Source organism: Kitasatospora sp. NPDC101155, from assembly GCF_044768305.1.
Taxonomy (GTDB): domain Bacteria; phylum Actinomycetota; class Actinomycetes; order Streptomycetales; family Streptomycetaceae; genus Kitasatospora.
Genome location: NZ_JBIWPN010000015.1, coordinates 97398 through 151855, shown reverse-complemented (window position 1 = coordinate 151855; position 54458 = coordinate 97398). Strand labels below are relative to the sequence as shown.

56 protein-coding genes and 5 pseudogenes (2 of these 61 cut by a window edge) are annotated in these 54458 nt (G+C 70.5%); 30 read left to right on the top strand and 31 right to left on the bottom strand.

The window, feature by feature from the left end; translation table 11 throughout:
* The 4 genes in view from ACIRYZ_RS23820 to ACIRYZ_RS23805 are tightly spaced (at most 23 nt apart) and all read right to left on the bottom strand, a layout consistent with a single transcriptional unit that may run on beyond the window.
* Positions 1-364, bottom strand: the 5' end (the start) of a protein-coding gene (locus ACIRYZ_RS23820; RefSeq protein ID WP_402947265.1) for a carbamate kinase. It extends 632 nt beyond the left edge of the window; only the first 364 of its 996 coding nucleotides appear in the window; it begins with the start codon at positions 362-364; its stop codon lies beyond the left edge, outside the window.
* A 2-nt stretch (positions 365-366) separates the two neighbouring features.
* The gene (gene argF, locus ACIRYZ_RS23815) at positions 367-1371 is read right to left on the bottom strand and encodes an ornithine carbamoyltransferase (protein WP_402947262.1); all 1005 of its coding nucleotides are present in this window, start codon (positions 1369-1371) and stop codon (positions 367-369) included.
* A 23-nt stretch (positions 1372-1394) separates the two neighbouring features.
* Positions 1395-2618, bottom strand: a complete 1224-nt coding sequence (locus ACIRYZ_RS23810) for an arginine deiminase (protein ID WP_402947259.1) — start codon at positions 2616-2618, stop codon at positions 1395-1397.
* A gap of 22 nt (positions 2619-2640) precedes the next feature.
* Positions 2641-4047, bottom strand: coding sequence for an amino acid permease (locus ACIRYZ_RS23805; RefSeq protein ID WP_402947431.1), 1407 nt, complete (start codon positions 4045-4047; stop codon positions 2641-2643).
* A gap of 423 nt (positions 4048-4470) precedes the next feature.
* Between ACIRYZ_RS23805 and ACIRYZ_RS23800 the strand changes: the two genes are divergently transcribed.
* From ACIRYZ_RS23800 to ACIRYZ_RS23780, 5 genes are all read left to right on the top strand, one after another.
* Entirely contained in the window at positions 4471-5355 is an 885-nt protein-coding gene (locus ACIRYZ_RS23800) for a universal stress protein (RefSeq protein WP_402947257.1), read from the top strand.
* Between the two features lie 47 nt (positions 5356-5402).
* Positions 5403-6053: a hypothetical protein gene (locus tag ACIRYZ_RS23795; protein ID WP_402947254.1), complete on the top strand. Its 651-nt coding sequence runs from the start codon at positions 5403-5405 to the stop codon at positions 6051-6053.
* Between the two features lie 72 nt (positions 6054-6125).
* Positions 6126-7163 carry an Acg family FMN-binding oxidoreductase gene (locus ACIRYZ_RS23790; RefSeq protein ID WP_402947252.1) on the top strand — a complete coding sequence of 346 codons (1038 nt, stop codon included), beginning with the start codon at positions 6126-6128 and terminating at the stop codon, positions 7161-7163.
* 121 nt (positions 7164-7284) lie between these two features.
* Positions 7285-7989: a response regulator gene (locus ACIRYZ_RS23785; RefSeq protein ID WP_402947249.1), complete on the top strand. Its 705-nt coding sequence runs from the start codon at positions 7285-7287 to the stop codon at positions 7987-7989.
* Between the two features lie 91 nt (positions 7990-8080).
* Entirely contained in the window at positions 8081-8479 is a 399-nt protein-coding gene (locus tag ACIRYZ_RS23780; RefSeq protein WP_402947246.1) for a pyridoxamine 5'-phosphate oxidase family protein, read from the top strand.
* A 32-nt stretch (positions 8480-8511) separates the two neighbouring features.
* Here the strand turns inward: ACIRYZ_RS23780 and ACIRYZ_RS23775 are convergent, their stop codons facing one another.
* Positions 8512-10224: a GAF domain-containing protein gene (locus tag ACIRYZ_RS23775; RefSeq protein WP_402947244.1), complete on the bottom strand. Its 1713-nt coding sequence runs from the start codon at positions 10222-10224 to the stop codon at positions 8512-8514.
* 572 nt (positions 10225-10796) lie between these two features.
* On the opposite strand from ACIRYZ_RS23775, the gene ACIRYZ_RS23770 reads away from it, so the two are divergent.
* On the top strand, positions 10797-11231 hold the full coding sequence (locus tag ACIRYZ_RS23770) for a hypothetical protein (RefSeq protein WP_402947242.1): 435 nt from the start codon (positions 10797-10799) through the stop codon (positions 11229-11231).
* 301 nt (positions 11232-11532) lie between these two features.
* On the opposite strand, the gene ACIRYZ_RS23765 is transcribed toward ACIRYZ_RS23770, so the two are convergent.
* Positions 11533-12114 carry a TetR/AcrR family transcriptional regulator gene (locus tag ACIRYZ_RS23765; protein ID WP_402947429.1) on the bottom strand — a complete coding sequence of 194 codons (582 nt, stop codon included), beginning with the start codon at positions 12112-12114 and terminating at the stop codon, positions 11533-11535.
* A 136-nt stretch (positions 12115-12250) separates the two neighbouring features.
* On the opposite strand from ACIRYZ_RS23765, the gene ACIRYZ_RS23760 reads away from it, so the two are divergent.
* Positions 12251-13378, top strand: coding sequence for an FAD-dependent oxidoreductase (locus ACIRYZ_RS23760; protein WP_402947239.1), 1128 nt, complete (start codon positions 12251-12253; stop codon positions 13376-13378).
* 184 nt (positions 13379-13562) lie between these two features.
* Here the strand turns inward: ACIRYZ_RS23760 and ACIRYZ_RS23755 are convergent, their stop codons facing one another.
* Positions 13563-14477 (bottom strand): LysR family transcriptional regulator, encoded by a 915-nt coding sequence (locus tag ACIRYZ_RS23755; protein WP_402947236.1) that lies wholly within the window; start codon positions 14475-14477, stop codon positions 13563-13565.
* 137 nt (positions 14478-14614) lie between these two features.
* On the opposite strand from ACIRYZ_RS23755, the gene ACIRYZ_RS23750 reads away from it, so the two are divergent.
* The 3 genes from ACIRYZ_RS23750 (at position 14615) to ACIRYZ_RS23740 (ending at position 17117) form a co-directional block, all read left to right on the top strand.
* Positions 14615-15433, top strand: coding sequence for a 3'(2'),5'-bisphosphate nucleotidase CysQ (locus ACIRYZ_RS23750; RefSeq protein ID WP_402947234.1), 819 nt, complete (start codon positions 14615-14617; stop codon positions 15431-15433).
* A gap of 42 nt (positions 15434-15475) precedes the next feature.
* Entirely contained in the window at positions 15476-16072 is a 597-nt protein-coding gene (locus ACIRYZ_RS23745; protein ID WP_402947231.1) for an NADPH-dependent F420 reductase, read from the top strand.
* Between the two features lie 97 nt (positions 16073-16169).
* Positions 16170-17117: an alpha/beta hydrolase gene (locus ACIRYZ_RS23740; protein WP_402947228.1), complete on the top strand. Its 948-nt coding sequence runs from the start codon at positions 16170-16172 to the stop codon at positions 17115-17117.
* 88 nt (positions 17118-17205) lie between these two features.
* Here ACIRYZ_RS23740 and ACIRYZ_RS23735 read toward each other — a convergent pair whose 3' ends face one another.
* From ACIRYZ_RS23735 to ACIRYZ_RS23725, 3 genes are all read right to left on the bottom strand, one after another.
* The gene (locus tag ACIRYZ_RS23735; protein WP_402947225.1) at positions 17206-17559 is read right to left on the bottom strand and encodes a hypothetical protein; all 354 of its coding nucleotides are present in this window, start codon (positions 17557-17559) and stop codon (positions 17206-17208) included.
* A 139-nt stretch (positions 17560-17698) separates the two neighbouring features.
* Positions 17699-18817: a fatty acid desaturase family protein gene (locus tag ACIRYZ_RS23730; RefSeq protein WP_402947222.1), complete on the bottom strand. Its 1119-nt coding sequence runs from the start codon at positions 18815-18817 to the stop codon at positions 17699-17701.
* 7 nt (positions 18818-18824) lie between these two features.
* Positions 18825-19883, bottom strand: coding sequence for a ferredoxin reductase (locus tag ACIRYZ_RS23725; protein ID WP_402947219.1), 1059 nt, complete (start codon positions 19881-19883; stop codon positions 18825-18827).
* A gap of 87 nt (positions 19884-19970) precedes the next feature.
* Here ACIRYZ_RS23725 and ACIRYZ_RS23720 point away from each other — a divergent pair, with 87 nt between their 5' ends.
* On the top strand, positions 19971-21137 hold the full coding sequence (locus ACIRYZ_RS23720) for a PucR family transcriptional regulator (protein WP_402947216.1): 1167 nt from the start codon (positions 19971-19973) through the stop codon (positions 21135-21137).
* Between the two features lie 247 nt (positions 21138-21384).
* Positions 21385-21684: pseudogene (locus ACIRYZ_RS23715) on the top strand (PP2C family protein-serine/threonine phosphatase); the annotation flags it as partial.
* A gap of 46 nt (positions 21685-21730) precedes the next feature.
* On the opposite strand, the gene ACIRYZ_RS23710 reads toward ACIRYZ_RS23715, so the two are convergent.
* The gene (locus ACIRYZ_RS23710; protein ID WP_402947213.1) at positions 21731-21955 is read right to left on the bottom strand and encodes a hypothetical protein; all 225 of its coding nucleotides are present in this window, start codon (positions 21953-21955) and stop codon (positions 21731-21733) included.
* A 999-nt stretch (positions 21956-22954) separates the two neighbouring features.
* On the opposite strand from ACIRYZ_RS23710, the gene ACIRYZ_RS23705 reads away from it, so the two are divergent.
* A complete protein-coding gene (locus ACIRYZ_RS23705; protein ID WP_402947426.1) occupies positions 22955-23236 on the top strand; it encodes a MerR family transcriptional regulator in 282 nt (93 codons plus the stop codon).
* A gap of 363 nt (positions 23237-23599) precedes the next feature.
* Here the strand turns inward: ACIRYZ_RS23705 and ACIRYZ_RS23700 are convergent, their stop codons facing one another.
* The 3 genes from ACIRYZ_RS23700 to ACIRYZ_RS23690 all read right to left on the bottom strand — a co-directional run bounded on the left by ACIRYZ_RS23700 (position 23600) and on the right by ACIRYZ_RS23690 (position 26256).
* Entirely contained in the window at positions 23600-23980 is a 381-nt protein-coding gene (locus ACIRYZ_RS23700) for a CBS domain-containing protein (RefSeq protein WP_402947211.1), read from the bottom strand.
* Between the two features lie 157 nt (positions 23981-24137).
* A complete protein-coding gene (locus ACIRYZ_RS23695; RefSeq protein ID WP_402947208.1) occupies positions 24138-25685 on the bottom strand; it encodes a DEAD/DEAH box helicase in 1548 nt (515 codons plus the stop codon).
* A 367-nt stretch (positions 25686-26052) separates the two neighbouring features.
* On the bottom strand, positions 26053-26256 hold the full coding sequence (locus tag ACIRYZ_RS23690; RefSeq protein WP_030918248.1) for a cold-shock protein: 204 nt from the start codon (positions 26254-26256) through the stop codon (positions 26053-26055).
* Positions 26257-26764: 508 nt separating this feature from the next.
* Between ACIRYZ_RS23690 and ACIRYZ_RS23685 the strand changes: the two genes are divergently transcribed.
* The 4 genes and pseudogenes from ACIRYZ_RS23685 (at position 26765) to ACIRYZ_RS23670 (ending at position 28330) form a co-directional block, all read left to right on the top strand.
* On the top strand, positions 26765-26992 hold the full coding sequence (locus ACIRYZ_RS23685) for a hypothetical protein (RefSeq protein ID WP_402947206.1): 228 nt from the start codon (positions 26765-26767) through the stop codon (positions 26990-26992).
* Positions 26993-27218: 226 nt separating this feature from the next.
* Positions 27219-27437 (top strand): hypothetical protein, encoded by a 219-nt coding sequence (locus ACIRYZ_RS23680; protein ID WP_402947203.1) that lies wholly within the window; start codon positions 27219-27221, stop codon positions 27435-27437.
* 42 nt (positions 27438-27479) lie between these two features.
* Positions 27480-27803: pseudogene (locus tag ACIRYZ_RS23675) on the top strand (SDR family NAD(P)-dependent oxidoreductase); the annotation flags it as partial.
* A gap of 98 nt (positions 27804-27901) precedes the next feature.
* Positions 27902-28330, top strand: a complete 429-nt coding sequence (locus tag ACIRYZ_RS23670; protein ID WP_402947200.1) for a hypothetical protein — start codon at positions 27902-27904, stop codon at positions 28328-28330.
* Here the strand turns inward: ACIRYZ_RS23670 and ACIRYZ_RS23665 are convergent.
* From ACIRYZ_RS23665 to ACIRYZ_RS23630, 8 genes are all read right to left on the bottom strand, one after another.
* Entirely contained in the window at positions 28264-28707 is a 444-nt protein-coding gene (locus ACIRYZ_RS23665) for a heme-binding protein (protein ID WP_402947198.1), read from the bottom strand. The two genes, ACIRYZ_RS23670 and ACIRYZ_RS23665, sit on opposite strands and share 67 nt — an antisense overlap.
* A 226-nt stretch (positions 28708-28933) precedes the next feature.
* Positions 28934-29335 (bottom strand): LysR substrate-binding domain-containing protein, encoded by a 402-nt coding sequence (locus tag ACIRYZ_RS23660; protein ID WP_402947195.1) that lies wholly within the window; start codon positions 29333-29335, stop codon positions 28934-28936.
* Positions 29336-29935, bottom strand: coding sequence for a JmjC domain-containing protein (locus tag ACIRYZ_RS23655; RefSeq protein WP_402947193.1), 600 nt, complete (start codon positions 29933-29935; stop codon positions 29336-29338).
* Positions 29936-29990: 55 nt separating this feature from the next.
* On the bottom strand, positions 29991-30473 hold the full coding sequence (locus tag ACIRYZ_RS23650; protein ID WP_402947191.1) for a MarR family winged helix-turn-helix transcriptional regulator: 483 nt from the start codon (positions 30471-30473) through the stop codon (positions 29991-29993).
* Positions 30474-30582: 109 nt separating this feature from the next.
* The gene (locus ACIRYZ_RS23645; protein ID WP_402947189.1) at positions 30583-31668 is read right to left on the bottom strand and encodes an alpha/beta hydrolase; all 1086 of its coding nucleotides are present in this window, start codon (positions 31666-31668) and stop codon (positions 30583-30585) included.
* 50 nt (positions 31669-31718) lie between these two features.
* Positions 31719-32687: an alpha/beta hydrolase gene (locus tag ACIRYZ_RS23640; protein ID WP_402947187.1), complete on the bottom strand. Its 969-nt coding sequence runs from the start codon at positions 32685-32687 to the stop codon at positions 31719-31721.
* A 274-nt stretch (positions 32688-32961) separates the two neighbouring features.
* Positions 32962-33282, bottom strand: coding sequence for an NIPSNAP family protein (locus tag ACIRYZ_RS23635; RefSeq protein ID WP_402947185.1), 321 nt, complete (start codon positions 33280-33282; stop codon positions 32962-32964).
* A 30-nt stretch (positions 33283-33312) separates the two neighbouring features.
* Positions 33313-34281, bottom strand: coding sequence for an NADP-dependent oxidoreductase (locus ACIRYZ_RS23630; protein ID WP_402947184.1), 969 nt, complete (start codon positions 34279-34281; stop codon positions 33313-33315).
* Positions 34282-34422: 141 nt separating this feature from the next.
* Here ACIRYZ_RS23630 and ACIRYZ_RS23625 point away from each other — a divergent pair, with 141 nt between their 5' ends.
* Positions 34423-34800: a winged helix-turn-helix transcriptional regulator gene (locus tag ACIRYZ_RS23625; protein WP_402947182.1), complete on the top strand. Its 378-nt coding sequence runs from the start codon at positions 34423-34425 to the stop codon at positions 34798-34800.
* Here ACIRYZ_RS23625 and ACIRYZ_RS23620 read toward each other — a convergent pair.
* Positions 34773-35252 (bottom strand): hypothetical protein, encoded by a 480-nt coding sequence (locus tag ACIRYZ_RS23620; protein WP_402947180.1) that lies wholly within the window; start codon positions 35250-35252, stop codon positions 34773-34775. The two genes, ACIRYZ_RS23625 and ACIRYZ_RS23620, sit on opposite strands and share 28 nt — an antisense overlap.
* 109 nt (positions 35253-35361) lie before the next feature.
* On the opposite strand from ACIRYZ_RS23620, the gene ACIRYZ_RS23615 reads away from it, so the two are divergent.
* Entirely contained in the window at positions 35362-35610 is a 249-nt protein-coding gene (locus tag ACIRYZ_RS23615; protein WP_402947179.1) for a hypothetical protein, read from the top strand.
* A pseudogene (locus ACIRYZ_RS23610) lies at positions 35562-35702 on the top strand (DUF5131 family protein); the annotation flags it as partial. The gene ACIRYZ_RS23615 and the pseudogene ACIRYZ_RS23610, both read left to right, overlap by 49 nt.
* A 7-nt stretch (positions 35703-35709) precedes the next feature.
* Here the strand turns inward: ACIRYZ_RS23610 and ACIRYZ_RS23605 are convergent.
* Positions 35710-36414: a hypothetical protein gene (locus ACIRYZ_RS23605; protein ID WP_402947178.1), complete on the bottom strand. Its 705-nt coding sequence runs from the start codon at positions 36412-36414 to the stop codon at positions 35710-35712.
* A 217-nt stretch (positions 36415-36631) separates the two neighbouring features.
* A complete protein-coding gene (locus tag ACIRYZ_RS23600; RefSeq protein ID WP_402947176.1) occupies positions 36632-37615 on the bottom strand; it encodes a LysR family transcriptional regulator in 984 nt (327 codons plus the stop codon).
* Positions 37616-37746: 131 nt separating this feature from the next.
* On the opposite strand from ACIRYZ_RS23600, the gene ACIRYZ_RS23595 reads away from it, so the two are divergent.
* The 3 genes from ACIRYZ_RS23595 (at position 37747) to ACIRYZ_RS23585 (ending at position 39715) form a co-directional block, all read left to right on the top strand.
* Positions 37747-38472, top strand: a complete 726-nt coding sequence (locus tag ACIRYZ_RS23595) for an SDR family oxidoreductase (protein ID WP_402947174.1) — start codon at positions 37747-37749, stop codon at positions 38470-38472.
* Positions 38473-38631: 159 nt separating this feature from the next.
* The gene (locus ACIRYZ_RS23590; RefSeq protein WP_402947172.1) at positions 38632-39240 is read left to right on the top strand and encodes an ester cyclase; all 609 of its coding nucleotides are present in this window, start codon (positions 38632-38634) and stop codon (positions 39238-39240) included.
* Positions 39241-39286: 46 nt separating this feature from the next.
* Positions 39287-39715 carry a hypothetical protein gene (locus ACIRYZ_RS23585; RefSeq protein ID WP_402947170.1) on the top strand — a complete coding sequence of 143 codons (429 nt, stop codon included), beginning with the start codon at positions 39287-39289 and terminating at the stop codon, positions 39713-39715.
* A gap of 347 nt (positions 39716-40062) precedes the next feature.
* Here the strand turns inward: ACIRYZ_RS23585 and ACIRYZ_RS23580 are convergent.
* Positions 40063-40447, bottom strand: a pseudogene (locus tag ACIRYZ_RS23580) (nuclear transport factor 2 family protein); the annotation flags it as partial.
* A gap of 97 nt (positions 40448-40544) precedes the next feature.
* Positions 40545-41801, bottom strand: coding sequence for an alpha/beta hydrolase (locus tag ACIRYZ_RS23575; RefSeq protein WP_402947168.1), 1257 nt, complete (start codon positions 41799-41801; stop codon positions 40545-40547).
* Between the two features lie 111 nt (positions 41802-41912).
* Here ACIRYZ_RS23575 and ACIRYZ_RS23570 point away from each other — a divergent pair, with 111 nt between their 5' ends.
* Positions 41913-42371 (top strand): MarR family winged helix-turn-helix transcriptional regulator, encoded by a 459-nt coding sequence (locus ACIRYZ_RS23570; protein WP_402947166.1) that lies wholly within the window; start codon positions 41913-41915, stop codon positions 42369-42371.
* Between the two features lie 519 nt (positions 42372-42890).
* Here the strand turns inward: ACIRYZ_RS23570 and ACIRYZ_RS23565 are convergent.
* The gene (locus ACIRYZ_RS23565; RefSeq protein ID WP_402947163.1) at positions 42891-43736 is read right to left on the bottom strand and encodes a hypothetical protein; all 846 of its coding nucleotides are present in this window, start codon (positions 43734-43736) and stop codon (positions 42891-42893) included.
* Positions 43737-44653: 917 nt separating this feature from the next.
* Between ACIRYZ_RS23565 and ACIRYZ_RS23560 the strand changes: the two genes are divergently transcribed.
* The 3 genes from ACIRYZ_RS23560 to ACIRYZ_RS23550 all read left to right on the top strand — a co-directional run bounded on the left by ACIRYZ_RS23560 (position 44654) and on the right by ACIRYZ_RS23550 (position 51312).
* Positions 44654-46507 carry a hypothetical protein gene (locus tag ACIRYZ_RS23560; RefSeq protein WP_402947161.1) on the top strand — a complete coding sequence of 618 codons (1854 nt, stop codon included), beginning with the start codon at positions 44654-44656 and terminating at the stop codon, positions 46505-46507.
* An 892-nt stretch (positions 46508-47399) separates the two neighbouring features.
* Positions 47400-48698 carry a HEAT repeat domain-containing protein gene (locus ACIRYZ_RS23555; protein ID WP_402947158.1) on the top strand — a complete coding sequence of 433 codons (1299 nt, stop codon included), beginning with the start codon at positions 47400-47402 and terminating at the stop codon, positions 48696-48698.
* Positions 48699-49437: 739 nt separating this feature from the next.
* Positions 49438-51312, top strand: coding sequence for a HEAT repeat domain-containing protein (locus ACIRYZ_RS23550; protein WP_402947156.1), 1875 nt, complete (start codon positions 49438-49440; stop codon positions 51310-51312).
* A 94-nt stretch (positions 51313-51406) separates the two neighbouring features.
* Here the strand turns inward: ACIRYZ_RS23550 and ACIRYZ_RS23545 are convergent, their stop codons facing one another.
* The gene (locus ACIRYZ_RS23545; protein WP_402947154.1) at positions 51407-51823 is read right to left on the bottom strand and encodes a hypothetical protein; all 417 of its coding nucleotides are present in this window, start codon (positions 51821-51823) and stop codon (positions 51407-51409) included.
* 66 nt (positions 51824-51889) lie between these two features.
* On the opposite strand from ACIRYZ_RS23545, the gene ACIRYZ_RS23540 reads away from it, so the two are divergent.
* From ACIRYZ_RS23540 to ACIRYZ_RS23530, 3 genes and pseudogenes are all read left to right on the top strand, one after another.
* A complete protein-coding gene (locus ACIRYZ_RS23540; protein WP_402947151.1) occupies positions 51890-52534 on the top strand; it encodes a S1 RNA-binding domain-containing protein in 645 nt (214 codons plus the stop codon).
* A gap of 201 nt (positions 52535-52735) precedes the next feature.
* Positions 52736-53104: pseudogene (locus ACIRYZ_RS23535) on the top strand (hypothetical protein); the annotation flags it as partial.
* Positions 53105-53597: 493 nt separating this feature from the next.
* The gene (locus tag ACIRYZ_RS23530; protein WP_402947424.1) at positions 53598-53894 is read left to right on the top strand and encodes a hypothetical protein; all 297 of its coding nucleotides are present in this window, start codon (positions 53598-53600) and stop codon (positions 53892-53894) included.
* A gap of 273 nt (positions 53895-54167) precedes the next feature.
* Here ACIRYZ_RS23530 and ACIRYZ_RS23525 read toward each other — a convergent pair whose 3' ends face one another.
* A complete protein-coding gene (locus ACIRYZ_RS23525; protein ID WP_402947148.1) occupies positions 54168-54407 on the bottom strand; it encodes a hypothetical protein in 240 nt (79 codons plus the stop codon).
* On the bottom strand, positions 54380-54458 hold the 3' end of the coding sequence (locus tag ACIRYZ_RS23520) for a hypothetical protein (RefSeq protein ID WP_402947147.1). It continues 398 nt past the right edge of the window; only the last 79 of its 477 coding nucleotides appear in the window; the start codon falls outside the window, past its right edge; the stop codon is at positions 54380-54382. Before ACIRYZ_RS23520 ends, ACIRYZ_RS23525 begins: the two co-directional genes overlap by 28 nt.

Here is a 54458-nt window from a genome sequence, read left to right as displayed (position 1 = left end):
CGGGGTGCTGGAAGGCGGGGTCGTGCCGGTCGACCTCGGTGTGGGTGACCAGGGCGGTGACGGCGCGGCCTGGCAGGCGGCCGGCGAGTTCCCGGGCGAGCAGGGTGCCGATCATGCCCTGGGTCTGCGCGCCGAGTACGTCCAGCGGGTAGGGAACCGTCAGGGCCGGGTCGCTCTCGCTCTCGACGGCGAGCAGGCCGACCTGCGGGCCGTTGCCGTGGGTGATGACCAACTCGTGTCCGGCGAGGACGAGTTCGGCCAGTGATCGGGCGGCGTCGTGGACGTGGTGCTGCTGGACGGCAGCGTCGGGGTGTTCGCCGCGCTGGAGCAGGGCGTTTCCGCCGAGGGCGGCGACGATGCGCATGGTCAGTCCCTCCCGAGGGTGGCGACGAGGATCGCCTTGATGGTGTGCATGCGGTTCTCGGCCTGGGTGAAGACCAGGGAAGCGGACGACTCGAAGACCTCGTCGGTCACCTCCAGGCCGTCCAGCCCGTGTTCGGCGGCCAGTTCGGCACCGAGGTCGGTGCGGCGGTCGTGCAGGGCCGGCAGGCAGTGCAGGAGAGCGGTGTCCGGGTTTCCGGTGGCTGCCATGGTCTCGGCGTTGATCTGGTACGGGAGCAGCAGGTCGATGCGCTCCTTCCACCGGTCGTGGTCCTCGCCCATCGAGACCCAGACGTCGGTGTAGAGGTAGTCCGCGCCGCGCACGGCGTCCTCGACCTGGTCGCTGAGGGTGAAGCGGGCTCCGCTGTCCTGGCCGAGCAGCAGACACTCGGAGACCAGCAGCGGGTCGGGCCACAGCTCGCGGGGCGCGGCGATCCGCACGTCCATGCCGAGCAGACTTCCCATCACCATGAGGGAGTTGGCGGTGTTGTTGCGGGCATCGCCCAGGTAGCAGAAGGAGATCTCCTCCAGCGGCTTGTTGCTGTGCTCGCGCATGGTGAACACGTCGCACAGGCTCTGGGTGGGGTGGCACTGGTCGGTCAGGCCGTTGTAGACCGGCACGCCGGCGTGGGCGGCGAGTTCGGTGACGGTGTCCTGGGCGAAGCCGCGGTACTCGATGCCGTCGTACATCCGCCCCAGCACCCGGGCGGTGTCGGCGACGGACTCCTTGTGGCCGATGTGGGAGCTGTCCGGGCCGAGGTAGGTGGTGGTGGCGCCCTGGTCGGCGGCGGCGACCTCGAAGGCGCAGCGGGTGCGGGTGGAGTTCTTCTCGAAGATCAGGGCCAGGCGGCGGCCGGTCAGGTGCTGCCGTTCGGTTCCGGCGGCGCGGGCGGCCTTCAGGTCGGTGGCGAGGTCGAGCAGGTGGTGGATCTCGTCGGCGGTGAAGTCAAGCTCACGCAGGTAGTGGCGGCCGCGCAGGGGACTGGTCATGGTGGTTCTCCTCTTCCGGGTGGTCAGTTGGCCGGGTCGCGCTGGATGGGGCAGCTCATGCAGCGCGGGCCGCCGCGGCCGCGGCCGAGCTCGGAGCCGGCGATGGTGACGATCTCGATGCCCTGCTTGCGCAGGTAGGTGTTGGTGGTGGTGTTGCGCTCGTAGCCGACGACGACGCCGGGTTCGAGGGCGAGGAAGTTGCTGCCGTCGTCCCACTGCTCGCGTTCGGCGGCGCGGGCGTCCTGTTCGGCGGAGAGGAAGCGGACCTTGTCGAGGTCGAGGGCCTCGGCGAGGGAGGCGGCGAGGTCGGTGTCCGGGGTGACGTCGAATCCGGCGGGCCGTTCGGGGGCGGGGGTGAGGGTCCAGGAGCGCAGCCGGTCGGCCAGGCCGGGGTAGAGCGCGAAGGTGTCGCGGTCGATCATCGTCATAACGGTGTCCAGGTGCATGAACGCCCGGCTCTCCGGGAGGCGCACCGCGATCACTCGGTGTGCGATGCCGGTCAGGAACAGTTGCTGGGCGAGGGCTTCGACGGCCTGGGCGGTGGTGCGCTCGCCCATGCCGACCATGACCACTCCGGGAGCGAGGACGTGGACGTCGCCGCCTTCCAGGCTCAGCCCGGGTGCCGTGGTGGTGCCGTCCAGCAGCGGGGGAGCGGTTTCGGCGAACAGCGGGTGGAAGCGGTAGATCGCGGCCGTGTGCAGGGTCTCCCGGCGGCGCGCGGCCTTCGCCATCGGGTTGAGGCTGTAACGGGCGCCGATCCAGCAGGAGTTGTCGCGCGGGAAGAGGTGGTTGGGCAGCGGCGGCAGGGCGAAGTCCTGGTCTCCGAGTGTGTGCCAGGCCAGGCTGTGCGGGTTGTGCAGCGGCAGGTCGGTCTTGAGGACGCCGCCGATCAGGTATTCGGCCAGGGTCTTGCCGTCGAGCTGCGCGCACAGTTCTTGGACGGGATCGACCAGGGCCGGGCCGACGGTGGCCGGGGTGACGACCTGGTCGAGCAGCCAGGCCCGGGCCGGCGCCAGGTCGAGCGTCTCGGCGAGCAGGTCGGCGTAGTGGTGGACGCGCACGCGGTGGTCGCGCAGCACCTGGGCGAAGGCGTCGTGCTCCTCGCGGGCGCGCTTGGCCCACAGGATGTCGTCGAAGAGCAGCTCGTCGACGTTGCGCGGGGTCAGCCGGGACAGTTCCAGTCCCGGTCGGTGCAGGATCACCTGGCGCAGGCGGCCCGCCTCGGAATCGACACGCAGGGTGGACATGGGTGGGTGCTCCTCGGCGGGTTCAGTGCTGGTGACGCGTGGTCAGTGCGCGGCGCAGGATGGTCGGCAGGCCCACCGGGCGGGCGGTGCGGGCCGCCTTCGGCAGGGGCACGGCGGTGGGGGCCGCCGGCTCGGCCTCGGTGGGTCCCGTCGCGGCGGTGGCCCGGGTCGCAGCGTTCGGGCGCTTGAGCCAGATGTAGACGGGGATGCCGAGCAGGATGGTGAACAGGCCGTAATAGACGGTCTGGTAGCCGCTGCCCTGGATCGACCAGTACGAGAAAGCGAGGGCGAGCAGCGCGACGGTGACGTCGCGGGCGAAGCGCCGCCCCTCCAGCTCCTGGCGGCCGCGCACCACCAGCCAGTACAGCTGTGCTGCCGCCGAGACCAGGTAGGGGATCACCGCGGTGAGCACGCTCAGCAGCACAATCTCGGTGAACACCTTGGTGAAGCGGGTGTAGCTGACGACGGTCAGCACCGAGGCGAGGACGGTGGCCGAAACGATGCCGAAGGCCGGCACCTCGCCCCGGCCGCGGGTGCCGGTGAAGGCGGCCGGGAAGAGCCCGTCGCGGGCCGCGGCCATCGGCATCTCGGCGCAGATCAGGGTCCAGCCGTTGAGTGCGCCGAGACCGGAGATGATCGCCGCGGCGGCGACCAGGTTGCCGGCCCAGTGGCCGCCCGCGATGTTGTTCATGGCGTCGGTGAACGGCGCGGTGGAGGCGCCCAGTTGGGCGTGCGGGACGGTGCCGAAGACCGCCAGGGTGCCGAGCAGGTAGATCGCGGCGCAGGCCAGCGTCCCGTACACGGTCGCCCGCGGCACGTTCCGCTTGGGCTCGCGGACCCGTCCGGCGGCCACCGAGGCGGTCTCCAGGCCGATGTAGCTGAACAGCGCGATCGCACCTGCCGCCGACACCGCGCCCAGTGCCGAGGTTCCGCTCGCGTTGAACGCGCCGAAGTTCCCGGACTTCACGAACAGCAGACCGGCCGTGGCCATGAACGCCAGCGGCAGGAACTTCAGTACGGTGGTGACGACTTGGAACGCGCCGATGTTCCGCATCCCGGTCAGGTTGACGATCGCCGGCAGCCACAGACCGGCCAGCGCGATCGCGATCGAGCCCCCGGTGTGGTGCCCCTTGTCGACGAACACCTCGACGTAGCCGACCCAGGCGACCGCGATGGCCGCGTTCCCGGCCCAGGCGGTGATCCAGTAGGACCAGGCGGTCAGGAACCCGGCGAACTCACCGAACGCCTCACGGGCGTAGACGTACGGTCCGCCGCTCCCAGGTACACGCTCCGACAGCCGCCCGAAGACCATCGCCAGCGCCAGCGCGCCGATCGTCACCAGCACGAACGCCACCAGCGCGATCGGCCCGTACGGCGCGAGCGCGGAGGGCAGCGCGAACACCCCGGTGCCGATGACGCTGCCGACCACCAGCGCGGTCGCGGCCGGTAGCCCGAAGCCGCCTGCGGCTCCTCGCGGTCCGTCAACTGCCTTTCTCTGCTGTGGTCTTCCGCGATCGTGTGCGGACATCGACTGCTCCTCTGCGGTGCGCTCGGGGAGACGGACACCGGTGCGTCCGTCGCTCACGGTGACGATCCTGGCGTCGCGACCAGGGGTCGTCCCAGGGACCATCGGGCCCTGTTGCCGCCGCCACCGGTCCCCTCCCGCACGTCCCACTGGTCCCGCGGCCCCCCACATGCCCGGGATCCGGCCCTGCCAGGGACCACTGGCCCACTCCTCGGCCCGGTAGGTCCCTGGGCCCGGTCGGATCACCACCGGCAGAGTTCTCTCGGCACGGGAGCCGAGCAGGCGGCCTGACCGCAGGCCGGCCGGCGACCCTGGAGGAGAGCACTGATGACGCGCCACGTCGTGACCGGAGTCGACGGATCCCCGAGCAGCGAGGCTGCGGCCCACTGGGCCGCCGGGGAAGCCCAACGCCGTGGCGCTCCGCTTCGGCTGCTGCACGCCTGGCCCTGGCTCAGCCCCGTGGACGCCGAGGCCCCCGGCGATTTCCGGCCCGGCGACCTGCGCCAGGCCGCCCTGCGGATGCTGTCCGGCATCGCCGGAAGCATCCGCCGCAACCACCCCGGGCTCGTGGTCGAGACCATGGTGGTCGGAGACGACCCCGTCGACGCGTTGGTCAAGGCAGCTGAAGGTCAGGAACTCCTCGTGCTCGGCTCACGTGGCCTCGGCGGCTTCGCCGGCCTGCTGACCGGCTCGGTCACACTGGCGGTGGCAGCTCGCGTCACTACCCCGGTGGTCCTGGTCCGGGCCAATCGGCCCGCCTCGCCCCAGAACGGCACGACATCGCGGGGCGAGATCGTCGTCGGGGTAGACCCCCGGCAGCCCGCCGACGCGGTCATCGACTTCGCGTTCGCCGAGGCCACCCGGCGCGGCGCATGCCTGCGGGCCGTCCACGGCTGGGATCCGGTGCCGCTGTGGGCCGCCACCAGCTGGGTGCCGCCACGCTCGGAGATCGCCGCGCGGGAGGCCGCCGTGAAACGCCTGCTCACCGAATCGCTCGCCACGGCACGAGCCGCTCACCCGGACGTCCCGGCGCTCCTTGAAGTCCGGCACGGCAGCGCGGCCCACGCCGTCGTCACCGCCGGCGAAGGCGCCGACCTGGTCATCGTCGGCCGCCGCGACCGCCACCACCCCCTAGGGATACGGCTCGGTCCCGTCACCCACACCGTGCTCCACCACGCCGCGGCCCCGGTCGCGGTGGTCCCGCACAGCTGAGCCCGCCCCCGTCCGTTCCCAGCCGCTCACCGAAGGGCAGTCCGACCATGACCAGCGTTCCCCACAGCCGTCCCATCCGCCCGTGGCGCCGCGGCCTGAGGCGGGCACTCGGTACCGAGCGCAACGAGCTGGCCCGGCCCGAGGACCGGGCCCGCAGCCGAGCCGGGCTCCTCGCCGCCGTCGCCACCGGCCTGGCCCTCGTGCTCGGCGCCACCGTCGCCTGGAGCGATTTCGACTCCGCCGAGCACCGCGTGGCCGCCGCCTCGTCCCGCCTGCACCACCTGGACGCGCTCCTGCTCACCGCCACCAGCACGACTGCCGACCGGACCACCGCCATGACCGCCCAGTACCGGGCCGCGGCCACCTGGACCTACCCCGCCGGACAACAGCGAACGGGCACGGTCGACCTCAGCCACCGAGCCCGGGCCGGCGCCACGGTCGAGGTGTGGGCCGACGACACCGGCCGCCCGACCGCCGCCCCACCCAGCACCGCCGACCTCGTCTTCAACGCCGTCATCGTCGGCGTTCTCGCCGTCGGGCTCCTCTTCGTCCTCATCGCCAGTGGCCTGGGCCTGCGGCTGCGATCGCTGGACCACCGAGCCGACATTGCCTGGCAGCGCGCCTGGGCCGAGCTGGAACCCGTGTGGACCGGACGCGCCGCCCGACACCCCGGCACCGACGGCCCTTCCAGCAGCTGAAAGCGGCGCACCTCCGCCCCTCGCCCCCCGCTCCACCCCTGCCCCAGACCCCGGAGGAAGGACCGCTCCACCATGACACCCCAAACCCTCGACGACGAACTCGGTCAGGCACTCATCACCGCGGCGAGCGCCGCTCCCTCCCTCCACAACTGCCAGCCGTGGCAATTCCACTTCGACCGCGCCACCCGCACCATCAACGTCCACGCCCTACCGCAACGCGCCCCATTACTCACCGACCCGGACACCCGAGCCCTGCACATCTCGGCCGGCGCCGCCCTCGCCAACCTCCAGGCCACCGCCGTCCACCTGGGCCGGGAACCCGTCGTCCGCCTCCTGCCCCGGCCCGAGAAGCCCGACCTGCTCGCCACGGTACGTCTGGCCGGGCCACCCCGTGCGGCCCTGCTGCGCCGCCCCGACCTCTACCAGGCCATCTGGCACCGACGCAGCAGCCGCCTGCCGTTCTCCGCCGAGCCGGTACCCGCCGCCGTCCTCGCCGAGCTCGCCGAAGCCGCCCGGCTCGACGGCGCCGACCTGCACCGGCCGGGCCCCTCCGAGCGCCGGACCCTGCTCGACCTCACCGCACGAGCCGAGCACCGCAACCTGCGCCATCCCGGCCGACACGCAGAGAACCTGGCCGCCCTCGCCACCCCCGGCTCCCGCGCCGGAATCCCCGCCTACGCGCTCGGCCCCCAGGACTCCACCGGCAGGGTGCCGTTGCGTACCTTCGCAGGCCCCGCCGACGGCCTTTCCCGCGAACGCGCCCCGTTCGAGGCCGACCCCCAGCTGCTCCTCCTCACCACCCGGCACGACCACCGCGCGGACTGGCTGCGCGCCGGCCAGGCACTCCAGCACGTCCTCCTCGTGCTCACCCTGCACGGGCTGCGCGCCTCGATCCTGTACCAGGCCTTGGAATGGCCCGACCTGCGAGCACAGTTGGCCGACCCGGAACATGGCCGCTGCGCCCCGCAGATGCTCCTGCGCATCGGCTACGGACCGGCTGGCTGCCCCACCCCACGGCTCCGCGCCGAGCCGCCTCAGTCGCAGTCGCAGTCGCAGTCGCACGACGCGACCCTCGCTGCGGCTCCCCTGGCCGGTTCCGTCCGTCCATGAGCTGGAGAATGGAGAATGGGGCCGTCCGGCCCTATCGCATGAGCCGGATCGGGCGTCACACTGCCCAACGGTCCCACTCGCCCCGCTCCCGTGGCGGGTCCAGGCAGGTACGGAGAAGTTGATGGCGGACAGCACGGCGGACCGGGCAAGCGGCTCCGACGCGGTGAAGGTGTTCCTGCTCGACGACCACGAGGTGGTCCGTCGAGGCGTGCACGACCTGCTGGACGCCGAACCCGACCTGACCGTCATCGGCGAGGCCGCAACCGTCGAGCAGGCACTCGCGCGGATCCCGGCGCTCCGTCCCGACGTGGCGATCCTCGACATGCGGCTGCCGGACGGCGACGGCGTGACCGTCTGCCGCGAGCTGCGCTCCCGCATGCCCGAGCTGGCCTGCCTCATCCTCACCTCCTTCGACGACGAGGAGGCGCTGCTCGACTCGATCATGGCCGGCGCCTCGGGATACGTGCTGAAGCAGATCAGCGGCACCGACCTGGTCTCCGCGGTGCGCACGGTCGCCACCGGGCAATCCATGCTCGACCCCGGCGCCACCACCCGTCTGATGGCCCGCCTTCGCGGCGACACCACCCCGCGGGCCTCCGACCTCCCGCAACTCACCGACCGCGAGCGCGAGATCCTCGCGCTGATCGGCGAGGGACTGACCAACCGCCAGATCGGCCAGCGCCTCTACCTCGCCGAGAAGACCGTCAAGAACCACATCTCCCGGCTGCTGGCCAAGCTCGGCGTGGAGCGCCGCGTCCAAGCCGCCGTCATCGCCACCCAGACCCTGGCCGCCCACGACCAGGCGTCCGGCCGGCGCGTCCACTGACACCTGTCACCGGCAGACGGACCACCCGGCCACCGGCCGGGGGACCAACGGCCTCTCCCGCACATGTCGGCCGGGGACGACCATCGATGCCATGACACCTGACATCGCGCCGCTCGAGGAGCGGCACTGCCTGCGCCTGCTGGCCGGAGCACCAGTCGGGCGTGTCGTCTACACCGTGGGCGCCCTGCCGGCTGTCCTGCCGACCCGCTACCGCCTCGACGACGACGGCAGCGTGCTGCTGCGGGCCGCCGCCGGTTCCGAATTCCTGCGCGCGGTCGCGGGGGCACTCGTCGCCTTCCAGGCCGACGAGATCAGCGCGGCCGACGGCAGCGGCTGGAGCGTCACGGTGCTCGGCACCGCCGAGGCCGGCGGCGAAGGCTCCGCGGCCGATCCCATCGCGCCGGCGCTCGACGGACAGGTGACCATCCGGATCCGCCCCGAGTGGGTAACCGGCTGCCTCCTGCCTGCCGCCCTTGCCCCGCAGCCCTGACAGCGGCGCGCACCTTCCACGCCCCGCCACGATCAGCCCTCCAGGGGCACCGCCCAGACGAGCCGGGCCCCGCCCTCCGGCGGACTGGATACCTCCAGCGCGCCGCCCAGGCTCTCAGCGCGCTCCGCCAGGTTGCGCAGCCCGCTGCGTCGTCCCTGCTCCGGGATGCCGACGCCGTCGTCCTGCACGATCAGCAGCACCCTGGCTCCGGTGGCCCGCAACGCGACCTCGACCCGGCCGGCCTTCGCGTGCCGGGCGGCGTTGCTCAGCGCCTCGCCCAGCACCGCCACCACGTGATCGGCCACCTGTCCCGGAACGTCCGTGTCGAGCAGGCCCTCCATGCTCAGCCGTGGTGCGAATCCCAGGGCGGCCTGCGCCTCCTCCACCACCCGCACCACCCGGGACCGCAACCCGTGGGCCACCGAGTCCTCGCGCGCTCGTAGGCCGAAGATCGTCGAACGGATGATCTTGATCGTCTCGTCCAGATCCCCGACCGCCCGCAACACCCGGTCCGAGGCCCCGGGGTGCTCGATGAACCGCGCCGCGCTCTGCAACGTCATACCGGTCGCGAACAGCCTCTGGATGGCCAGGTCGTGTAGGTCACGGGCGATCCGATCGCGGTCTTCCAGCATCGCCAGTTGTTCGGCGTCCCGGCGCCGGTCCGCCAGCTCCAGTGCCAGCGCGGCCTGATCGGCGAATCCGAGCAGCGGGCCGATCTCCCGCTCAGTGAAGGCCCGCTCCCCGGTCGGCCGGGCCAGCAGCAGCACCCCGTCGGCCTGTCCGTCCGCCCGGCCGAGCGGCACGGCCACTGCCGGCCCCTGGCCGGAGAACCGGCGCGGCCCGCCGGTCAGCCGGGGGTCCTGCGCCAGGTCCAGGGTCGTCACCGGGGACCCGAGGCTGAACGCCTCCCCGGAGAGCGTGCCGGTCAGCGGCAGGTGGATCCCCGACCGGGCGGACGGGTCGCCGCCCAGGGCCAATTCGACGCGCAGCCCGTCGCCGTCGTCCTCGCGCACGGACAGGTCGACCAGTTCGGCACCGGTGATCTCCAGCGCCCGCCGCGCGATCAGCTCCATCACCTCGCCGCGGGTGGCCCCCGACAGCAGGCCCCGGGTGATCTCCGCGCTCGCGCTCAGCCACCGCTGCTGGCTCTGCGCCTCCTCGAACAGCCGCGCATTGTCGATCGCCACCCCGGCCGCCACCGCCAACGTCGCGATCACCGACTCGTCGTCGGCGTCGAACTGCTCCCCGTTGCGCTTGTCGGTCAGGTAGAGGTTGCCGAAGACCTCCTCCCGCACCCGCACCGGCACCCCGAGGAAGGTCCGCATCACCGGGTGGTGCGCCGGGCAGCCGTACGAGGACGGATGCGCGGACAGGTCCTCCAGCCGCAACGCCTCGGGATGGCGGATCAGCTCGCCGAGGATTCCCTTGCCAGTCGGGTAGGGCCCGATCCGGGCAATCTCCTCCTCGCCCAAGCCCACGGTCAGGAACTGCGAGAGCGACTCGCCGTCCGGCCCGATCACCCCCAGCGCCGCATACCGGGCGTCGACCAGCACCGCGGCAGCCTCCACGATCCGCCGCAGCACCTGCGTCAGATCCAGCTCCCGGCCCACCGACAGCACCGCCTCCAGCAGGCTGTGCACCCGGTCCCGGGTGCCGCGAGCGGCGTCGATCCGGGCCTGCAGCTCCTCCAGCAGCTCGTCCAACCGCAGCTGCGGAATCCGCGAGCGCACCTCGTCCCCGCCCACGCGAGCCTCCTCCGCCTCCGGCCACCGACCGGTCGATTCTGGCAGATGCCCGTTTGAACGTGACAGTGCCCGCCCCACGCCCCTTCGCGGCGACCGGCGAAAGACCGCAGGTCACGCACGCACTCACGGCGATCTGGGCTGGCAGTTGACGAGCCGCGCCCGGCGTCCGGCGGCGGCCCGCGCCGATATCAGTGCCTGTCGGCCCGCGGACCAGGGACCTCCGGTCATCGGCATGGTGTGCCTCCTTCCGCCACGGCCAACATCTACGCCCAACTGCCCCGCACGGCCTCGAGCTGCTGCGCCGGCTCCGCGTCCCCTTCCCAGCCCCGATCACGGAGCCCGGCTGTGCACCGCGCGGCCAGTGCCACCGCCCCGGTACCTGCGCCGTTACCGCGTCGCCGACCGCATCGCCCGCCTGCTGCAGAACCTCGGCCACCGGCTGCCCCGCCAACAGCCCTACCAGCGCCGCCCCGTCGCCAGCGTGCCGTGCCGCGGCCGATCTGTCCGAGGATCTCATCCGGGGCGACGAGCCCCGGGCGGTCTGGGATGAATGGCTCCGTTCCATGCGCCGCGTGCACGACCTCGCCGCAGCCCTCAACCGCACCGGCCGCTCCATGCCCGGCGAGCTCTCCCTCTACCACGACTACGACCCGCAGCCGCTGACCGCCCAGTTCACCGCCTACCTGGTGCAGCTCCGCGAGGGAGACCCCCTCGGCACGGTCGAGCAGAACGCCGCCGCTGCCCTGGTCGGCGAGTGGCTCGGCGGCATGCTCCCCGACACCTACCTCGCCGTGTCCCCGCACCGGCTCCAACACCAGGTCGAACTGATCAACGACTGGCTCGAGGACGAGGTGACCACGACCGTCAAGGCCCTACTCCCCGACTGGGTCGCCTTCCTCGCGCACAGCGCGAACCTCCCCCAACGCGCCATCGACGCGGCCCTGACCACCCTCGCCACACTCCAGGCCGGCACCCGCGACAGCGCCCACTGCCCGGGAATCCACTGAGCACCGATCGATCTCCACCCCTGCCGTGGCAAGCCGCCCCAGCCGAGCCTGCTTCGGCCGGGGCCTCCCCCTGCCACGAAGTCCCGTAGCTCCCGCGACGCTCCCTGAGGCTGGCCGCTGGGAATGAAAGACGTGCGCAACGCGCCGTCCTCTGGGAACGACGAGGTCGGCCAGACACTTGCCCGGCAGCCGCGAGACAGTGCAATGCACTTCCTCCGGACCGCAAGCCGGGTGACACCGCGCAGTCGGGTCCTGAGCACGCGCACCGCCTCCGCGCAGGTCGGGTCGCCTGGCAGCCCGGTCAGTTGGTCGGGTAGGAGGCGGCCCAGCCGTGTTCGAGCAGTGCGAAGGCCTCGTCGGCGGCTCGGCGTGGTTCGGCGTGCCGCTGGATGAGGCCGCGGGCCTCCAGGGCGAATCGGGCCAGGGCGGCGCAGCTGACGTCGTCCTCGGGGGCACCTACCGCCTGGGCGATGGCCCTGGCCAGGGCGGCTTCGTGGCGCGTCCACATGCGGTGGGCGTAGTCGCGCAGGGCAGGGGTCTCCTGCACCATGCGCGTGAAGTCGGCGAACCGCGGGTCCGCGGCATGGACGGCGAACTGGGTCTGCTTCAGCAGGAGGTGCTCGCGCAACGCCTGCGGGATCGACTGGCCCGGGGGGCGCTCGCGCACGGCGGCGACAAGTGCTGCTTCCAGATCGTCGTCCTGATCGAAGACCAGGGCTTCCTTGCCGGAGAAGTGTTTGAACAGGGTGGTCACCGAGACGTCGGCGAAGTCGGCGACGTCCTTGACGCCGACCTGGTCGTAGCCGCGCTCGAGGAAGAGCTCGAGTGCGGCGTCGGCCAGGGCCTGGCGGGTCTGAGCCTTCTTGCGCTCGCGGCGCCCCATCGCTTCGGTCACTCGACCACCATAACCCAAAGTGCATCCACTCTGAAAGTGTAGTCATTGCACTTATTTAGCGAGTGTGCTTTCTTGGTGATGCCGGGCCTCCCGGCGGCTCACCCACCTGCGAAGGGACACTCCCGTGAACTCTGCTCGTGATCCCCGCATCGCGATCGTCGGCGCCGGCCTCGGCGGCCTCACCTGCGCCCGAGTCCTCCAGCGACACGGCCGCTCCGTCACCGTCTTCGAACGCGAGGCCTCCGCCGACGCCCGCCCGCAGGGCGGCACCCTCGACATGCACGCCGACACCGGCCAGGCCGCCCTGGGCGCGGCGGGGCTCCTCGACCGATTCCACGCCCTCGCCCGCCCCGAAGGAGACGAGTGGCGCGTGCTCGACTTCGCCACGGCCGCCCTCCTCGCGCAGCAGGGTCCAACCGCCGACGGCGGCCGGCCGGAGATCGACCGGGGCCAACTGCGCGGCCTGCTCCTGGACTCGCTCACCGAGGACACGGTGCGGTGGGACCGCGCCGTCAGCGGGGCCACCCCACTGGCGGACGGCACCTGCAGGCTGCGCTTCGGTGACGGCACCGCCGAGGACTTCGACCTGGTGGTCGGTGCCGACGGCGCCTGGTCACGCGTCCGCCCGGCCCTGTCGCCCGCCGTCCCCGGCTACACCGGTGTCACCTTCGTCGAGACCGGATTCGACCACTGCGACACCCGCCATCCCGACCTCGCGCGGCTGGTCGGCAACGGATCGATGCTGGCGAAGGGCGCCGGGAGGTCCTTGGTCGCCCAGCGCAACAGCAACGGCCACATCCGCGCCTACATCGCGCTCCGCGTGCCCAAGGACTGGCACGAGGCCGCCGGTATCGACCTCGGCGACCGGCGGGCCGTGCGGACGCACCTGCTGAGGATGTTCGACGACTGGGACGAGAGCCTGCGCTACATCCTGCGCCACAGCGACCACGGCTTCATCAACCGGTCCCTGTTCGTCCTGCCCGCCCCGCACACCTGGGAACACGTTCCCGGCGTCACGCTGCTCGGCGATGCCGCGCACCTGATGCCCCCGGTCGGGCTGGGCGCCAACCTCGCCATGCTCGACGGCGCCGACCTCGCCCACGCACTGGTCAGCGAGTCCAGCGTCGACGACGCCGTCCGCGCCTACGAGAGCATCATGCTGCCACGCTCGACCGAGGCCGCGACGGGCAGTGCGCAAGGGCTCGACCACCTCGTTCCCGCCACGGCCCCCCTGAACCGACTTGCTATCTGACCGACCGAGTGAGTAGGGCAAACAGATCCGCGATCGTGAGGCGCAGGCGTTGCTCTGGCCCCCACGGCCCGCGCAGCACGGGGGCCATGGGGCCGGCGATCTGATGCGGGTCCGCACAGCGGTCGGCCGTGCGGCATCGAGGTGGTTGCTTGCACGTATGGGTGGGACGGCCGGACGGCGCCGGTTACGACGGCGCTGTGCCCGTGGCCAGCGCGGTTCGCGCCAGGTCGCGCAGCCAGGCGTGGGCTGGGTCGGTGTCGTAGCGCTGATGCCAGGACAGGTATACCGGCGCCGAGGGCAGTTCGATTTCGAGCGGGAGGGGGAGCACGACCAGGCCGGGATCGGTGACCGCGGAGCGCGTGGTGGCTTCGGGGACGCAGATCACGAGATCGGAGCCGCGCGCGAACTCCAGCGCGGCCGCTTCGGTTGGCGCGGTCGCCACCACGCGGCGGGTGAGGCCCAGCCGCGCGAGGGCGTCGTCGAGGGCATTGCCGAGGTTCCCACGTCGCGAGACGGTGACGTGCTCAGCGACGGCGTACCGCTTGGCGGTGACGGGCCTGACACGGGTCAGGGGGTGCCCCTGCCTCACGACGATGACCAGACGGGTCTCTCCCACGTTCTCGGCACGGATGTCCGGTGCGCTCGGGCGGCTGGCGTTCGCCTCCAGGTCCACCTCGCCGCGCCGCAACTCGGGGGTGTCGATGCCCGATTCCGCAACGAAGCGCAATCGCACGCCCGGCGCCTCGTCACGCACGGCCGAGAGCAGTACGGGGCCGCTCAGGGCGACCAGGGAGTCGTGCCAGCGGAGTGTGAAGGTGCGCTCCAGCGTAGCCAGATCGAGTGCACGGCTCGGCGCCAGCACCCCCTGGACCTGGTGAAGCAGCTCGTGCACCCGTTCCCGGACGGCGATCGCGTACGGCGTCGGGGTCATCGTGCGGCCGGTGCGCACCAGGATCTGGTCCCCGGTCGTGCGACGGATCCGGCCCAGGCTGCGACTCATCGCGGGGGCGGTGACATGCAGGCGCGCGGCCGCCCCGGCCACACTGCCCTCCTCCAGCAGCGCGTCGAGCGCGGCCAGCAGGTTCAAATCCAATTGCATGCGAGTAATCCTATCCGTGCTTTACATGCATTTGAAGTTAATCAGTGGGCTGGATACCTTCGAGACCAGAGCGCCGAACAGAGCGCACGGCTCAGCCGAAACGGCCTCACCACCACCTACGCAAAAGGGAGTTCACCATGTCCGAAACACTTCAGACCGGTGACGCAGCCGCCTCCGACGCCGACCTGCTCGACCAGACCGCGATCGCCGTCCGCGCGGCCGGCTCCGCGCTTCGCGAGCGCTTCGGCGAGGTGGTCCGCTACCAGAGCCGCGAAGAGCTGATGCGCGCGCTCGCCGTCAACGACGACACGGCCCTCGCCATCCTGCGCCCCCGCCTCACGCGCCTGCGCCCGAACGCCGGGTGGGTGGAGGACGAGCTGGACGGCGGAGCACTACCGCCCGGCGAATGGTGGGTGGTGGATCCGGCCGAAGGCAACGTCAACCACCTGCACGCCCTGCCGGAATGGGCGGTGACCGCCACCCTCGTGCGGGACAACCAGCCGGTCCTCACCGCAGTCCACCTGCCGCTGACCGGCGAGACCTACACCGCGCTCACCGGCGCGGGCGCCCACCTCGACGGCCGACCGCTGCACGTCTCCCGGACCGCGGACCTCGCCCTGAGCATCGTGGCCACCAGCCAGGCCCGCCCCGACGAGGACGAGAAGGTCGTACGGCGCGTCGGCTCCTCGATCACCGCGATGCTCTTCGACGCGCTCGTGGTCCGCACCGCCGTGCCCGCAACCCTGCACCTGACCAACGTGGCCGCCGGCCGCATCGACGCCTTCTGGCAGTTCGCCGGCGCCCGCGCGGACCTGCTGCCCGGCGCGCTGCTCGTCACCGAGGCCGGCGGACGGATCTCCGACGCCCAGGGCCGCCCCTGGACCCCGCAGAGCGAGAGCTTCCTGGCCGCCGCGCCCGGCATCCACACCCAGGCCCTCGCCACGCTCTCACGCTGACCAGCCACCCCAACCCACACCCACGAAAAGGACCACACCGTCATGACCACGATCGCAGTTCTCGGAAACGGCCGCGTCGGCGGCAGCCTGGCCACAGCCCTCACCCGGGCCGGGCATGAGGTGACCGTGGCGGACCGCGCGCCGGGCGCCGCCGCCGACGCCGCCCGAAGCGCCCGGATCGTCATCAACGCCACCCCGGGAGCCGGCTCGCTGGAGCGGCTCGCCGCCCTGCGCGGGGAACTGCGCGACAAGATCCTCGTCGACGTCTCCAACGCCACCGCCGACGGGCCGGACGGGCTGCCCGCCGACCTGATCTACCCCGGCTCAAGCCTCGCCGAGCGACTCCAGGAAGCGCTCGCCGAAACCCGCGTCGTCAAGACACTCAACACCATGCTCTTCCCGGTGATGACCGCGCCGACCGCCCTCACCCAGACACCGACCGCCTTCCTCTCCGGCGACGACCCGCAGGCCAAGCAGGCCGTTGGTGAACTGCTCACCGACCTCGGCTGGCGCAAGGAGTGGATCACCGACCTCGGCGGGATCCAGACCGCCCGCGCCACGGAGGCCGCGATCCTCTTCGTCCCGCACGTCATCCGGTCCAGCGGATTCGCGCCCTTCGCGATCTCGATCGCCCGCTGACCCGCACCCCTCACGCAGCCGCTGCTCCACTTCTTGTGGAGCCTGTACCAGTCATTCCAATCCGTGTCGTTTCGCCGGCTCCAGGAAGGTCCTCATCATGTCCCTCGACCCCCAGATCGATGCCCTGCTCGAGAAGTTGGCCGAAGGAGGCGAACCGGCACCGGAGAGTCGAACGGTCGCGGAGAACCGCGACCTCGTGAGCAGCTTCTCCACCCTCGCGGGCGACGTCGAGCCCGTCGGCAGCGTGCACGACGCCGTGGCCGCCGCCGAAGGCCTCGAGGTCCCCATCCGCATCTACGTCCCCTCCCCCTCCACCCGCCCGCGCCCCGGACCGCGACCCGTGACGGTCTTCTTCCACGGTGGCGGATGGGTCCTCGGAGACCTGGACAGCCAGGACCACATCGCCCGCATCGTGGCCAACCGCTCCGGCACGATCGTGGTCTCCGTCGACTACCGGCTCGCGCCCGAACACCGCTTCCCGGCGGGAATCGAAGACGCCTACGCCGCCCTGACGTGGGTCGCGGCCAACGCCGGAAGCTTCGGCGGCGACGGGCAGAGCATCGCGGTGTTCGGCGAGAGCGCCGGCGGCAACCTCGCCGCGGCCCTCGCGCAGGAAGCGCAGCGGCGCGGGGGACCTCACATAGCACTGCAGGTCCTGGCCTACCCGGCTGTCGACCGGTTCGACGACAGCCCCTCCATGTACGAGAACATGGCCGGACCGCTGCTGAGCCGCAGCTGGCTCGAATGGTTCTGGGGCCTCTACCTCAACACGCCCGACGAAGGCGCCGACCCGCGCGTCTCGCCGGCGCGCTCCGACGAGCTCGCCGGGCTTCCTCCCGCCGTCATCGTCACCGCCGAACACGATCCGCTGCGGGACCAGGGTGACCGGTACGCGCAGAAGCTCGCCGACGCCGACGTGCCGGTCACGCACCTCCCCATCAAGGGCGCCACCCACGCCTTCTTCTCGTTCACCGGGTCGGTACAGCTCTCACGGGACGTCCTGAATCAGCTCGGAGATGCCGTGGCCACCGCCTTCAACGACTGACAGTGATGATGTTCGTGGTGACGTTTGCTGGTGGGTCTGACGCATCGACTGACTGACGTCTCGACTGTCCTGTTTGGGATCTGTCGGCTCATTCGGTGGCGTCACCACGCACGCGGCTGGGCGGGTGCTTGTCACTTAGCGAATGCGCGAGGCAACCAGCTCGCCGTCGTCGCCCTGGCCGCTGCGCTTGACCGTGCGGATGCCCACTGCGGGGGCGGCGGAGCGGGCGTGTCGCGCAGGCCTGCTCCCGGCACTCGTGCAGATACCCGGTGTCGGGGTGCCCCACGAAGCCGATCGCGTCGGCGTGGGTTTCGGGGTCCGGCAGCGTTTCAGCCGCGATCGCCGAGATGTCGTCCGCATCGACGAACGCTTCCCCGCCGCCGCTCGGGACCGTGACCACTCCGTCGACAACCGGGAGGTGATCGACGGCGAAGTTCCGCATTCCCCCGGCGACACCGGGCTGCCCGGATCCCGTGCCGTACGGTCTGATGTCGCGGTCGCCCGCGCGCCACAACGGATTTCGCCGAACCCGGCGGTGCCGCCCGCCGGTACGGCCGAAGGATCCGAACCGATACCGGGCATCAGGCCGCGACGGGCTCCTGCTTGCGGTTCGGCGTCGTGGCCTTGGGCTTCTTGTTCGGCAGCGAGAGCCGGAAGACCTTGTGCCACGCGGAGAACACCTGCTTGGGCAGCGGCCCGGTGACGTACTCCAGCTCGTACTTTTCGAACAGCGCGCGCACCTTCACCGCGACCTCGGCGTACCGGTTGCTCGGCAGGTCCGGGAACAGGTGGTGTTCGATCTGGTGCGACAGGTTGCCGGTCATGAAGTGCATGGCCCTGCTGCCGCTGATGTTCGCCGAGCCCATCATCTGGCGCAGGTACCACTGGCCGCGTGTCTCGCCCTCGATCGACTGGCGCTCGAAGACCTGTACGCCCTCGGGGAAGTGCCCGCACATGATCACCGAGTGGGACCAGATGTTGCGGACCAGGTTCGCGGTGAAGGTGGCGGCGAGCGTGGTGAGGAACGACGGGCCCGACAGCAGCGGGTGGATCACGTAGTCCTTGAGCACCTGCTTGCGGATCTTGCGGCCCACGGCCTTGGCCCGCGCGCGGAACTCCGGGTTCTTGCGGCGGTGCTTGTGCAGGTTCTTGCCGAGTTCCAGGTCGTACGCTGCGATGCCGTACTCGAAGAAGCAGGCGTTGATGAAGTTCCACAGCGGCTGGCCGAGGTGGATCGGGTGCCACTTCTGGTCCTCGTCGACGCGCATGATGCCGTAGCCGAGGTCGTTGTCCTTGCCGATCACGTTGGTGTACGTGTGGTGCAGCTCGTTGTGCGAGTGCTTCCACTGCTCGGACGGCGAGACGTGATCCCACTCCCAGGTGGTGGAGTGGATCTTCGGGTCCCGCATCCAGTCCCACTGGCCGTGCAGGACGTTGTGGCCGATCTCCATGTTGTCCATGATCTTCGCCACGGACAGGCCGGCGGTGCCGAGCAGCCACGCGGGCGGGAAGATCGAGAACAGCAGCACGCCCCTGCTGGCCAGCTCGAGCTTGCGCTGCGCCGAGATGACCTTACGGATGTAGGCGGCGTCTTTCTCGCCGCGGTTGGCGATCACCTCGTCGCGGATCGCGTCGAGCTCGCGGCCGAGCTCCTCGATCTGCTCCGCGGTCAGGTGGGCGGTGGGGTCGATGGCGGTCAAGGTGCTTCTACCGTTCGATGTCGCAGGGGCCAGCCGCGGCGGACACGCAGGTCTGGATGAGGACGCCCGGCTCGGCCTCGGTGATCTCGCCGGTGCGCAGGTCGCGGACGGCGCCCGCCTTGAGCGGCGTGACGCAGCCGAAGCAGATGCCCATGCGGCACCCGGAGGGCATGAGCACGCCGGCCTCCTCGCCGATGTCCAGCAACGGCGTGGCGCCGTCCGCGCCGACGGTCTTTCCGGTGGTGCTGAACGTGACCTCGCCGCCGTCGCCGTCGACGTCGACGATGCGGGGGCGGAAGCGTTCGGTGTGCAGGCGCTCTCGGACGCCGTGCCCGGTCCAGTGCTCCTCTGCGGCGTCGAGCAGGCCCGCGGGCCCGCAGGCCCAGGTCTCGCGCTCGGCCCAGTCGGGCACGAGTTCGCCGAGACGGGCGATGTCGAGCCTGCCGTCCGTCTTGGTGTGCACCTCGGTGAGGCGCAGCTTCTCGTCCGCGACCAGGCCGTGCAGTTCGTCTCGGAAGATCACGTCTGGCGACTGTGGCGCGCAGTGGACCATGACGACGTCGTCGAACTCGGTGTCGCGCAGCATCCCCATCACGGGCGTGATGCCGCTGCCGGCCGTCAGGTAGAGCACCTTTGCGGGCGTGGTCTGCGGCAGCACGAAGTCACCGGTCGGCTGGTCGAGCTGGATCAGCGTGCCCGGTGTCGCCCCGTGGACGAGGTGGTTGCTGACCTTGCCGTCCGGGATCGCCTTCACGGTGATCGTGATGCGGCCGTCCCGGCGGTTTGTCGGCGAGGTGATGGAGTAGGCACGCCACAGGCGCCTTCCGTCGACGTCGACCCCGATCCGCACGTACTGACCGGCCGTGTGGCCGCGCCAGCCCCGTCCCGGCCTGATCACGATGGTCGCGGCGTCACCCGTCTCGGGGTGCACGGCCTCGATGCGCCCACGAAGGTCGGCGCCCGCACGCAGCGGGCTGACCAGGTCGAGATAGTCCGACGGCAGCAGCGGCGTCGTGACCATCTCCAGCAGTTTCCACGCCCTGCGGCGGAGGGCTGCACTCGTCATGACTCCAGCTTGCTGCGTCTCAGGGCGTAAAGTCCTGACCGTAGGACGTAAATCTGGTCGGCTGAATTGTTCGCAGGGAACAAAAACGTGAGCCATGCAATCCGGAGGGCCAGCGAGCTGGTCCTGGATGAGACGACGGTCACCGCGCTTCGGGCCGCGCTGACGGCCACCGCCGACGAGGTCGTCGAGGCGATCATCGACGAGGTCCCTCCCTACGCCAACGCCCTTTCGGGCCGCATGGGCGGCACCATCCGCCGAGCCGTCCGCACCGCCCTGGGGCACTACCTGGACCTCGCGAGCGGGAACGCCACGGGTGGCGACGCCGGTGACGCGGCCTACGAGCTGGGCCGCGGCGAGGTGCGCGACGGCCGTTCGATGGACGCCCTGCTCAGCGCCTACCGCGTCGGCGCCCGCGTGGCCTGGCGATGCCTGGCAGCGGGCGCCGTACCCGCAGGTCTGCCCGCCGCCGAGGTCGCCAAGTTCGCCGAGCTGACCTTCGCCTACATCGACGAGCTCTCCGCCGCGAGCGCCGCGGGCCATGCCGACGAACTGGCCGCCCGAGGCAGGGCCCACGAGCGCCACCTGGAACACCTGGCCCGCGACCTCCTCGCCGGTGCGAGCCCCGACGTACTGCTGGCCTCCGCCCAACGGGCCGGGTGGCAGCCCCCGGTCTCGCTGACCGCGGTCCTGCTGCCCGCCGCCCAGGCCCGGCCTGCCTACCGCACGCTCGACCCGAACACCCTCGTCCTCGACGATCAGCCGGACGCCACCGGTGTACTGCTCGTCCCCGACGCCGACCGACCACACCTCCTGCGGCAGCTGACCGACCGCACCGCCGTGGCCGGCCCGGCACGGCCATGGACTCGTGCGTCCGCCTCGTACGCGCGAGCCGTACGCGCGCGCTCCCTCTCTTCTGACATCCGCGACACCGAGGACCACCTGCCCGAGCTGGTGCTGAGCGCCGACGTGGACGCGTTCGCAGACCTGCGTGCGCGAGCCCTCGCACCGTTGCGGACCTTGCCTGTCGCGACCGCACGGCGGCTGGAGGAGACGTTGCGGGCGTGGCTGCTGCACCAGGGCAGGCGGGACGAGGTGGCAGCGGCGTTGTTCGTCCATCCTCAGACAGTCCGGTACCGGATGTCGCAGCTGCGGGAGCTGTTTCCGGATCTCGCATCACCGCACCGGGTCCTTGAACTGACCCTGGCGGTGGGTCTCCGGGGTACCGAGGCTATCGGGGCGGGGTCCGTGGGGTGAGTGGCAGTCGGGTGCCGGCGAGGCATCCGTCGAAGCCGTCAAGGCCCTGGTACTCACGCAGCGGACATGGTTTCGTGAGCTGATCGACCGGGCGAAGGAGATCCGCCAGTTCACGAAGCCTCGCCCGTACTGGCCGCACCGCAACGGACAGGTCGTCCCGGCGGCCCCGGTTGATCCGACTTCGGTACGGCTCGGCTTCGCACGACTGGTCATGGAGTTGCACGGCAACGGTTACCTCGTCGAGCACTTGGCCCAGACCCGCAACATGCTGCGCGCCCTCCTCTACGACCGCCGCACCCCGCCCAGCGCCGTCCTGACACAGCTCGACCGCACCCTCCAGGCGATCACCGACAACCCGATCACCACCACCTGCCTCGCCCGCGTCGAACCCATCGAAAAAGGCTGGACACTCCACTGGAGCAACGCAGGACACCCGCCACCGCTCCTGATCGGCCCCGACGGCACCACCCGCTACCTGCACGTCGACCCCGGCCTGCCCCTCGGCGTCGACCCCGACGTGCCCCGCCCCGACCACAAACGCCCCCTGTCCATGACCTCGGCCTCTCCGCGGGACCGCGGCGGACCGGCTCGGCCTATCGGGCCCCCGGCGGGCGGTCACCGTGCTGCCCGGTGGTGTCGATGGCATCGCGCAGGGCGGGCAGGTCCGTAATGGCGGCCTGCTCGGCGAAGCGGGCCAGCAGCCGACGTAGGACCCGCTCGTCCCGGTCGCGGACGGCTTCGGCGATGGCCGCCGCCAGCGACGCCTGGGTATGCGGGTCGGGGGTGCGCACCTGCCGCGCGGTCTGCGGCACTTCCACCGCTCGCCTCCTGCTCACTCGTCCTCCTGGCCGCCTGGCGCGGCGTCCTCCGTCCTGGCGCGGCTGCGGCGGCCGACCGCCCCGCCCTGTGCGGGGCGCAGAATACCTCCCCGGCCGGCATCGAAAAATCTATGCCCGCTGGAGTAGACATTGCCGTGCGCCGTGGTTAGTGTTTCTCTCGTAGACGAGGTCAAGCGGTACCCGCCAGACATGAACTGGCGGGTAGCAGGACAGAAGTTCGCAGGTCGGAACGGTTGCAGGGTCCTGAAGCCAGGGATGGTGCAGTAGGCGACAGGGCCGGTGGCCGGGCCAGGTGGCCCGCAGGCATCAGGGGCCACCACCGAGCGGTACCGCAGTTCGGTAAGTGCATTACCAGCAGGTGAAGTTGAGTCAGGCAGTACCGGCAGTCGCAGTACGCGATATCCCAGTGAAGGCGCCAGGCTGCCGGCGCGCGTGCTGGGAGTCCGGCAGTGGGGTTCCAGACCGAGCGGTTGAGCAGGACGGGCAACGGGGCTGGCTGCCGGAACCGGCGGACCGCAAGGGCCGCCACCGCAGTACCGGATAGTTGGCACTACCACGCAGTTCGCAGTACCAGCAGTTCCGAGCAGTTCGCAGTACCCGGAAGTTGGAAGTACCCGCAGTTCACAGTAATCGGTCAGTCCAGAGGATGAACGGAGGGGACAGAGCGCCATCAGGATCGCCCGGCCCGTGAAGCATCACCCGGGCGGATTCCGAAGACCCCCCAAGGCAAGGACGGTGGTTTCCGGTCACGCATACGCGATCCCCGCACGCCCCCTCCCCGGGGGCGAGGCGGACACAAGGAAGCCGGCCACAGGGCCGGCAGATGGTGTAAAACCCTTCGGGGCCCCGGGAGCCGCAACGGCCCCGGGGCCCCTCAGCGCGTCCACCGACACAACAAGAAGAGGTGCAGTGACCACGGCAACCATCCGACCGCATACCCCCGACTCCCTCGACGACGACGACTACCCCGCCTACACCATGGGCCGCGCCGCCGAGATGACCGGCACCACCCCCGGCTTCCTACGCTCCCTCGGCGAGCAGGGCCTCATCACACCGTTGCGCTCGGAGGGCGGACACCGCCGCTACTCCCGCTACCAGCTACGGATCGCGATGCGCGCCCGCGACCTCGTCGACCAGGGCACCGCCATCGACGCCGCCTGCCGCATCATCATCCTCGAAGACCAACTCGAAGAAGCCCTGCGCATCAACGAGCAACTGCGCTCCTCCCAGCAGGGCCAGGAACCGGCCGCCGACACCTGACCCGCCCACCAGGGCAGCGAGACCGGCCCGCGGTGGGCGACAGCCGCGCACCGCAGGCCGCCCCGGAGACGAGACTCCGTTCCGGTGCACAGGCCGACCGTTCTCCACCGCCCCGGCCGCCCGGTACCCGCCCCACCGGTCGGGGCCCTGCTGCACCGCTCGGCGTCGACCGGGTGCTGCGTGTGAGTTTCACCCCTGCGGAAGCCGGTTCCGGCAGCGGGATTCCAGGGTCGTGTAAGGCCGCACCAACCTGCGCATCCACCGCCCGGAGGGCCTCCCCCGGCGGGACACGGAGCCGAAAGCAACTGTGAGGGATGCTGCGAGCGGAGCGGGCGATGGCCCGTCGGCACCGACGGGACGGTCCTAGAAGCTGAGCAGGCCGATGGCGTGGCCGTCATGGTCCACCACCGGCCACACGGCCAGGCCTCGGGCGCGCATGGCGGCGGCCGCCGCGTCTGCGGGCATGTCAGCGGTGGCGAACGGGGCACGGTCGAGGACGATGTCGCGCACCGGGGTCCGCTCGGTGTACCAGGAGCGGGCCTGGAACGGCGCGAGGTGCAGGCGCGTCAGCAGCCCCGCACAGCGGCCGTCGTCGTCGCGGACCAGGAGGTGGCCGGCGCCGGAGCTCTGCAGGATGTCCATCGCCATGTCGACCATGACGTCGTCGCTGACCTGCAGCTCAGGGCATTTCATGAGGTCGCCGGCCGTGGCGGCGGTCTCGGTACGTTCGAGGGTGATGGTCATGGGCAGACTCCTTCGCGTATCCACCGCCGGGACCGACGGTAGGCAGAACGCTGACGGCGGGACGGCCGGCGGGTGCGCCGGAGGGGGCCGAGAATGCTGTTCGCTTGGTGAGTGGTGGGGCCGGAACTGCGGCGGCAGTCCCGGCCCCACGTACGTGCTAAGCGGCGAGGGCGACGCGGCGCGGTGCCCGGCGGCGGCCGGAGGAGCCCTTGTTGTCGCGGCCCGTGGCGGTTGCGCGGGTGTCGACTCCCGCGTGGGCGGGGCGGCCGCGGCGGCCCCGGCTCGTGGACGCGCTGCGGCGCGGCCGCTCGACGACGGGGGCGGCGATCACGGTGGGAATGCCGGTGGGCACGCGGGCGCCGGTGATGCGGGCCAGGTCATCGTCGCCGGCGCTGACGCGGGTGGTGACGGGGGTGATGGCGGCCGTGGTCATCATGCGGGCCATCGCGCGGCGCTGGTTGGGCAGCACCAGGGTGACGACGGTTCCGGACTCGCCGGCGCGGGCGGTGCGCCCGCCGCGGTGGAGGTAGTCCTTGTGGTCGCTCGGCGGGTCGAGGTTGACGACCAGGTCGAGGCCGTCGACGTGGATGCCCCGGGCGGCGACGTTGGTCGCGATCAACGCGGTCACCTGACCGGTGCGGAACTGCTCCAGGGTGCGGGTGCGCTGCGGCTGGGACTTGCCGCCGTGCAAGGCCGCGGCCTTCACCCCGTTCGCGAGGAGGTCCTCCACCAGGCGGTCCGCGCCGTGCTTGGTGTCGATGAACATGATCACCCTGCCGTCGCGGGAGGCGATGTGGGCGATCGTGGCGGCCTTGTCGTAGTTCTGCACGTGCAGCACGTGGTGCTCCATCGTGCTGACCGCGCCTGCGGACGGGTCCACCGAGTGGGTGACCGGATCCTTCAGGAACCGCCGGACCAGGCGGTCGACGTTGCGGTCCAGGGTGGCGGAGAACAGCATCGTCTGGCCGCCCTCGGCGACCTGGTCGAGGAGCTCGGTGACCTGCGGCAGGAAGCCCATGTCGGCCATCTGGTCGGCCTCGTCGAGGACCGTGATGCCGACCCCGTCCAGCTGGCAGTCACCGCGCTGGACCAGGTCCTTGAGGCGACCGGGGGTGGCGACCACGACCTCGACCCCCTGGTTCAGGGCGTGGGCCTGGCGTCCGATCGACATCCCGCCGACCACGGCCGCCATGCGCAGCCGCACCGCGTGGGCGAACGGGGTGAGGGCGTCGGTGACCTGCTGCGCGAGCTCGCGGGTGGGAACCAGCACGAGGGCCAGCGGACGGCGCGGCTCCGCGCGCCGGCCGACGATGCGGGCCAGCACGGCGAGGCCGAACGCGATGGTCTTGCCGGAGCCGGTGCGGCCTCGCCCGAGGATGTCACGGCCGGCCAGCGAGTTCGGCAGCGTGGCGGCCTGGATCGGGAATGGCGCGGTGACGCCCTGCCGGGTCAGCACCGACAGCAGCGCCTTCGGCATGTCCAGCTCGTCGAACGCTTCGACGGCCGGCAGCGCCGGGGTGGTGCTCACCGGCATCGCGAACTCGCCCTGCAAGGAGGAGCCCTGACGGGAGTTGCGGCCGCCGGAAGGCCGGTCGCCGTAGAAGGAGCTGCCGCCGGAACGGGATCCGTAGGAGCTGCCGGAGCGGGCGGAGGCCGAGGAGCGGGAGTTGGTGTTCCGGTACGGGGAGCGACTGGAGCGGTTCATGGGAAACCTTCCTGGGGCGGCACGTCGCGAGGCGGCTCCGCAGCGCGGGGCGCCGGCAGGAGATCGCGAGGAACGGGCCGAAAGTATGGAGAGGGCGGGGCGTGGACGGTGAAACCGTGCGGCACGTCACCTCAGGCCCGCGCTCACCGCGAAGGGCGGGAGCGAAGATCCTCGAACCGTGGGTGTCACGGCAGGGCGCCGATCCGCACGCGGCGTCGAGCGTCTCGCGTGGGGATGACCGCCGGTGGCGGAGCCAGGGGGCCTGAACGGCCGGGGTATGCGGTGTGGCGCAATGCCGAGGGGCCCGCACCGGACATCATGTACGCGGTGCGGGCCCCTCGCTACCAGGCGGGTGCCGTGGCAGAAACTACAGCGGACGAATGTTCTCGGCCTGCGGGCCCTTCTGGCCCTGCGTGACGTCGAACTCGACCTTCTGGCCCTCGAGCAGCTCACGGAAGCCGTTGGCGTTGATGTTCGAGTAGTGGGCGAACACGTCAGGACCGCCACCCTCCTGCTCGATGAAGCCGAAGCCCTTTTCCGCGTTGAACCACTTCACAGTGCCATTAGCCATAAAGAAATCTCCTTCAAGGGGCTGTCCGAAACCCGCACAGTGCGGACTTCGAGTCGCCGCGATGAGCACCCACCCGGGGAAGAGCCGGGAAACAAAAAGGCGCCTGCGAAACATCAGCAGGCGCACACAAAGTTCATGGGAACCACTACTGCAACTAGGACGACTCTAGCAGGCCCGGGCCCGCCACGGGCGGACATTCCACCCCCGGTTCTGCGGGACCCCGTCCCGGAGTCCGCAGGGCGCGAGGCGACATGACCGTCAACACGCATGAAAGACAGCCCGGTTGAGCTGGCAGGTCCACCCTCTCGACGCCCGCGACCCACCCTGCTCGGATGGGCGGGCCCCGCGGGCGCCAAGGACCTGCCCCGGCCGTACCGGCCACACAGCGCGCCCACCGGCGCCATCCGTGATCATTGCAGACGGCGTACGCAAAAAATCCTGCCGCGGCTCAGAAATCAAGTGCACCGGAGAGACCCGCTCCCGCGATTTTCGGCGCATACTGCGGGGAATGACAAGATCTGTAGCAGTCCGCCGCGCCCTGCCCACCAGCCCCTTCAAGGCCCGGATCGAAGCGCCACGCAAGCACTTCGCCGTCGGCGACCGCGTCACCCACGACACGTACGGCCTCGGCCGGGCCATCGAGGTCGAAGGAGACAGCGACATCGCGGTCCTCGTCGACTTCGGATCACGACGCGAACGCATCACCCAGCCCTACGCCACGATGTACAAGCTCTGACAGTGATGATGAACGTGGTGACGCTGCCAGCGGGTCTGACCCTTGCTCTGACTGACGTCTCGACTGTCCTGTTTGGGATTTGTCGGCCCGTCGGTGGCGTCATCACGCACGCGGCCGGACGGGCGTTTGTGACTTTTTAGGAGCTTGGTCCAGAAGCCCCGTCACTGTCTTGTCCACCCGCCCGACCGGTGCGTGCCGCCCTCGGAACGGACTTGCAAGGACGGACATGACCAGCATGACGCATGATGCCCGGGAGATCACCGGAGGAGTCGATACCCATGGCCTGACCCATCACACGGCGGTAATCGACTCCATCGGCCGGCACCTGGCCGACCGGGAGTTCCCCGCCACCGTCCGTGGGTATCGGGACCTGCTGGACTGGATGCGCTCGCAGTGGCTGGAGTCGAAGCGGCCGGCGCTGGCCCCGAACACCTGGGCAGGCTAACGGGCGTGCATCGAGCGCGACCCGGTCCCCGCGTTCGGCGGGATGCTGCTCGTCGATCTGCGGCCCAAGCACATCGATGCCTGGGTGGGCGCGCAGCTCGCCGCCGGCCGCGGGAGCACCACCGTTCACCATGCGGTGGCGATGCTGCGCAACGCCCTGAACCACGCGGTGCGGACGTGGCGGCTGCGCTACAACCCGGCCAAGCACTCCGTCACCCGCCGCGCCGACCTGGCTGCCCTCGTGGCGCTCGCGGGCGAGCGGTTCGGCCGCCTGGACGTGCTGGTCGGCAACGCCGGCATCGGGCCGATCTCCGCCCTCGACGAGCTGCGGGTCGAGGACTGGGAGGCGATGGCCGACGTCAACATCAAGGGCGTGCTGTACGGCATCGCCGCCGCTCTGCCGGTCTTCCGTGCGCAAGGTGGCGGCACTTCGTCAACGTCGTCTCCACTGCGGGCCTGCAGATCGTGCCCAACCAGGCGGTCTACGCCGCGACCAGGAACGCCGCGCGCACCCGCTCCGAAGGCCTCCGTCGGGAGGCCGGGGACAGGGTGCGGGTCACCGTGGTCTCACCCGGCTTCGTCCGGACCGACTTCATCGACTCCGTTCCGGACGATCGCGTACGTGCGGGACTCGCAGCCGCGAAGGAGAAGTCCGCGATCCGCCCGGAGGCCGTCGCGAAAACGATCGCCTTCGCGGTCGCCCAGGCCGACACGGTGGACATCCAATGGTGTCCGTCCCAGGCGGTGGCGAAGGCGGCAGGGGTTTCGGTGGCCCCGGCCGCGCGTCGGACGGGACGCGCGGCCGGGGGCCACCGACGGGGCCTCCGTCAGGCGGGGAGCTCGAAGCCGAGCGACTTGAGGGCCGCCTCGGCGGCCTGCTGGTCCTGCTCGTAGCTGCCGCCGGAGATGCCGAGGCCGCCGATGAGCTTGCCGTCCAGCAGGATCGGGTAGCCGCCGCCGACGGCCATCAGCCGGGGGTGCTGGGCGAGGGGCGCGACCTTCGGGTCGGCCAGGTAGTTGTTCCAGACGTGGGTGGGGTAGCCGAAGGAGGCCGACGTCCACGCCTTGTCGAGGGCGACCTCGGCCGCGAGGAACGGGGTGGCGTCGGTGCGCTGGAACGCCTTCAGGTGACCGCCGGCGTCGGTGACGGCCACGGAGGGCTCGAACCCGATCTCCGCGGCGGCGGTCTTCACCGCTTCGATGAGGGCGTTGGCGGCCTCAAGGGTCACGGAGGCGGCGGAGGTGGACTTGATGAGGGATGCGTTGGTCATCGCTGCCTTCTCGGTGCTGTAGTGCCTGATCGCGACGGCTGGTGACGAGGTGTCGGGAGGTCCGCCGTCAGTGCGGGAACACGGGGACCCGATCCGCTGGGCTCGTCCCCTCGTGGTTGCGACCGTAATCGCGAGGGGGTGGTTACCCGCAAGGGCAGGTACTTCCCCATGGGAAGTGTCGACGTCAGCGTGGTCTGACAGCCGACCGGCAGCTCGCCGACCGCTGTCAGATCGCGCAGCCGACCGGCCGACGACCGGCCGTCAGAGTCGGCGTCGCGGCCTCGGCGGGCGCGTGGACATGCTGATCGACGAGGGCGAGCAGAGCGCGCAGCGCAGCACTCGGGCGGCGTGCCGTCACCGTGGCGACCTCCAGGGTCCACAGCAGCGGACTGCCGGCGAGCGGGCGGACCCGCAGCCTCGGATGGTCGGCGGGTGCCGCGAACGCCGGCATCAGTGACACGCCGAGGCCGTGCCGCACGTAGTCCGCGGCGGTCGCGATGTCGGACACCTCGACCGCCACGCGGCGCTCCAGCCCGGCCGCCGTCATGGCCTGGTCGACGACGCAGCGGTTGCCGTACCCCACGGTGGTGTGGCCGAAGTGGATCCAACCGCGAGACAGGAAGAGCACCTACCCGGCCGTCAGCGTGACGCTCTCGGCGTCGCGGTGGACCTGCGCAAGCTGCTCGGGAGTGAAGCCGATCTCGGTCCAGATGTGGCGGTCCAGCGGGTCGACGAAGACCGGCGGGTGCAGCTGCCAGGTCTTCGCGCCCTCCACCTGGACGAGCATGACGTGATGGCTGTCCCAGTGCGGCCCGAAGCCGGTGGAGCCCGGCGGGGTGAGGTAGGCGTTCGCGGTGACGCGGTGGCCGAGCTCGGCGGACAGGAGCTGGGCGGCCCGGCGGAGCGGCGGCCAGGTGAGATGGGGGCCGTTGAGGACCAGGGTGTGCGTCGGATGGTCGACGGAGGGCGGCACGTCGAGGGTGGAGGCTCCCTGGTGGACCATGCCCAGGTTCTTCGGCCGGTGTGCCGGGTCGGTCAGCATGCGCCGGGCGCCGTCGCGATCGAGCAGCTCGGCGAGGTCGGCGGTGTCGCGCCGGTGGACGGCCGGCCCGGCGGGCCAGCGCACCAGGAACCGCGCCGGGTCCTCGACGAGCCGGGCGAGCATGGACCCGGGCTGCTCCCCCAGGCCCGGATCACCGGCCCGGGTGGTCTCGCACTGCTCGCTCATCCGCCGCTCCCCGCTTCCGTGGACCCCTGCACTACGACGGTGGGCGCGCGTCGGTTCAGCGAGCCACGGTGGCGGTGTGGCGGGTGACGTTGTCGGTCAGGCGGCGTAGGGTCGCGCGGGTGCGCTCGAACTCCTCAGGGTCCAGGCTCATGGCATCGCCGATCGCGGCGGGGATGGCGCGGGCGCGCTCGCGCAGGACTGCGCCTTCCTCGGTGAGGGTGATGATGACGGCGCGCTCGTCGTCGGGGCGGCGTTCGCGGCGCAGCAGGCCCGCCGTCTCCAGGCGCTTCAGCAGCGGGGTCAGGGTGCCGTAGTCGAGGTGGAGGGCTGAGCCGAGGTCCTTGACCGGGATGGCGTCGCGGCCCCAGAGCGTCAGCATCACCAGGTACTGGGGGTAGGTCAGTCCGAGGTCCTCCAGCAGCGGCCGGTAGAGCCCGGTGACCGCCCGGGAGGCGGCGTAGAGGGCGAAGCACATCTGGTCGTCGAGCAGCAGGGTGAAGTGCTGGTCGGGCTGCTGGCCGAGGCCGTGACTGGTCATGTCTGACTGTACTCCGAGGGGCTCACGATTCCCAAGCGTCATCGTTGCTTGTGCACGAGGTAATACGGCGGGCCGGCCCCCGCGACGGGGGCCGGCCCGGACTGCCGGTTCAGGAGCCGTTGTGCAGATCGGTGTAGAGGTACTTGGTGGCCTGGTCGACCGCGGCCTTGTCGGCATTGGTGCTGCTCAGCGCGTTGAGCATCACGAAGTCGTGGATGATGCCGGTGTAGCGGACCGCGGTGACGTCGTTGCCGGCGGCACGGAGCTTGTTGGCGTAGGCCTCGCCCTCGTCGCGCAGCACGTCACCCTCGTCCGTGATCACCAGGGCCTTGGGCAGGCCCTTCAGCTGGTCGAGGCCGGCCCGCAGCGGCGAGGCAAGGATCTGGTTGCGGACCTTCTTGTCCGGCGCGTAGGCGTCCCAGAACCACTCCATGGCCTTGCGGGTGAGCCAGGGGCCGTTGCCGAACTCCCGGTAGGAACCGTCGTTGAAGCTCGCGTCGGTGACCGGGTAGAAGAGGACCTGGTCGCGCAGGGCCGGGCCGCCGCGCTCCTTGGCCATCAGGGTGACGGCGGCGGTCATGTTGCCACCGACCGAGTCGCCGGCCACCGCGATCCTGGAGCTGTCGACGTTGATCTCGCCGCCGTGCTGGGCCACCCAGGTGGTAGCGGCGTAGGCCTGCTCGATGGCGATCGGGAAGCGGGCCTCGGGCGCGCGGGCGTAGTCGACGAAGACCACCGCGGCCTTGGCGCCGTTGGCGATCTGACGCACCAGCCGGTCATGGGTGCCCTCGTCTCCCAGGACCCAGCCGCCGCCGTGGAAGTACATGATCACGGGGAGATTGCCGGTGACGCCCTGGGGGCGGACGATCCGGATGTCCACCGAACCGGTCGGGCCCACCGGCAGCGTCCGGTGGCTGATGTCGGCCGGGAGCAGGTCCGTGGGCCCGGACTGCACGTTGTCCAGGGCCTTGCGGGCGTCGGCGTAGCTGAGGGTGTAGATGGGCGGGTTCTTGGCGGCCGCGTCGGCGAAGGTCTGGGCGTCGCGCTCCAGGACCAGGGGGGCATGGGAGCCCGAGGTGGCCTGGGCCGGCCCGGTGCCCGCGACCGCGGTGAAGGCGACCGCGCCGAGGGCGACAGGGACCGCGACGGCCAGCGCGGCGGTGCGGCGACTGCGGGGAGTGCGGGAGGAGGACATGACCTGCTCTTTCGATGGTGGTGGGCGGCGGCCTGGGATGTGACGGACAGTCAGGCGGTGTGCAGCGCCAAGCGCAGGACGGTGGCGGCCTGGGTGATGGCGGCGTCGGCAGCCTGGGTGCCGCGCAGGGCGTTGAGCATCACGAAGTCGTGGATGATGCCCCGGTAGCGGGTGGCGATCACCGGGACGCCGGCCTGGCGGAGCTTGTTGGCGTACGCCTCGCCCTCGTCGCGCAGTACGTCGGCCTCGGCGGTGATGACCAGCGCCGGCGGCAGGTCCTTCAGCTGCTCCACGGTCGCACGCAGCGGGGAGGCGGTGATCTCGGCCCGCTGGGCGGCGTCGGTGGTGTACTGGTCCCAGAACCAGTGCATCGCGTCGCGGCGCAGGAAGTAGCCGGTGGCGAACTGGTGGTAGGAACTGGTCCCGAAGGCCGCGTCGGTGACCGGGTAGAAGAGCACCTGCTGCACCAGCGGGAGGTCGCCGCGCTCCTTGGCCATCAGGGTCAGGGCGGCGGCCATGTTGCCACCCACCGAGTCGCCGGCGACGGCGATGCGGGAGGCGTCCAGACCCAGCCTGGCGCCGTCGGTGACCACCCAGCGGGCCACCGTGTAGTTCTGCTCGATCGCCACGGGGTAGCGGACCTCGGGCGACAGGTCGTACTCGGGGAAGACCACGGCCGCCTGCGCGCCGACGGCCAGTTCACGCACCAGCCGGTCGTGGGTGTGGGCGTTGCCGAAGACCCAGCCGGCGCCGTGGATGTAGATGATCACCGGCAGACTGCCGGTGGCGCCGGCGGGCTTGACGATCCGGGCCCGGACCGAGCCGGTCGGGCCACCGCTCACGGTGATCCACTCCTCGTCCACGGCCGGCTTGGCGATCTCCCCGGACTGGACCTCGTCGACGACCTTGCGGCCCTCGACGGGACCGAGGTCGAACAGGTACGGCGGGTTGGCCGTGGCCTCCGCGAACTCCTGGGCCGCGGGCTCCAGTACCGGCACGATCGGCGTGTCCTGCGACATGGCGAACTCTCCTTCAGGAAAAGGGGATTGATGGGTCTGCCACGTTCGGGCGGGCCTTCGGGAAGTAGACTATGACACACTTTACTTGTGCGCAAGTTAATTGCTGACAACTTAATCGCCTCATTGGCGCCAGTGTGCGCACCAGGCCCGAGCGGTCGTCATGTAACGCATTCCGCGGCCGGACAGAGGGCCGAGAGGCCGCAAACGGCGAGGCCGGTCCTCGCGCGGGTTGCGCGGGGACCGGCCTGGAGCGCCGGCCTGCAGGTGTCGCGGGCTAGCGGAGGGGCGAAGCGGGGGTGGGGATGACGCGGGTGACGACGGACTTCTCGGGGATCAGCAGGCCGTGGACGACCGGGCCGATCTCGTTCTTCCAGCGGTCGTGCTGGTAGACCGCCGCATAGAGGACCTCGCTCTGCGCCTCGTCCTCGAAGCGGCGGATCCACACATAGCCGTCCTCGTCCTCGGCGTCGACGAAGGAGGCGGTCACGTCCATGCCCAGCGAGGCCTGGAACGGGATGACCACGTCCTCCATGTAGCGCACCCACTCGTCGCGACGTCCGGGCTGGGCCTGGTAGCGGCGGATCTCGTAGTACACGCCTTTACTCCAAATTGCTTGTGATGATGGTCAGTTGGTGATGGTCAGGACGAGCTTGCCGCGGGTGCGACCGGCCTCGCCGCGGGCGTGGGCCGCGCCGGCCTGCTCGAGCGGGAAGGTCTCCTCCACCTCGACGGCGACCTGGCCGGCGTCGATCAGCCCGGCGATCGCCGTCAGCGCGGCGCCGTCCGGCTCGACCAGGAACGGGGTGACCCGGACACCGGCCGCCTCGGCGGCCTGGGCCAGCTCCGGGGAGACGCCGGCCGGGATGGCGACCAGCAGGCCGCCGGGGCGCAGGACCTTCAGCGAGCGGGTGCTGGTCTCGTCGTGGACGTTGCCCACCAGGTCGATGACGACATCGACGTCGGCGGTGGCGTCCTCGAAGCGGGTGGCGTTGTAGTCGATGGTCTCGTCCGCGCCGAGTTCCTTGAGCCAGGGGTGGCGGGCGGCGCCGGCGGTACCGATCACGTGGGCACCGAGGTGGTGGGCGAACTGGACGGCGAAGTGGCCGACCCCGCCGGCGGCGGCCGTGATCAGGACGCGCTGGCCGGCCTGAACGTGGGCGGTGTCGACCACGGCCTGCCAGGCGGTCAGCGCCGCCAGCGGCACGGCGGCCGCGTGCACGTGGTCGATGCTGGCCGGCTTGCGCGCCCACTGGCGGGCCGGGGCGGCCACGTACTCGGCGTAGGCGTTCGCGACGCGGGGGAACCACGGCATGCCGTACACCTCGTCGCCGACCTTGAGGGTGGTCACGCCGAAGCCGACCTCCTCCACCACGCCGGAGACGTCCCAGCCGAGAGTGAACGGCGGCTCACCCAGCAGGCCCGCCATACCAGTGCCACCGCGGGTCTTCCAGTCCACCGGGTTGATCCCCGCCGCGTGCACGCGGACCAGCACTTCGGTCGGCAGCGGCACCGGGCGCGGCACCCGCTCGACCCGCAGCACCTCCGGGCCGCCGAAACCGTCCTGGACCACCGCGCGCATCGTGTCTGCGGACATGCGTCATCTCCTGAAAGAGTGCTCCGCGGAGGGACCCTTGGCGGCCTCCCGCTTGACGTCGACGACGCTATCCCTGTGGGTATAGTTACCTTCAAGGTCCACTACTTCCCATTGGGAAGTGACCTGGTGAGGAGAGTGAGCATGACGACCACCTGCCCCAGCGGCCAGCACGCGCACCACGACGTCTACGCCGCCCAGTGCCCCTGCCGCGCCCTGCTCGACCTGCTCGCCAACAAGTGGTCCGCCCTCGCCATCGGCGCCCTCGAAGACGGCCCCCAGCGCTTCGGCGAACTCCAGCGCAAGCTCCAGGGCGTCAGCCCCAAGGTCCTCACCCAGACTCTGCGCCGCCTGGAGGACTTCGGCATCCTCGACCGCACCGTCTACCCCGCCGTCCCCCTGCACGTCGAATACTCCCTCACCCCGCTCGGCCAGAGCGCCGCCGCCCCGCTCAACCACCTGCGCAACTGGGTCGAGGACAACATCGACCAGGCCTACCGGCCCGAGCCGATCGCGTCGTAACCAGGCTGCTTCGCCAGCGAGTTGCCCGTGTCCGGGGCCGGCCGCGAGGCTGGCCTGCGCGGCACCGTGACGAGCTGCCGCCGGGACGCGCGAGGCCGGGCCGGCGGGCGCTCGGCCGTGGCCGGCTCGGCCAGTCCGGCCGACAGTGCGGGGCGGACCGACTCCGGCAGCTCGTCCAGCCGTTCCGCGTGGCGCCGCGCTGCGACCAGCCAACGGCCCTGCGGCCCAGGGACCTTGACCCTCAGGGCGAGGACAGCCGGCGCCATCGCGCGGGCGGCCACCGCGTCGGTGACGGCCCGCCAGCAGGCATCGGCGTTCGAGACCGCCTCTTCGGTCTCCGGATCGCCGTCCCCGCGCCAGTCCAGCAGGTCCAGGGCCAGCTCGCGGTAGAGATCCGCGGCACGCGCCTCCTGCCCGCCGAGCCGGTACATGTGGGCGTACATCTGTCGCATGCGCGCCTCCGCCGCGCCTTGACCCGCCCTCTGCCGCGCCAGGGCGCCGCTCCGTGATGCTGAACGCCAGCCCGATCGCACAATGAGTCGATTCCCGTGAGCCTGACCGATGCTGAACACTCAGTCCGACCACGGCCGTTGGGCCTACGCCGTCGACCTACCCGCCACCTCCGGCAAGCGCGAGACCCGCCGACGCAGCGGCTTCCCCGACGAGAACACGGCCCTCACCGCCCTGCACCACTTCCTGGCGGCCGAGCGCACCGGCATCGCACTGGACGAGACCCTGACCGTCGCCGACTACCTGACCGAGTGGCCGGTCCGCTCGACGGGCTCGACCTGGACGGCATCCACTGGGTGATCGCTGGCGGCGAGTCGGGCCCCGGCCACCGGCCGATGGAGGCGTCCTGGGTCAGGCAGGTGCGCGACGCCTGCCAGGAGGAGAACGTGGCGTTCTTCTTCAAGCAGTGGGGAGGTCGCACTCCCAAGGCCGGCGGGCGGCTGCTGGACGGACCTGGTACCAAATGCCCTTGCCCGTCACGGTCTGACCGGCGGGCGCTTCCAGCTTGTGAACCGGGGATCCCTTGCCCTCACTGGGCGTTCCGGCCGCTCCGTGCAGGTGCTTGACCGCCTGGCGGGCGACGGTCTCGGGGACCTGGCCGTAGTGCTCCCCGAACACCTGCAGCGTGCAGTCGACCAGCTTGAACGGGCGCCCGGACCTCAGCAGTTCGGCCAGAGTGGCGGCCATGGCCGGTACGGCCCGGGCCCGGACGTGGTCAGGATCGGGACGCTGCCGGGTCGCCATCGCGAACAGTGCGTTGTCCTCTGCCTCCTCGGTCAGTTCGAGCCCCTCCCACCACGTGTCGCGGGCTCGGGCGTGCGCATCGCCGAAGGCCCACAGGCCGTGGTTGCTGCGTGTCCCGAAGACCAGGTTGTAGACGGCCTTCTGGCCCGGCGCCTTGGTGACGGGCACCGAGACCGTACTCATGCCGGTCCGATCGCCGAGGAGCCTGCTGTACTCGGCGGCGACCTTGTCGTCCGCGTCCCGGGTGTAGCCGTCGGCGAAGAAGTCCCGCCACCAGCGCCCGCCGCACACCTCGTCCAGGCGCTCGTTGGTGCGCTCGTTCCCCTTCGCGGACTGGGAGTTCCCTCCGATCCGGCGCACCGCCATCATGCTGAAGTTCAGCTGGATGAGGCGCGTGCACCGCGTAAAGAGCACGTGTCGGCCATCCCGTGTTGTCGTGTGAGGCGTGACGAGCGCCGTCCAAGCCCACACGATCGGCGGCTTGGCCGGTCCGCCAGGTCCCGACCGTCGAACCGGTGGGTCCAGCCCCGCCAGTCCGTTCGGAGCCCAGGGAGCGGGTCGGCAATCGTGGGGTCCGTCAGGTCTCCGACGATCGGGCGTGCGGTGTGCGGTTCTGCCCGCGCGCGGGGACATCTGTCCGGTCGGGGAGCGTGGCGGCCGCGGAGAGGGCGGCCGGATTGACGCGGGCCTGTTGGGCGAGGAGGTCGGCGAAGGCCACGGTGAGGGGGTCGGGGCGGGTGCGGGTGTAGGCGGTGAGGGTGCGGCGGATCGGAGGGTCGGGGCGGAGCAGGAGGCCGTCGAATTGCGGCGGGATGATGTTGGCCGGCACCAGGGCCGGGCCGAGCCCGGCGGCGGCGAGCAGGGGTGCGGCGGAGGTCTGTTCGGCGCGGATCGCCGTCTGGGGGTGGAAGCCCGCCTGGGCGCAGGCGTGGTCGAGCAGGTCGGCGAGGCCGTTGTCGGGGGCGTAGTGGACCCAGGCGCGGTCGGCGAGATCGGTGAGTGCGACCGTGGCGGTGGGGTTGTCGGCCAGCGGGTCGTCGGCGGGCAGGACGATCGTGAACTCCTCGACGCCGAGCTCGCGGATCGGCCCCTCCCAACCGGCGGGCGCGGGGCCGACTGCGAGGTCGGCGCGGCCTGCGGTCATGGCGTCCTGGAGCCGGTCGGCGTGCGGGTACTCGCGCAGCCGGATCCGCACGCCGGGGTGCTGGTGGCGCCAGAGCCGCAGCACGGGCGGCAGGATGCCGAGACTGACCGAGTAGATGGCGGCGACCTCCAGCTCGCCCTCCTCCAGGCCCGCTGTGCGCCGGGCCACCAGCCGCAGGCGCTCGGCCTCGGCCAGCGCGGCGCGGGCGTGCGGCAGCACCGCCCGACCCATCGGGGTGAGCCGCACCGAGCGCGGAAGCCGTTCGAGCAGCGGGCCGCCGACCGCGCTCTCCAGGGCCCGTATCTGATGGGAGAGCGCGGGCTGGGTGACGTGCAACTGCTCGGCCGCACGGGTGAACGAGCCGGTGTCGACCACGGTGGTCAGGTACTCGAGCTGCCTGAGCGTCGGTGTCGCCATGAGTGGATTTTATCGCTGAGGTAGAAAACAAGCCTTGGACTCATCACAGCAGGCTGGGAGAGGGTCGTGGTGTGGCCGCCGCGGGGAAGCAGCGGGCGGCCGGATCCCCGATGACTCGAAGGAGTACTCCCATGTCCGTTGACACGCCTCTCCAGGGGCAGCGGCTCGTTGTAGTGGGTGCGGGTTCGCGCACCGGACGGGCCCTCGCCAGGGCCGCTTCGGCTGCCGGTGCAACCGTCGTGCTGGCCGGCCCGGATCCGCGCAAGCTGGAGTGGACGGCCGGCGAGTTGTCCGGGCCGTCCGAGGTGATCGCACTCGATCTCGCCGACGAACGGTCGATCGCCGGCTTCGCCGGGTCGGTCGGCCGGTTCGACCACCTGGTCTCGACCGCCGCGATGCCCGCCAACGGCCCGCTGAAGGACCTCGAACTCGCCGACGTGCAGCGCGCGTTCGCCGCCAAGGTGATCGGCCCGATGCTGCTGGCCAAGCACCTGGCCGGGCAGGTGTCCGAGCGCGGCTCGTTCACCTTCTTCTCCGGTGTGGCCGCCTGGCGCCCGGCACAGGCGCGCACGGTGATGGCCACCACCAACGGTGCGCTGGCCTTCCTGGTGCAGGCGCTGGCGGTGGAAATCGCCCCGGTCCGGGTCAACGCGGTCTCCCCCGGCATCGTCGACACCGGCTCCTGGGACGGCCTGGGCGCCGACAAGGAGGCGTTCCTGCGCGGGGTGGCCGAACGCAATCCGGCCCGCCGGGTCGGCAGCCCGGAAGACCTGGTCAAGGCCGTGTTCTACGCCATCGACAACCCGTACGTCACCGGCACCGTGCTGCACGTCGACGGCGGCGGCCGCCTCGCCTGACCTCCGGACCGCCGCTTCGGCTCCCGGTTCGGCCCAGCGCCCGAGGCGGCGGTCGACCACTTCGTCCGCGCGGTCCGGCCCGGTCGGAAACGACCGGCCGGCCACCCCCGGCACGCCCGAAACCGGCAGCGTGCCTGGCTGATTCGAGGAGTCACACTCATGCGTTCACGCACCCTGATCCGCGCCGCCGCCATCACCGCGGCGGTGGCAAGCCTGGCGGGCGGCACCGCCATGTCCGCCCACGCCCACGACAACCGGCACCACCAGTCCCCGCGCGCCTGGCCGCAGCGCCTCATCGACCGCTCGCCCGATCTGGTCCAGCCGGAGGCGCTCACCGTGGACCGCTCGATCGGCGCGCGGCGCGCAGCCCAGGAGGTCCACCTGGCCCAGCAGTTGTACACGTTCTGGAACACCGGGCAGCAGAAGTACCTGGACGCGGCGGTCAGCCCGCAGTTCAAGGACAACACGCTGCCGACCGGCCGACCGCAGGGCCCCACCGGCCCGGCCTTCGCCTCGAAAAACTTCCGCACCGCCGTGCCGGACCTGACCTGCGAGCTGTCCGACGTGCTGGTCACCGGCGACAAGATCACCGCTCGGCTGATCTTCCGCGGCCACTTCACCGGCACCTTCAACGGCCTCCAGGGCAAGGGCCAGAGCGTCGACTTCAACGCCATCGACATCCAGCACGTCGGCACCGACAAGATCATCGAGGACTGGCACATCGAGGACAACGAGAGGTTGCTGACCCAGCTGGGCATCAACAGCTGACGCCCGTCATTCCGTACGACCTCGCCCGAAAGGCAACCACTCCCCGATGAACACTGACGACATGCCCGACCTCCCACTCGCCGGCACCCTGGTCGCCGACGGCTTCCAGGGCTGGACACCCGCGCTGCGCCAGGAGTTCGAGCAGAATGCGAACAACGGCCGAGTCGGCGGGCAACTGCTCAGCGAGACGGCACGCGTGCGGGTGTGGAGCATCCGGCTCGCACCCGGCGAGCGGGTGACCGCCCACCGCCACGTCCTGGACTACTTTTGGACGGCCCACACGGCGGGCCGCAGCCGCCAGCACACCTACGACGGCACCACCCGCATCGTGGACTACGCCCCGGGCGAGACCCGCCACTACACCTTCGGGCCCGGCCGGTACCTCCTGCACGACCTGGAGAACATCGGCACCACGAGCCTGGAGTTCACCACCGTGGAGTTCAAGGACGGTGCCAACCCACCCCTGGACCTTTGACTGATCCGCTCGATGTGGTCCACCGCCCGGCAAATGACCCGAATCAACCCACGAAGAAAGGTATGGACCCCGTGCATCCCCGCCCCCGACGAACCGGTCGGCGGCGCCGCCGACCGGCCGCCTCAGCAGCGGTCGGCGCGACCGTCCTGGCACTGGCGGCCGCCGCCAGCTGCGGCGCGGCGCCGGCAGGGCAAGTACGCCGGGACCTCATGCCGTGCCAACCGCCACCAGACCCGCCGCGGGGGTGTCCACGGCGGTGAACTTGGCGCGCTGGATATCAACGTCCATCCTGTTGAGCGCAGTAGCCCGAGCCCCGCCCTCGCAGCAGGCGCCTTTACCGGATCAGCGGCGCTGCCGATGTTCCGGTCGTACTCGGCGCCTTCGAGCATGAGGGTGGCCTCCTCGACCAGACGGAAGCGGCCGTCTGACGAACTCGGCGAACAGGTAGACCTCCATGCGAACGGTGGAGCCGTCGGTCTTGGCGACGGCCACCGTGTGGCGGTCGGCGTAGCGGTCGCCGTCGACGAGTTCGTCGTGGACGGCGATCGAGCCGCGGGCCGCGACCGTGCGCAGGTGGGCGATGTGGGCCAGGAACTCCCGGCGGTCGCTCCACCGGCCGTCGGTGCGCCGGCGGTAGTCGGGGGCGAAGTGCCGGTCGGCGGCCTCATGGAGGTCAAGTCCCGGCGTGAGGAGCAGGTCGGTGAGGGCGGTACTGATGCCGGTGTGGCGCATGGGGGGAAGGGAAGTGGTTACCGGCCGGGGGGTGCTGGTGCCCGTCTGAGACCAGCACCCCCCGGCGCGGCGGCGCTCGTCGCGGGCGCCGTCCGGCTCAGGCCCGCCGGGCCTCGGTGAGCCGGGTGGGGGCAGCGGAGAGCCACCAGGCGGGGTCGGCGCTGCCGTCGGTGGTGCGGCCGTTGCGGTGGACGTAGTGACGCACATCCCGGCCGGAGTCGGCGAACTCGCCGGCGAGGGCCCGCTCCAGCCACTCCGCCCCGAACCGGAACACCTCGGCTGCAACTCCCCCAAGCGGGTGGAACTCGTCCTCATAGACCCGCAGTTCCTTCGGTGCCCGGATGCGCTCGAAGCTCTCCAGCGCCTGACCGAGGTCGGTGAGCTCGTCGAACTCGCCGATCCCGTAAAGCACCGGGCAGGTGATGTCGGCCACCAGGTCGGCGAGCGGCATCCGGTGGGCCAGGTCGCGGTCGAAGGCCTCCTCGTCGGTGTACCCGGCCATGTACATGTAGTTGTTCTTGAAGGTCGGCTGGGCGCGCTCGAAGATCGTCGTGAAGTCCCCCGTGACGGCCTCGAACGCGGCGAGCGCGGCCAGGCGGCGGTCGGTGGCAGCCGCCCGGGAGCCCCAGTAGCCGCTCATCGAGATGCCGAACATGCCGATCCGGCCGGCGTCGACCTCCGGGAGCGCGGCCAGGTAGTCGAGGTAACGGCCGATCGCCCGCTCGTAGTTGGCGAGGTCGACGGTCAGCCCGCCGGCGCGGCTCTCGCCCTGGCCCGGCCCCTCGATGGACAGCGCGACCATCCCGCGCGAGGTGTAGTAGCGCTCGGCCGCCCAGATGTAGTCCTCCTTGATCATGTCCATCCCCGGGCCGAGGATGACGGCCGGCGCGTTCTCGACCCGCCCGGCCGGCAGGTGCAGCAGGGCGAAGATCCGCGAGCCCTCGAAGTCCAGCACCACCCGCCGCACTCGGCCTCCGCGCAGCGCACCCAGGCGCTCCACGCAGTGGTCGGCGCGCTCGCGCATGGCGGCCTTGCGCGGGTCGGCCGCGTCGAAGAGCGAGTACTGCGCCCGGCCCCACATGACCGCCGCCCGGCCGTAGAGGTCGGCGGCGGTCTGCGCGAACCCTCCGCACTCGTGGTGGGCGGCGCGCTCCTCGGCCTGACCGGCCACCGTCGCCCACGCCTTGGGCAGCATCGCGCCACTTCGCACCAGTGCGAAGACCTTGGCGAAGTCGGTGTGGTCATGGCCGAGTTGTTCCATGGTCCCGACGGCCTCGGGGTGCAGCGCGTCGAAGCCGCCCTGGGCGAGTGCGATGTCCAGGGCCCAGCTCTGACCGGTCGAACGAATGGTCATGGGGGTCTCCTTCCGAGAACCTGCAAACTAAGTACTTAATGAATAAGTACTTAGTCATTAAGTACTGAGGCTACGCTGATGTCAACCCGAAACCGCCGAGGAGGACCGACCGTGGCCGAGCCGCCACCCACCCCCGACCGCACTCTGGCGCTCGACCGCCTGGCCCGCGCCGCCTACCGCCTCAGCGCCGCCGACGCCCGGCTGCGCGGACGCGCCACCCGGACTCCCGGCGCCCTCTCCCTCACCCACGCCCGGGCCCTGCGCACCCTGGCCGAACAGGGCCCCCTCACCATCAGCCAGCTGGCCGCCGGCACCGAGACCACCGGCGCCGCCACCACCCAACTAGTGAACGGCCTAGTCACGGCCGGCTATGTCACCCGCACCCGCCAACCCGAGGACAAGCGCTCCGTCTTGGTCGCCCTCACCAACGCCGGCCGGGCCCGGCACGACCAGCGGCAGCAGGCACTGGCCGACGCCCTGCACACCGACCTGGGCGACTACGACGAGACCGCCCTCGACCGGGCTGCCGAGGTACTGCAGCGACTTTCCGCCGTCTACGACCGGCTGTAAGGAAGGCCACTGACCCGGCCTGGCGGTGCCTCAGCGGGCCGGGTTGGACCGCTGCGCCTGCGAGGTGCGCCCTACCGGCATCGAGGCAGAGCAGGAAGCGCGGGGCCACCGCGGCACACAGGGCGGGCGTCCAGCATGGAACAGCGGTCATCCGCGGTTGCCCGATCTGCCGTCGGACGAACCTTGGAGGTCGCCGACGGCCATTACTGGCCGGCCGTCTCCGATCCGTCCGCCGCCCACCCCGCCCTGAAGAGCCCGGCTCCCGACACCGAGGCCGGCCCCGGACTGCTGCCGGTCACCCGCTCAGCCACGCCTGGGGTGTTCGGCCCCGACCCGTCCAGGGCAAGTCCGTCGGGAGCCGGCAAGCTCAGGCGGCAGCCGACGCTCACCGCGAGAGTGCCTTCGCCTTGACGACGGGCTCTGTTGCGGGGGCCGGGACGCGGCCGCGAAAGCACCCCTGAAATGCATCGACCCCGGCTTCACCGGGGGTCGATCTTGTCCGGGCCTCGGCCGCAGAACTTACTTCAGAGAAGCCCGTGTCCGATGCCCCGTCCTCATCGTCTCCCCGGCAGAACGGCCGCGACTCATCGAGATCCACGACAACCTCGCAGACCGGATTGCCGAAGCAGAACGAGAAGGCTGGCTCGGCGAGGTCGAGGGACTGTCCGTCAGCCTCGCCGCAGCCGAGGAGAAGATCTCCCAACTCGACGCCCTACGCGAGCGCAGGGACTCTCCCGTGTTCGTCGGAGTCCCCACCTTCGACCAGACTACGGCCCGCACAAGCACCGTCGCGACGCCCTGACTCTCCTCCGGCCGCATCAGCACTGTCCTGGTGACAAGTGCCGCCGGTGAGGCACCCGATGGTTTGCCGACGTGGTCCGCGATGAGGTGGCCCTTACTGTCGAACACCTGCGCTCTCACGGCAGATTTCGACCCGTGTTGTGCAGGGCGAAGGACAGGGACGATCTCGGCCAGAATTTCGTGCATCTGGCGAGCTCCCAGGGCGACGCGGTCGTCAGTGTCCTGCGGCAACTCCTCGCAGAGCTTCAACGCGCTGTCCCGGTCGTCGGAGAAGATGCTGAATACGTCGACGGTTGCGGTGTGGATCCAGTCGCTGTGACGTGAGTCAGCGACTGCCAATGCGGACGCGACTATCGTCAGCCCGACCCAGTCCTTTCGCCGAAGCACGGCTTCCGCGGTCACTCGGGTGACGAAGGTGTCACCTGGGTCGAGCACGAGCTCCAACAGTGGCCCGAGTGCCTCCTGCATCTCGGCGAAGCCTGCCAGGCCGTGACCGGCATCCGCCCGGTCACGGTAGTCGTGGCTTCGCCCGAGCGCGCCTCCGGCGAGGTCGGGTACGAACAAATCCGGCTGGGTCGGCCAGGTAGCGGTCGAGGTCCGGGTCTTCGTGGAGTGGGCAGAACTCCTCGTGAATCTGCCACGCCGGGCCGAGTTCGGCGCGAAGGCGGCCGAGCGCTTGGCGTACCGCCTCGTTGAAGTCGTGGCACTCCGCTTCACGCCACGGTCCCGGGTCCGGGGGGGTAATCCCAGTTCAACGACGTGTCATAGCGAGCTATCAGCCTGCTCAGGCCGTCACACAGGTCGTGACTGATCGGTAGTCGGTCCAGATCAACCGGCTGCCCCCACACCTCCCAGTCCTCCGGGGCCGCCCACAGGACGGCGCCTGATCCCGCGTCGAAGAAGAACCTGGCGGTGGGCGTGGCGTCGACCTCTCAATATGTATATCGGTTCAAGTAGCCGCCAGGGTACTCAACGTGGCTGGCCCGGCAGCCCCACACCCCAAGTACCACCGAGGCACACGCCAGGTGACCGCCGGGGCAACGCGTAGTTCAGAGAAGGAGTGACGTTCGTGGACTCGGCGACTGCTGTCTGTCCGCTGTACTGCGCTGCAGATCGCCTGACCACCTCCGCATCAGGGCCCCGGATTCGGCCACCCCTTGCCGGATCCGGGGCTCCGCCGCGTCCTGAGCCTGCGTCAGCCACACGTGGGACGGGCCCGGAGAACGAGCCCCGGAGAACGAGCGCCGGAGCTCGAAGCCATGGGTCGGTGATCGGCGAGCCGTCCCGCCGGCAGGCCACAACAGCGGACCGCCCACCGAGCTCTCCCGTGCCGTCGGCGATCCGGGCCGAGGATGCAGCCTCGCCGCCGGCCGGTCGAAGTCGGCGAGCTTCGGCGAGCGGCGGGAATCCGGTTGCGGTCGAGCGGGTGCGGCTGGCAGCATCCGCCGCATGACGAACAGAATCGAGTCCCCTTCCCGCTGGTGAGCGCGACTAGCGAGCGCAACGCGCTCGGTCCCCGGATGTCGCTGTACGACCACGCAACCCGGCTGCTCCAGCAGACCCCGGACGGGCCACTGCCTGAAGGCGGCCGTCCGTTCCCCGATGAGCCGGACCAGCCTTCCCGCACACGGTCCCGGCGTGGCGAGTGGCAGGAACGCCGGGCCGGGCTCGGGCGCCTGCTCGAAGCCTTCTTCGCCGACCCGGACAGTTCTCTCGACACTCTCCGGACGAAGTTGTGCGAGTTGGACGTGTCGGACCGGATGATCTTCCAGGTCCTGGAGTCCCTGCCCGCACCGGACCCGCACCGGGCCGTTGACATCGGGACGGCGCTCCTGCGGACAGGAACCGACCGCCGCACCGTCTGGCTCGGGCTCAGTCTCCTCGCCATCACCCGCGGGCCGGCGGATACCGAGCTGATCCGGACACTCGGACTCCTCATGTGTTGCAGCTCCAGGGCAATCGCGGCGCTCGCCTCCATGCCGGGCACAACCCCTGATCTGATCTGGCTCGCCGAACGCCTTCCGGCGCGGCGCCGCTCGGAAGCTGTAACCGCCTTGTGCGCCCGAGCAGATGAGCCCCAGGCCCGCGAGTGGCTGCTGCACACCCCTCCGGACGAGTGGCACACCGCACCGTCCCAAGCCCGCGAAATCGCCGAAGCAGTGCACCTGGCCGAAGCGCTCGACCGCAGTCCGGACAATGAGCGCATCCTCGAGCAGGCGGCCCGACTGCTGGCCGCCATGACCGGCGCCAACGACTACCGGGCACCGATCCGGAAGTACTCTGCCGCCCGCCAGGTCTACAGCATGCTGGCCGACCGGGCCGACCGGCTGCCCCCGTCACTCGACCGGTACGCGCTCCTCGTCTCGCTCGTCCTCGACCTGGACAGCGGCCACAGCAACCTGCTGGGCTGGCCTCCGGGCGAGTGGGAGAAGACCCTGGACCGGCTCCGCGCCCTGCTGGGCCACCCCCGGTGGACAGCACAGATCACCGCCGCGCGAACGTCCCAGGACGCGGGCGCCCGCTGGCGGGCCGCATGGATCGACCGCATACCCAAGAAGGTGCTCACCGGCGGGAGCGAGCTCTCCGGTCCGCGCGACCGGCTCGCGGTGCACGTATGCGTCCTGGATCCCGTAGGCCGCGGCGGCGTGGAGACCCGCGTCCTCGTGGACGGCAGGCCGGTGATCGCCGAAGCCTTCGACCGCGGCGTGGCACACAGCCCGGAACGGCTGCTCGGCACAGGCCAGCTTCGGGCGGCCGAGGAACCGAGGGAGGTACAGCTCGCGGAAGCTTGGTGCACCGAGGGCTGCTGCGGCGCGCTGTACGTCACCATCGTCCGCGACCGTGACACCGTGCTGTGGCGCAACTGGCGCCGACCACCGGCCCCGAAGTCCGAACCACCGCTGCCTGAACTGCCCGATCTCCGCTTCGATGCCGCCCAGTACGACGCGGAGATCGCCCGTGCGGAGAACGACCACAGCTGGGAATGGCCGGCCCGCACGCTCGCCCGGCTGATCAGGGAACAACTGGGCCAACAGCCTGATCTGTTGGCCCAGTGGAGCTGCCAGCGGGGCTGGATCGGCACGCACTACGCCCAACGCGACCAGGTCGAGCTGAGCTTCACCTATCCGGAGCGGCCGCGCTTCGGCTCCGACAAGAACCCTTGGGTGCAATTCATCTGGACCATCCCGGACAACGGCACCCCACCGGAGGAACAAGCTAACGCGGTCCTCCGACAACTCGCTGCGGCAAGCCCAACCACTTACGCGCGCCTCGCCGGCGGCAGCCGCGAGGCCGCAGAGGCCCTCGGCTTCACCTGGCCACCGGAAACCGACTGAACCAGACCCGCTCGCCACCGTCGGCCCCAACTCTGCGGAGCTGGGGCCGACGGTGGGCGTGGAACGTCTCGTGGCGCACTGATACGGCCCGGACATCTCCCAGCCGAGTATCCGTTCGACATGGTGATCGCGCGCTCCGGATCGCGTGGCCACAGGCACCTGACGCCGTGCCAGGAGCGATGCCCCACCTTCGACGAAGGCGGCTGCGACTGCCTCATCATCGCCCAGCTCACCTGCCCCTTGGGCGACTACTGGAACCTGCAGGCGCGCACTTGATCGATGGCAGATGCGTCAAGTGCGAACCCTCTGGCCAGAATCGCCGATCACAGTGAGTGACCACCTAACCCGTTGCAGCGATCGATAAATCCGACATGCAGGAGAATGGGCACATACAACCACCAGCTCACGGCGCCGAGCAGCCCCCGCCTCATCATCGAACCGTGGAAACCGTGAGACGAATGTGAGAGGCAGGCCCCAGAGCACGCCGAAGGCCGCTTCCTCGCGAACGAGAAAACGGCCTCTGACCTGCGACAATGGAGCGAACTCCAGTTGGGACGACAGGATTTGAACCTTCGACCCCTTGACCCCCAGCGGTCGAACGAGTGTCTGACTGATGTTCACCAGTCCGAATCGCACGGGTCAGGGCCCATCTCGTCCAACCCGCATGACGCCTGATGCGGCCTCGTGACACCCAATCCGCGAGAGGCACGCGAGAGGCACGTGAGAGGCAGCGCACAAGCGGGAGTTCGAGAGTGATTTACCCCACATCGTGATTGTAGGGCTAATTCCACTCGGGTTGGCAATGATCGAGCGGTCAGGGCCCCTGGGGTCAGCCCCCTCAGCAGCGCGATCCAGGAGCCCCCTATGGACCTTCGCCTGCACAATTGGCGCCATGCCGAATGATCCCGCTGCTTTCCTGCTCGCCGTCCGGGGCCGCGATGCGGTCACAGCCAGGCATCTTCTGGAGGCCGGCACCCTGGCCGATGCGATAGACAAGGACGGGAACACCGCCCTTGGGCTCGCCGCAGCGAACGCCGACACCGAGATGTGCGAACTCCTGCTCGACAACGGTGCGGATCCAAACCGCCGTTCTCGGGGCGGCCTCACACCGGTGATGCTGGCGGTGGACGCAGGCTCCGTCGGCGCCTGGCACACTCTTCGCAGCCGCTCGCCCCACCTCTGGCTCTGCGACGACCTCGGCCGGCACGTGATCGACATCGCCCGCGCCTGGCTCGACGTGGACCCGGTCATCGAACTGCTCAGGCGGCTCGGCGCGACAGACAGCGACGAAGTGGCCGTCGAACGACGGCCGGCACCGGACGAGGGCCTCGGATCGGCCGAGGCAATCCGGGTCAGCACCCCGCACGGTTGGGCGTCCGTCCAGACCGGTCACGCCGCGATCCTGACCGAACTGGAGGAAGCCCACGGAATCCGTGTCCCCTTCGCCGAGTTGATGTCTCGGGGACTCGCCTTCGACGACCCCGATCACGTCGGCCGATGGTTCCCGGCGATGGCCCTCGCCGCACGCGTGGACGACGAGACCTTCAATCTTGCCTCCGAGACGCTGACGTCTTCATCCGACGCCCGGCAGCGTCACTTCGCGGCTGAGATCCTCCTGATGTACGCGCTCTACAACGAGGATGAGACCGCCATACGGTTGGAAGGCGAGACCGTCGAACTACTGCGCCGCCGGGCCGTCGAGGAGCAGGATCCGACTGTCCTGGAACGGGTGATTGCTGGCCTTGGGCTCCACCACCAGGTGCGTTCCATTCCGGAGATCCTGCTGCATGCCCGTCATCTCGAGGCCGAGATACGCAGGGCGGTCGCCGCCGCGCTGCACCAACTGGTCCAGGCCGATCACACCGAGGCGATCACCGCACTCCTCAGCCTCGCCGGCGACAAGAACGCCAATGTCCGCCGGGCAACGGCGACCACCCTGTCCGACATCAACGCCGACACCCCCACCATCCGGGAGGCGCTGGCCCTGCTCCTGGACGACACCGACCCAGACGTCGTTCTGGAGGCTGCCCGAGGCCTCGGACTACGCGAGGACCCACGGGCCGACCAGCCACTCATGCACGCATTCTTGCGCATCCCCCCAGGGGAAGAGCGCGGACTTAGCCGAGCCTACGACGTAGTACGGCAATGGTCCTTCGAGCGGTTCTGCGACGTGCGCGACTCCCTCATCTGACCGGTCCCGGGCTCGACCCGAGGAATGTGATCACCGCCGTGCAAGGTTGCCCGCACTCGAACAGCAGGTGGACAATCCGCTCCGAACGGGATGTCACCGGTGGTCGATAAGCTCATCGGCCATGTCCACCACCCACGAATACACCTGTTCGTGCTGCCAGGGCTGCCATGCCGGGCCGACCCTGTCGCAGCGCCCCGGAACTGGATCTGTGGCACCCCGACTATGCCGAGGACCCGGACAGCTTCCTGTCCGACGACCTGTGCGCGACGGTCATCCGACTGATGTTCACCAGTCCGAATAGCGCAGGTCAGGGCCTATCTCGTCCACCCCGCATGACGCCTGATGCTGCCTCGTGACACCCATTCCGTGAGAGCCTCGTGAGAGGCGACGCGCAAGCGAGAGTTGGCGAGTGATTTGCCTCACACCCCGATCGAAGGGCTCTCCCGCCCCCTCGGGGCCTCCGATGTCCCTCGCCACGGTGCTTCTGATCGCGCCTGGGTCGCCGCACACCATCGACGACATGCTCTGCTCCATCGCGTCGATCCGCGTCGGGGCCTGACCGATGCCGACTTCGTCGCTCTCGACGCATGGCTGCGACGAACAGACGAAGGACACCGAACCGGAGTGTGCTGAGGTTCTCCAACCGCCGGATGGGCGGGAATTTCGGTTGCACCGGACAGGACGCCCCTGGGATTCTCTGCGTCATGACGAACCTGAAGGGCAGCGCCCTCTCCACCCGGTGAGCCCCACCCCGTCGGCTTCCACGCCGACCGACGCCTTCGACGCCTGGCTGCCAGTGGCTCTGGCCGATCCCACCGGGCACGGCTACGGCGACGCCCGCAGCGCCATCTTCGACGCCGACCGCGCCGACCGCGACGGCCCCATCTCCCAGCACCTTCTCACCCGGTGCGAACACCCCGTACCCGAGGTACGGCAACGGGTACTGCAGCTCCTCACCGATATGTGCTCCGACAACGACGATTGGGACGCGGCAGCCGACAACGCTCTACTTCGCCTGCACGACCCGGACCCGCAGGTACGGCGCAGCGCAGCGTGGCTGCTCGCCGCAGCCCGGTTCGAGCAGGCCCGCGCCCTGACCCAGGACCCCCACTCCGCCGATGCCCTCGCCCCTGATGCCCGGCTCGCGCTGGTCGAGGCCGTTTTCAGTTGGACGAGACCGATCACGGCGGCCGGCCGGTTGGCACTCGCCGAGCGCCTGCGCGACGACCAGGACGCGGCGGTCCGGCTGCGTGCGGCACTGGCCGCGCTGCGTATCGCGCCCGAGGAGCAGTGGCCCGCGTGGGAGGCACTCGCGCTGCAGTGCCTGCCGATCGCGGGCACGCGTCTGGGCCGCTCCGGCAACTGGCTGAGGGGGCGCGCAGGTTGGCTGTGGTCCGTCGCCATGGTGCGTCAGGAGCGCGAGCACGCGGCGTACGCCTGGGCGGCCCGGCTCCTGGCGCACCGCTCCCCTGTCGTCCGGCTCGCCGGTCTCGATTTGGCCCACGGTGCGCTACGGCAGTGGCGGGCCGCGCCCGACCATCTGGCCGAGGTACTTGAGGCCGCACTCGACGACGCCCACACCGCAGTACGTGCGGAGGCGCTCCTGGTGGTCGCCGCCTGTCTGGAAACCACCCGCCGCTGCGTGGACCGTCTGGCCTCGCTGGTGGACGACCCGGCTCTCCGGACCGAGGCCGCACTCGCGCTCGGTCGGATCGGTGACCAACGGGCCGCCGAGACGGTACTCGGCCTGGTCCGCGACGCCTCCGTCGCCCCAGGCCTCTCCGAGGCCGCGGACTCACTCGCCCGCCACTGCCCGGACCCCGGCCCGTGGATCGCGGCCGCCGACGAGGCGCTCGCCACGGCCCCCGACAGCTGCCCGACAGACGACTCCCGCTCGCGACGCGGGTGCGCCCTGGCCGGGGCATTCAACGTCGTCACCTCCCTGGGCTCGGCCGCCGCCCCTCTCGTGCCGAGACTGCTGGACCTGCTCTCGGAGCCGGCCTCGCTTCCCACCAACTGCCGCAGCTGGGCACGACGCCGAGCGGTTGCGGCGCTTGCCGCGATCGGTCCTGCTGCAGCCGCAGCCGGACCGGCCCTGGAACGCCACGTATCCGGGACGGAGTTTCCCGCCTCCGCCGTCCTGGCGCTCGCCGCGATCACCGGCGACCGCGAGCACGCCGAGCTCTATCTCGACCAACTCCCCATCACGGTACGGACCGCGGGGACGGACGTGGATCTGATGGAGTGGCTGACCGACCACGGTGGACTCGCCGACCGCCACGCAGCACGGCTGAACGCGATGCTGCAACGCCGACGCCGTATCCATCCACGCGCCCTGCGCCTGCTTTGGCGCCATCAGGGCTCGGCTGCTGTCGACCTCCTCCTCGAGACGCTCCCCGCCTACCTGACGGACGATCTGTACGGCGTGCCGGCCTGCATGCTGCTCGCCGAGATGGGGACACTGGCCCAGCCCGCCGTCGCCGCCCTGGAAGCGATCGTCCATCGCCGGACCAGGATCGGGATGTACATCGGAGACGAGGACGAGGAACTGCGTGCCGACGAGCGCCTCACCGAGGCCGCCGCGGTGGCACTCGCGCAGCTCGCGCGGGAGTAACCCCCCTAGCCGGCCCGAACCCACACCGCGCCACAGCGCAACACTTCGCAGCGAGGCAGCCGCAGGCATCGCTCAATGCCCCGAGAATCGGCTCCTACCTGGTGGGGTAGCCGATCTCGGCGATGTCCTCGGCCAGGTCTGCGACAGTCAGCTCGGCGTTGAGGGCACGGACCACGTCGTCAGCGAGCGGCCGGAGCGCACAGACGTGCCGGACGGCATCCAGGTCCACCGGTACCTCGTAGTAGTCCCCGACGAAGCTCGCGTACGCCTCCGGGGACCGGTCGACGAGGAGCCGGAACAGCCAGTCCGCCCCGACGGGGTCGGCATGGCCCTCCGGGAAGTCGATCTCCCCCGTCTGCCAGTGCGCGTCGGCCGACCCGCGCCACAGGCAAGCTGTCACGGTCGGAATGCCGTCGTCGTTGAACGCGGGCTCCTCGACGCACGACCGGAACTCCTCGGGGACGGAGTCCACCACGCCCGGCCACACTCCGTCCTCGGCGTAGGGGCTCATCGGCGACTCGTGGTCGAAGCCCCGGATGTACACCCCGGCCGGAGCGAAGACGATCGCAACCCACTGATGACCGCGGCCCTGCCCGACGAGGACGGCGTCCTGCGTGCCCAGTGGCGTACCAACCCCACCCGGGCAGACCGGCGCCGCGCTTTCCTCCGCACGATACGAAGGGGCGAGATCCGCACCGGGAAGGTGGCCGCGACGCCCCAATTCGGTGTCTTCGTCGACCTGGACGACGATCTCGGCCGAGCGACGGGCTTCATCAACGTCCCCGAGCTGTCCTGGACACACTTCGAGGCCATCACCGACATCGTGCAGGTCGGACAGGAGATCCGCTTCGAAGTCCTCGGCGTTGACCTGGAGCGCGAGCAGGTCGCGCTGTCGCTCAAGGCCTCCCAGGAAGACCCATGGCGGCGCTACTTCGCCACCCACCACGTCGGCGAGGTCGTCCCTGGCACGGTCACCAAGGTCGTCCCTTTCGGCGCCTTTGTCCGCATCGAACCGGGCATCGAGGGCTTGGTCCACCTTGTGGAACTCATTGCCCACGAAGTCGCCGTACCTGCGGAGGTCATCCGCGAGGGTGACGATGTCCGCGTCATGCTCATCGAGGAGATCGACTTCGCACGCCGCCGCATCCACCTCTCCATCCGGCGAGCCACGGAAGCGTCTGCCCACGACCCGACCGCCGCCAGCTTCGACACGACGCAGTAGCGGCACGGCGGAGGGTCGCTGCAGCATCGACGACGCAGAGGTATAGAAGCACTTGTCGCCACGACAAGGGATCACCCCAGGTCAGGCCACATTTCGACTCTCCGGTGAGAGCGGGGTGAGTGCGGCGCTGCTCGACCCTCGATCCGCAGCACGAGAGCATGGGCATGGCAAATCTGCACGACCTCCTTGGTGGCGATCACCATGCGCTCCGCAGCCCACACCGGGCACGTCTTCCGCCGGTGCGGCTGCCGCGACCAGGGTGGCAAGCAGTTCGGAGCCAGCTGCCCCAAGCTCGCCACCGACCCCGATCACGGCACCTGGACCTTCTCCCTCGACCTCCCCTCCCCCGACCGGCACCGCAACATCGTCCGCCGCGGCGGCTACCCCACCGCCGAGGCCGCCCGGACCGCCCTTCGCCGGATGATCGAAGGGCAGGCCGGCGGCTTCAACGCCGACCCCAACCAGACCATCGCCGACTACCGCATCACCTGGCTCACGGACAAGAAGCTCGTCCTCAAGCCCACCACCTACGTTCGCTACCGCGACTACGTCACCAACGATCTGATCCCCGCCTTCGGCCAGGTCAGGCTCGACGATCTCGGCCACTCCCACATCGCCGCCTTCGTCCACGCCCAACTCGACGCCGGCCGCGGCCAGGTGACCGTCCACCGCTGCCTCGCGACACTTTCCAGCGCCCCCGGCGACGCCGTCCGCCACCATCGGCTCCCCTACAACCCGGCACGCCCGACCGTCATCCCGAGACCCGCCGCAGCAGAACGGCAGATCTGGACCGTCCAGGACGCCATCCGCTTCCTGCACTCCTGCCGGGCCGCCGATCCGGCCTTCGCCGACCTCATCGAAGTCCTCATCGGCACCGGCATCCGCAAGGGCGAAGCCCTCGCCCTGCACTGGAACGACGTGCACCTACCCGAACGCGTCCTCTACATCCGGTACACGCTCTCCGCCGTCGACAACAACCGCCTGATCATCACTTCACCGAAGACCCGCAGCAGCAAGGGATGGGTCGCCCTCTCCCCGCGAGTTCGGCGTCCCCCGCACCACCATCCACGATCTACGCCACCTCGCCGCCACCATCTCGATCACCGCCGGCGTCCCCCTCACCGGCGTCTCCAAGACCCTGCGGCACGCCACCCTGTCCATCACCGCGAACATCTACGGCCACCTCACCACCCAGGCCGCCCGCGACGCCGTCGACACCATCGATCGCGCCCTCACCACCGCCGACCAGCCGGCGCCCACCCCCATCCGGCTCCCCCACCCGAGAACACCAGGGACTCACGCATCTCGGATCCCCAGACAACGCGCCACGGACAAGGACCCGACACAGAAGGCAAGTTGATGCCTACGCCCGAAGGGCGAGAAGATCCATCCCAGATCCCCGATATCACCATGCACTCACACGGCCCCGAAAACGCATCAAGGCCGTTTTCGCATCACTGCGAAAACGGCCTCCGACCTGCGAAAACGCTGGTCGGGACGACAGGATTTGAACCTGCGACCCCTTGACCCCCAGCAGCCTGGAGACGAACCCCGACGGCCAGCGGCGTGGATTGCGTCATGCAACCAGTCCGGGCACCCCGCAGAGTCAGGCCCTGTGGAGAAACCACCACTGTCAGCCCTGGACCTCGATTTCGACGGCCGCGCGGATCTCCAGGGTGCGCTGGGCCAGGTCCTCCGGGCGGCTGTCACCCTTCCCGTCGATGACGCCACCGACCGTTGTTCCGTCCGCCCATATGCAGATGGTCCGGGATTCGGTGGGCCCTGTCAGGACCGCACAGTCGAGCGCGCCGCCGAGCGGGCCGGCCGGGTAGTCCTGGCGGCCTTTCAGACTCTCGCCAGTCTCGCTGGACACGTCGGCCCCCAGACCGCACCGAACTGCCGGTCCAACTCCTCCCGGGCGTCG

Coding starts and splice junctions, on each gene's coding strand:
- argF (WP_402947262.1), bottom strand. CDS start 1,371: ATGACCAGTCCCCTGCGCGGCCGCCACTACCTGCGTGAGCTTGACTTC.
- ACIRYZ_RS23810 (WP_402947259.1), bottom strand. CDS start 2,618: ATGTCCACCCTGCGTGTCGATTCCGAGGCGGGCCGCCTGCGCCAGGTG.
- ACIRYZ_RS23800 (WP_402947257.1), top strand. CDS start 4,471: ATGACGCGCCACGTCGTGACCGGAGTCGACGGATCCCCGAGCAGCGAG.
- ACIRYZ_RS23795 (WP_402947254.1), top strand. CDS start 5,403: ATGACCAGCGTTCCCCACAGCCGTCCCATCCGCCCGTGGCGCCGCGGC.
- ACIRYZ_RS23790 (WP_402947252.1), top strand. CDS start 6,126: ATGACACCCCAAACCCTCGACGACGAACTCGGTCAGGCACTCATCACC.
- ACIRYZ_RS23785 (WP_402947249.1), top strand. CDS start 7,285: ATGGCGGACAGCACGGCGGACCGGGCAAGCGGCTCCGACGCGGTGAAG.
- ACIRYZ_RS23780 (WP_402947246.1), top strand. CDS start 8,081: ATGACACCTGACATCGCGCCGCTCGAGGAGCGGCACTGCCTGCGCCTG.
- ACIRYZ_RS23765 (WP_402947429.1), bottom strand. CDS start 12,114: ATGGGGCGCCGCGAGCGCAAGAAGGCTCAGACCCGCCAGGCCCTGGCC.
- ACIRYZ_RS23755 (WP_402947236.1), bottom strand. CDS start 14,477: ATGCAATTGGATTTGAACCTGCTGGCCGCGCTCGACGCGCTGCTGGAG.
- ACIRYZ_RS23750 (WP_402947234.1), top strand. CDS start 14,615: ATGTCCGAAACACTTCAGACCGGTGACGCAGCCGCCTCCGACGCCGAC.
- ACIRYZ_RS23745 (WP_402947231.1), top strand. CDS start 15,476: ATGACCACGATCGCAGTTCTCGGAAACGGCCGCGTCGGCGGCAGCCTG.
- ACIRYZ_RS23740 (WP_402947228.1), top strand. CDS start 16,170: ATGTCCCTCGACCCCCAGATCGATGCCCTGCTCGAGAAGTTGGCCGAA.
- ACIRYZ_RS23735 (WP_402947225.1), bottom strand. CDS start 17,559: ATGCGGAACTTCGCCGTCGATCACCTCCCGGTTGTCGACGGAGTGGTC.
- ACIRYZ_RS23725 (WP_402947219.1), bottom strand. CDS start 19,883: ATGACGAGTGCAGCCCTCCGCCGCAGGGCGTGGAAACTGCTGGAGATG.
- ACIRYZ_RS23705 (WP_402947426.1), top strand. CDS start 22,955: ATGGGCCGCGCCGCCGAGATGACCGGCACCACCCCCGGCTTCCTACGC.
- ACIRYZ_RS23700 (WP_402947211.1), bottom strand. CDS start 23,980: ATGACCATCACCCTCGAACGTACCGAGACCGCCGCCACGGCCGGCGAC.
- ACIRYZ_RS23695 (WP_402947208.1), bottom strand. CDS start 25,685: ATGAACCGCTCCAGTCGCTCCCCGTACCGGAACACCAACTCCCGCTCC.
- ACIRYZ_RS23690 (WP_030918248.1), bottom strand. CDS start 26,256: ATGGCTAATGGCACTGTGAAGTGGTTCAACGCGGAAAAGGGCTTCGGC.
- ACIRYZ_RS23685 (WP_402947206.1), top strand. CDS start 26,765: ATGACAAGATCTGTAGCAGTCCGCCGCGCCCTGCCCACCAGCCCCTTC.
- ACIRYZ_RS23680 (WP_402947203.1), top strand. CDS start 27,219: ATGACCAGCATGACGCATGATGCCCGGGAGATCACCGGAGGAGTCGAT.
- ACIRYZ_RS23665 (WP_402947198.1), bottom strand. CDS start 28,707: ATGACCAACGCATCCCTCATCAAGTCCACCTCCGCCGCCTCCGTGACC.
- ACIRYZ_RS23655 (WP_402947193.1), bottom strand. CDS start 29,935: ATGAGCGAGCAGTGCGAGACCACCCGGGCCGGTGATCCGGGCCTGGGG.
- ACIRYZ_RS23650 (WP_402947191.1), bottom strand. CDS start 30,473: ATGACCAGTCACGGCCTCGGCCAGCAGCCCGACCAGCACTTCACCCTG.
- ACIRYZ_RS23645 (WP_402947189.1), bottom strand. CDS start 31,668: ATGTCCTCCTCCCGCACTCCCCGCAGTCGCCGCACCGCCGCGCTGGCC.
- ACIRYZ_RS23640 (WP_402947187.1), bottom strand. CDS start 32,687: ATGTCGCAGGACACGCCGATCGTGCCGGTACTGGAGCCCGCGGCCCAG.
- ACIRYZ_RS23630 (WP_402947184.1), bottom strand. CDS start 34,281: ATGTCCGCAGACACGATGCGCGCGGTGGTCCAGGACGGTTTCGGCGGC.
- ACIRYZ_RS23625 (WP_402947182.1), top strand. CDS start 34,423: ATGACGACCACCTGCCCCAGCGGCCAGCACGCGCACCACGACGTCTAC.
- ACIRYZ_RS23620 (WP_402947180.1), bottom strand. CDS start 35,252: ATGCGACAGATGTACGCCCACATGTACCGGCTCGGCGGGCAGGAGGCG.
- ACIRYZ_RS23615 (WP_402947179.1), top strand. CDS start 35,362: ATGCTGAACACTCAGTCCGACCACGGCCGTTGGGCCTACGCCGTCGAC.
- ACIRYZ_RS23600 (WP_402947176.1), bottom strand. CDS start 37,615: ATGGCGACACCGACGCTCAGGCAGCTCGAGTACCTGACCACCGTGGTC.
- ACIRYZ_RS23595 (WP_402947174.1), top strand. CDS start 37,747: ATGTCCGTTGACACGCCTCTCCAGGGGCAGCGGCTCGTTGTAGTGGGT.
- ACIRYZ_RS23590 (WP_402947172.1), top strand. CDS start 38,632: ATGCGTTCACGCACCCTGATCCGCGCCGCCGCCATCACCGCGGCGGTG.
- ACIRYZ_RS23585 (WP_402947170.1), top strand. CDS start 39,287: ATGAACACTGACGACATGCCCGACCTCCCACTCGCCGGCACCCTGGTC.
- ACIRYZ_RS23575 (WP_402947168.1), bottom strand. CDS start 41,801: ATGACCATTCGTTCGACCGGTCAGAGCTGGGCCCTGGACATCGCACTC.
- ACIRYZ_RS23555 (WP_402947158.1), top strand. CDS start 47,400: ATGCCGAATGATCCCGCTGCTTTCCTGCTCGCCGTCCGGGGCCGCGAT.
- ACIRYZ_RS23545 (WP_402947154.1), bottom strand. CDS start 51,823: ATGAGCCCCTACGCCGAGGACGGAGTGTGGCCGGGCGTGGTGGACTCC.
- ACIRYZ_RS23540 (WP_402947151.1), top strand. CDS start 51,890: ATGACCGCGGCCCTGCCCGACGAGGACGGCGTCCTGCGTGCCCAGTGG.